Origin of the sequence: Streptomyces sp. TP-A0874 (assembly GCF_001748085.1) — a bacterium.
Taxonomy (GTDB): Bacteria; Actinomycetota; Actinomycetes; order Streptomycetales; family Streptomycetaceae; genus Streptomyces.
The window spans coordinates 173,015-229,548 of record NZ_BBZK01000005.1 but is presented as its reverse complement, the minus strand read 5'-3'; the positions used below and the strand labels follow the sequence as shown (position 1 = coordinate 229,548).

The 56,534-nt window shown below is 70.2% G+C and carries 56 protein-coding genes, 1 tRNA gene and 1 pseudogene (2 of these 58 running past the window's edge); 37 read left to right on the top strand and 21 right to left on the bottom strand.

From position 1 onward, the window contains the following. The 16 genes from BGP73_RS08640 to BGP73_RS08565 form a co-directional block, all read left to right on the top strand. A protein-coding gene (locus BGP73_RS08640; protein WP_079127355.1) for an ABC transporter ATP-binding protein crosses the window boundary here: on the top strand, nt 1-495 show its 3' portion. 348 nt of this gene lie to the left of the window's left edge; 495 of the gene's 843 nt are visible here — the last part of the coding sequence; its start codon lies beyond the left edge, outside the window; it ends in the stop codon at nt 493-495. A gap of 157 nt (nt 496-652) precedes the next feature. Further along, complete coding sequence (locus tag BGP73_RS08635) at nt 653-2,242, top strand: sulfatase family protein (protein ID WP_069813388.1); 1,590 nt, start codon at nt 653-655, stop codon at nt 2,240-2,242. A gap of 334 nt (nt 2,243-2,576) precedes the next feature. Continuing rightward, nucleotides 2,577-4,169 carry an acetolactate synthase large subunit gene (locus tag BGP73_RS08630; RefSeq protein WP_170837795.1) on the top strand — a complete coding sequence of 531 codons (1,593 nt, stop codon included), beginning with the start codon at nt 2,577-2,579 and terminating at the stop codon, nt 4,167-4,169. Between the two features lie 29 nt (nt 4,170-4,198). Continuing rightward, on the top strand, nt 4,199-5,701 hold the full coding sequence (locus BGP73_RS08625; protein WP_069813384.1) for an aldehyde dehydrogenase family protein: 1,503 nt from the start codon (nt 4,199-4,201) through the stop codon (nt 5,699-5,701). Between the two features lie 29 nt (nt 5,702-5,730). After that, nucleotides 5,731-6,525: an SDR family NAD(P)-dependent oxidoreductase gene (locus tag BGP73_RS08620; protein WP_069813382.1), complete on the top strand. Its 795-nt coding sequence runs from the start codon at nt 5,731-5,733 to the stop codon at nt 6,523-6,525. 21 nt (nt 6,526-6,546) lie between these two features. Next, the gene (locus tag BGP73_RS08615; protein WP_069813380.1) at nt 6,547-7,569 is read left to right on the top strand and encodes a WD40/YVTN/BNR-like repeat-containing protein; all 1,023 of its coding nucleotides are present in this window, start codon (nt 6,547-6,549) and stop codon (nt 7,567-7,569) included. After that, nucleotides 7,569-8,126, top strand: a complete 558-nt coding sequence (locus BGP73_RS08610) for a VOC family protein (RefSeq protein ID WP_079127354.1) — start codon at nt 7,569-7,571, stop codon at nt 8,124-8,126. Before BGP73_RS08615 ends, BGP73_RS08610 begins: the two co-directional genes overlap by 1 nt. A 58-nt stretch (nt 8,127-8,184) precedes the next feature. Next, entirely contained in the window at nt 8,185-8,787 is a 603-nt protein-coding gene (locus tag BGP73_RS08605; RefSeq protein WP_069813378.1) for an amino acid synthesis family protein, read from the top strand. Between the two features lies 1 nt (nt 8,788). Next, nucleotides 8,789-9,667, top strand: a complete 879-nt coding sequence (locus tag BGP73_RS08600; RefSeq protein ID WP_069813375.1) for an alpha/beta fold hydrolase — start codon at nt 8,789-8,791, stop codon at nt 9,665-9,667. After that, nucleotides 9,664-11,373: a bifunctional 3-(3-hydroxy-phenyl)propionate/3-hydroxycinnamic acid hydroxylase gene (locus BGP73_RS08595; RefSeq protein WP_079127353.1), complete on the top strand. Its 1,710-nt coding sequence runs from the start codon at nt 9,664-9,666 to the stop codon at nt 11,371-11,373. The genes BGP73_RS08600 and BGP73_RS08595 overlap by 4 nt, the downstream gene beginning before the upstream one ends. Then, nucleotides 11,370-11,675 (top strand): NIPSNAP family protein, encoded by a 306-nt coding sequence (locus BGP73_RS08590; RefSeq protein ID WP_069813373.1) that lies wholly within the window; start codon nt 11,370-11,372, stop codon nt 11,673-11,675. The genes BGP73_RS08595 and BGP73_RS08590 overlap by 4 nt, the downstream gene beginning before the upstream one ends. A gap of 48 nt (nt 11,676-11,723) precedes the next feature. Beyond that, nucleotides 11,724-12,149, top strand: a complete 426-nt coding sequence (locus BGP73_RS08585; RefSeq protein ID WP_069813371.1) for a carboxymuconolactone decarboxylase family protein — start codon at nt 11,724-11,726, stop codon at nt 12,147-12,149. A 77-nt stretch (nt 12,150-12,226) separates the two neighbouring features. After that, nucleotides 12,227-13,534: a flavin monoamine oxidase family protein gene (locus tag BGP73_RS08580; protein WP_069813369.1), complete on the top strand. Its 1,308-nt coding sequence runs from the start codon at nt 12,227-12,229 to the stop codon at nt 13,532-13,534. Between the two features lie 17 nt (nt 13,535-13,551). Continuing rightward, nucleotides 13,552-13,731 carry a hypothetical protein gene (locus tag BGP73_RS08575; RefSeq protein ID WP_069813367.1) on the top strand — a complete coding sequence of 60 codons (180 nt, stop codon included), beginning with the start codon at nt 13,552-13,554 and terminating at the stop codon, nt 13,729-13,731. Further along, complete coding sequence (locus BGP73_RS08570) at nt 13,728-14,090, top strand: YidH family protein (protein ID WP_212732791.1); 363 nt, start codon at nt 13,728-13,730, stop codon at nt 14,088-14,090. Before BGP73_RS08575 ends, BGP73_RS08570 begins: the two co-directional genes overlap by 4 nt. Further along, nucleotides 14,087-14,407 carry a DUF202 domain-containing protein gene (locus BGP73_RS08565; RefSeq protein ID WP_069813365.1) on the top strand — a complete coding sequence of 107 codons (321 nt, stop codon included), beginning with the start codon at nt 14,087-14,089 and terminating at the stop codon, nt 14,405-14,407. Before BGP73_RS08570 ends, BGP73_RS08565 begins: the two co-directional genes overlap by 4 nt. A 64-nt stretch (nt 14,408-14,471) precedes the next feature. Here the strand turns inward: BGP73_RS08565 and BGP73_RS08560 are convergent, their stop codons facing one another. After that, the gene (locus tag BGP73_RS08560) at nt 14,472-15,485 is read right to left on the bottom strand and encodes a tellurite resistance/C4-dicarboxylate transporter family protein (RefSeq protein ID WP_244501141.1); all 1,014 of its coding nucleotides are present in this window, start codon (nt 15,483-15,485) and stop codon (nt 14,472-14,474) included. Between the two features lie 180 nt (nt 15,486-15,665). Beyond that, the gene (locus BGP73_RS08555) at nt 15,666-16,046 is read right to left on the bottom strand and encodes a DUF488 domain-containing protein (RefSeq protein ID WP_069813969.1); all 381 of its coding nucleotides are present in this window, start codon (nt 16,044-16,046) and stop codon (nt 15,666-15,668) included. A gap of 295 nt (nt 16,047-16,341) precedes the next feature. Between BGP73_RS08555 and BGP73_RS08550 the strand changes: the two genes are divergently transcribed. From BGP73_RS08550 to BGP73_RS23505, 3 genes are all read left to right on the top strand, one after another. Beyond that, nucleotides 16,342-16,686 (top strand): deoxyxylulose-5-phosphate synthase, encoded by a 345-nt coding sequence (locus BGP73_RS08550; protein WP_069813362.1) that lies wholly within the window; start codon nt 16,342-16,344, stop codon nt 16,684-16,686. Between the two features lie 90 nt (nt 16,687-16,776). Next, nucleotides 16,777-17,094: a MazG-like family protein gene (locus BGP73_RS08545; protein ID WP_069813360.1), complete on the top strand. Its 318-nt coding sequence runs from the start codon at nt 16,777-16,779 to the stop codon at nt 17,092-17,094. Between the two features lie 75 nt (nt 17,095-17,169). Further along, nucleotides 17,170-17,847, top strand: a complete 678-nt coding sequence (locus BGP73_RS23505) for a GNAT family N-acetyltransferase (RefSeq protein WP_244501140.1) — start codon at nt 17,170-17,172, stop codon at nt 17,845-17,847. A 33-nt stretch (nt 17,848-17,880) separates the two neighbouring features. Here BGP73_RS23505 and BGP73_RS21940 read toward each other — a convergent pair. Continuing rightward, a protein-coding gene (locus BGP73_RS21940; protein WP_107473997.1) for an IS5 family transposase occupies nt 17,881-18,755 on the bottom strand; the annotation gives its coding sequence in 2 pieces (ribosomal slippage) (nt 17,881-18,408 and nt 18,411-18,755; 873 coding nt in all). Between the two features lie 167 nt (nt 18,756-18,922). Further along, nucleotides 18,923-19,762, bottom strand: a complete 840-nt coding sequence (locus BGP73_RS21935; RefSeq protein WP_170837794.1) for a peptidoglycan DD-metalloendopeptidase family protein — start codon at nt 19,760-19,762, stop codon at nt 18,923-18,925. A 310-nt stretch (nt 19,763-20,072) separates the two neighbouring features. On the opposite strand from BGP73_RS21935, the gene BGP73_RS23055 reads away from it, so the two are divergent. Next, a complete protein-coding gene (locus BGP73_RS23055) occupies nt 20,073-20,240 on the top strand; it encodes a hypothetical protein (protein WP_170837793.1) in 168 nt (55 codons plus the stop codon). Nucleotides 20,241-20,276: 36 nt separating this feature from the next. On the opposite strand, the gene BGP73_RS08520 is transcribed toward BGP73_RS23055, so the two are convergent. Continuing rightward, nucleotides 20,277-21,236, bottom strand: coding sequence for a hypothetical protein (locus BGP73_RS08520; protein ID WP_069813350.1), 960 nt, complete (start codon nt 21,234-21,236; stop codon nt 20,277-20,279). Between the two features lie 958 nt (nt 21,237-22,194). Next, entirely contained in the window at nt 22,195-22,605 is a 411-nt protein-coding gene (locus BGP73_RS08515) for a DUF3224 domain-containing protein (protein WP_069813348.1), read from the bottom strand. A 262-nt stretch (nt 22,606-22,867) separates the two neighbouring features. Between BGP73_RS08515 and BGP73_RS23290 the strand changes: the two are divergent. After that, nucleotides 22,868-23,266: pseudogene (locus BGP73_RS23290) on the top strand (tyrosine-type recombinase/integrase); the annotation flags it as partial. A gap of 319 nt (nt 23,267-23,585) precedes the next feature. Here BGP73_RS23290 and BGP73_RS08505 read toward each other — a convergent pair. Next, complete coding sequence (locus BGP73_RS08505; protein ID WP_139134543.1) at nt 23,586-24,311, bottom strand: SEC-C metal-binding domain-containing protein; 726 nt, start codon at nt 24,309-24,311, stop codon at nt 23,586-23,588. Between the two features lie 874 nt (nt 24,312-25,185). Here BGP73_RS08505 and BGP73_RS08500 point away from each other — a divergent pair. Beyond that, nucleotides 25,186-26,310: a hypothetical protein gene (locus BGP73_RS08500; protein ID WP_139134542.1), complete on the top strand. Its 1,125-nt coding sequence runs from the start codon at nt 25,186-25,188 to the stop codon at nt 26,308-26,310. Nucleotides 26,311-26,349: 39 nt separating this feature from the next. Here the strand turns inward: BGP73_RS08500 and BGP73_RS23050 are convergent, their stop codons facing one another. The 7 genes from BGP73_RS23050 to BGP73_RS08470 form a co-directional block, all read right to left on the bottom strand. Beyond that, nucleotides 26,350-26,505: a hypothetical protein gene (locus BGP73_RS23050; RefSeq protein ID WP_170837783.1), complete on the bottom strand. Its 156-nt coding sequence runs from the start codon at nt 26,503-26,505 to the stop codon at nt 26,350-26,352. 117 nt (nt 26,506-26,622) lie between these two features. Beyond that, nucleotides 26,623-27,348, bottom strand: coding sequence for a PaeR7I family type II restriction endonuclease (locus BGP73_RS08495; protein ID WP_069813340.1), 726 nt, complete (start codon nt 27,346-27,348; stop codon nt 26,623-26,625). 12 nt (nt 27,349-27,360) lie between these two features. Beyond that, a complete protein-coding gene (locus BGP73_RS08490) occupies nt 27,361-29,037 on the bottom strand; it encodes an Eco57I restriction-modification methylase domain-containing protein (protein WP_079127351.1) in 1,677 nt (558 codons plus the stop codon). 56 nt (nt 29,038-29,093) lie between these two features. After that, nucleotides 29,094-29,732, bottom strand: coding sequence for a creatininase family protein (locus BGP73_RS08485; protein ID WP_069813338.1), 639 nt, complete (start codon nt 29,730-29,732; stop codon nt 29,094-29,096). A gap of 237 nt (nt 29,733-29,969) precedes the next feature. After that, a tRNA-Pro gene (locus BGP73_RS08480) sits at nt 29,970-30,043 on the bottom strand. Between the two features lie 247 nt (nt 30,044-30,290). Beyond that, nucleotides 30,291-31,226 carry a metallophosphoesterase gene (locus BGP73_RS08475; protein ID WP_069813967.1) on the bottom strand — a complete coding sequence of 312 codons (936 nt, stop codon included), beginning with the start codon at nt 31,224-31,226 and terminating at the stop codon, nt 30,291-30,293. Nucleotides 31,227-31,308: 82 nt separating this feature from the next. Beyond that, entirely contained in the window at nt 31,309-33,525 is a 2,217-nt protein-coding gene (locus BGP73_RS08470; protein ID WP_069813336.1) for a transglycosylase domain-containing protein, read from the bottom strand. 480 nt (nt 33,526-34,005) lie between these two features. Here BGP73_RS08470 and BGP73_RS08465 point away from each other — a divergent pair, with 480 nt between their 5' ends. The 5 genes from BGP73_RS08465 to BGP73_RS08450 all read left to right on the top strand — a co-directional run bounded on the left by BGP73_RS08465 (nt 34,006) and on the right by BGP73_RS08450 (nt 37,235). Further along, complete coding sequence (locus BGP73_RS08465; protein ID WP_069813334.1) at nt 34,006-34,338, top strand: WhiB family transcriptional regulator; 333 nt, start codon at nt 34,006-34,008, stop codon at nt 34,336-34,338. A gap of 398 nt (nt 34,339-34,736) precedes the next feature. Further along, the gene (locus BGP73_RS22570) at nt 34,737-34,895 is read left to right on the top strand and encodes a DUF4177 domain-containing protein (protein ID WP_107473996.1); all 159 of its coding nucleotides are present in this window, start codon (nt 34,737-34,739) and stop codon (nt 34,893-34,895) included. Next, nucleotides 34,892-35,359, top strand: coding sequence for a RidA family protein (locus BGP73_RS08460; protein WP_069813331.1), 468 nt, complete (start codon nt 34,892-34,894; stop codon nt 35,357-35,359). Before BGP73_RS22570 ends, BGP73_RS08460 begins: the two co-directional genes overlap by 4 nt. Before the next feature lie 164 nt (nt 35,360-35,523). Then, complete coding sequence (locus tag BGP73_RS08455) at nt 35,524-36,408, top strand: NUDIX hydrolase (protein WP_069813329.1); 885 nt, start codon at nt 35,524-35,526, stop codon at nt 36,406-36,408. Further along, nucleotides 36,405-37,235 (top strand): MBL fold metallo-hydrolase, encoded by an 831-nt coding sequence (locus BGP73_RS08450; RefSeq protein WP_069813327.1) that lies wholly within the window; start codon nt 36,405-36,407, stop codon nt 37,233-37,235. The genes BGP73_RS08455 and BGP73_RS08450 overlap by 4 nt, the downstream gene beginning before the upstream one ends. Nucleotides 37,236-37,336: 101 nt before the next feature. Here the strand turns inward: BGP73_RS08450 and BGP73_RS08445 are convergent, their stop codons facing one another. Then, nucleotides 37,337-38,011, bottom strand: coding sequence for a Crp/Fnr family transcriptional regulator (locus BGP73_RS08445; protein ID WP_069813325.1), 675 nt, complete (start codon nt 38,009-38,011; stop codon nt 37,337-37,339). Nucleotides 38,012-38,272: 261 nt separating this feature from the next. Here BGP73_RS08445 and nth point away from each other — a divergent pair, with 261 nt between their 5' ends. Genes nth through BGP73_RS08430 form a run of 3 tightly spaced genes read left to right on the top strand, consistent with a single transcriptional unit; the run spans nt 38,273 to nt 41,019 of the window. After that, nucleotides 38,273-39,088, top strand: a complete 816-nt coding sequence (gene nth, locus BGP73_RS08440) for an endonuclease III (RefSeq protein ID WP_244501154.1) — start codon at nt 38,273-38,275, stop codon at nt 39,086-39,088. Further along, nucleotides 39,085-39,807: an NUDIX hydrolase gene (locus BGP73_RS08435; protein ID WP_069813321.1), complete on the top strand. Its 723-nt coding sequence runs from the start codon at nt 39,085-39,087 to the stop codon at nt 39,805-39,807. The genes nth and BGP73_RS08435 overlap by 4 nt, the downstream gene beginning before the upstream one ends. 12 nt (nt 39,808-39,819) lie before the next feature. After that, entirely contained in the window at nt 39,820-41,019 is a 1,200-nt protein-coding gene (locus BGP73_RS08430) for a MarP family serine protease (protein WP_069813319.1), read from the top strand. Nucleotides 41,020-41,404: 385 nt separating this feature from the next. On the opposite strand, the gene BGP73_RS08425 is transcribed toward BGP73_RS08430, so the two are convergent. The 4 genes from BGP73_RS08425 to acs all read right to left on the bottom strand — a co-directional run bounded on the left by BGP73_RS08425 (nt 41,405) and on the right by acs (nt 46,546). Beyond that, complete coding sequence (locus tag BGP73_RS08425) at nt 41,405-42,331, bottom strand: alpha/beta fold hydrolase (RefSeq protein WP_069813317.1); 927 nt, start codon at nt 42,329-42,331, stop codon at nt 41,405-41,407. Then, complete coding sequence (locus BGP73_RS08420; protein WP_069813315.1) at nt 42,328-42,798, bottom strand: phage holin family protein; 471 nt, start codon at nt 42,796-42,798, stop codon at nt 42,328-42,330. Before BGP73_RS08420 ends, BGP73_RS08425 begins: the two co-directional genes overlap by 4 nt. 246 nt (nt 42,799-43,044) lie before the next feature. Then, nucleotides 43,045-44,286 (bottom strand): Na+/H+ antiporter NhaA, encoded by a 1,242-nt coding sequence (gene nhaA / locus BGP73_RS08415; protein ID WP_079127346.1) that lies wholly within the window; start codon nt 44,284-44,286, stop codon nt 43,045-43,047. A 280-nt stretch (nt 44,287-44,566) separates the two neighbouring features. Further along, the gene (gene acs, locus BGP73_RS08410; protein ID WP_069813313.1) at nt 44,567-46,546 is read right to left on the bottom strand and encodes an acetate--CoA ligase; all 1,980 of its coding nucleotides are present in this window, start codon (nt 46,544-46,546) and stop codon (nt 44,567-44,569) included. A gap of 359 nt (nt 46,547-46,905) precedes the next feature. On the opposite strand from acs, the gene BGP73_RS08405 reads away from it, so the two are divergent. Further along, complete coding sequence (locus BGP73_RS08405; RefSeq protein WP_069813311.1) at nt 46,906-48,153, top strand: hypothetical protein; 1,248 nt, start codon at nt 46,906-46,908, stop codon at nt 48,151-48,153. A 51-nt stretch (nt 48,154-48,204) separates the two neighbouring features. Here BGP73_RS08405 and BGP73_RS08400 read toward each other — a convergent pair whose 3' ends face one another. Then, entirely contained in the window at nt 48,205-49,248 is a 1,044-nt protein-coding gene (locus BGP73_RS08400; protein WP_069813309.1) for a nucleotide-binding protein, read from the bottom strand. Between the two features lie 164 nt (nt 49,249-49,412). Here BGP73_RS08400 and BGP73_RS08395 point away from each other — a divergent pair, with 164 nt between their 5' ends. Then, the gene (locus BGP73_RS08395) at nt 49,413-50,297 is read left to right on the top strand and encodes an oxidoreductase (protein WP_244501139.1); all 885 of its coding nucleotides are present in this window, start codon (nt 49,413-49,415) and stop codon (nt 50,295-50,297) included. 502 nt (nt 50,298-50,799) lie between these two features. On the opposite strand, the gene BGP73_RS08390 is transcribed toward BGP73_RS08395, so the two are convergent. Next, on the bottom strand, nt 50,800-51,633 hold the full coding sequence (locus BGP73_RS08390) for an HAD family hydrolase (RefSeq protein ID WP_069813307.1): 834 nt from the start codon (nt 51,631-51,633) through the stop codon (nt 50,800-50,802). Between the two features lie 439 nt (nt 51,634-52,072). On the opposite strand from BGP73_RS08390, the gene ssd reads away from it, so the two are divergent. The 5 genes from ssd to BGP73_RS08365 form a co-directional block, all read left to right on the top strand. Further along, complete coding sequence (gene ssd, locus BGP73_RS08385) at nt 52,073-53,182, top strand: septum site-determining protein Ssd (protein ID WP_069813305.1); 1,110 nt, start codon at nt 52,073-52,075, stop codon at nt 53,180-53,182. A gap of 86 nt (nt 53,183-53,268) precedes the next feature. Beyond that, a complete protein-coding gene (locus BGP73_RS08380) occupies nt 53,269-54,492 on the top strand; it encodes a TadA family conjugal transfer-associated ATPase (RefSeq protein ID WP_069813965.1) in 1,224 nt (407 codons plus the stop codon). Then, nucleotides 54,482-55,393, top strand: a complete 912-nt coding sequence (locus BGP73_RS08375; protein ID WP_244501138.1) for a type II secretion system F family protein — start codon at nt 54,482-54,484, stop codon at nt 55,391-55,393. The genes BGP73_RS08380 and BGP73_RS08375 overlap by 11 nt, the downstream gene beginning before the upstream one ends. A 19-nt stretch (nt 55,394-55,412) precedes the next feature. Further along, complete coding sequence (locus tag BGP73_RS08370; protein ID WP_244501137.1) at nt 55,413-56,219, top strand: type II secretion system F family protein; 807 nt, start codon at nt 55,413-55,415, stop codon at nt 56,217-56,219. A 157-nt stretch (nt 56,220-56,376) separates the two neighbouring features. Further along, nucleotides 56,377-56,534 carry the 5' portion of a DUF4244 domain-containing protein gene (locus BGP73_RS08365; RefSeq protein WP_069813301.1) on the top strand. It continues 40 nt past the right edge of the window, so the window shows 158 of its 198 coding nt (coding positions 1-158); it begins with the start codon at nt 56,377-56,379; the stop codon falls past the right edge of the window.

Below are 56,534 nucleotides of genomic sequence, written 5' to 3'. Positions count from 1 at the left end.
CCCTGGTTCCCCCTCAGGAAGAACGTCGCGCTGCCCCTGCGCAACAAGGGCGTCAGCCGTGCCGAGGCCGACCAGCGGGCCCAGGAGGCCCTCGCCGCGGTCGGTCTCGGCGACCGGACGGGCCGCTACCCGTGGCAGCTTTCGGGCGGGATGCAGCAGCGGGTGGCCATCGCCCGCGGGCTGGCCTACGAACCAGAGCTGCTCCTCATGGACGAGCCCTTCGCCTCGGTGGACGCGCAGACCCGGGCGGAGCTGGAGGACCTCACGCTGGAGGTGCAGCGCAGGTTCGGCATCACCGTTCTGCTGGTCACCCACGACATCGACGAGGCGATCTACCTCGCGGACCGGGTGGTGGTGCTGGGCGGGCCGCCGTGTGTCCTCCAGGAGGTCGTCGAGGTCGACCTGCCGCGGCCGCGGGACCAGATCGCCACGAAGTCACTGGCCAGGTTCGCCGAACTGCGCGGCCACGTGACACGGCTCATCAAGGGGGAGTAACCGCCGGCGCGGCACCGCCGGGGAACGGGACCGGACACGCGGCGCGTCGAGTCCGGTCCCGGCACCCCTGGCCAGGGCGGGAGGCCTTGACGGGGACACCTCTCGGGGTAATCATTAATATATTAATCATGACGATGCTAATGGAGAGGTGGGACAGATGCCTCGCAACATCCTGCTCATCACCACGGACCAGCAGCGTTACGACGCTCTCGGATGCAACGGAGGCACGCTCGCCCGCACGCCCGTCGTCGACGAGCTCTCCTCGAAGGGGCTGACCTTCCGCCGCGCCTACAACCAGAGCACCGTCTGCATGCCGGCCCGGTCCACGATCCTGACCGGCCAGTACACGCGAACCCACGGAGTCTGGGCCAACGGTGTGCCGCTGCCCGCCGACGCGCCCTCGGTCGCGGGCTACCTGGCGCAGAAGGCCGGTTACCGGACCGCACTGATCGGCAAGGCCCACTTCGAACCCAACCACGACGACACGGCCAACGAGTGGGAGGAGAACGCCCGGGCCGTCCGCGGTGAGACCGGGCCGTGGCGCGGGTTCGACCACTCCCTGCAGGCCAGCCACGGGCCGTCGGCCGGCTTCGAGCCCATGCTCGGGCACTACGGCTACTGGCTGGCCCGGGAGCACCCGGAGTACCTGGCCGGCTTCCCCGCCACCATGACCGGTGCCCCCGGCGGCGACACCGGAGCCCCCGAAGCCCGGTACAACCCGATCCCGCGCGAGCTGTACCACACCGACTGGCTCGCCGACCGGGCCATCGACTACCTCGACGGCCTGGGCGCGGATGAGCACTGGTTCCTGTGGCTGAGCTTTCCCGATCCGCACCACCCGTTCTCCCCGCCCGGCGCCGAGCTGGACCGGGTGCCCTGGCAGGACGTCGAACTGCCGCCGGAGCACCCCGGGTCCCCGGAGCTGATCCGCAAGATCCTGGAGCGGAAGCCGGCCCACTGGCTCGCCTTCTACGAGGGGCGTTGGCGCAACCAGGAGGGAGCGCCGAGATCCTTCCTCCCGGCGGAGTTCACCGACGATCAGCTGCGTGAGGTGCTGGCCAAGACCGCGGTCATGAACGAACTCATCGACGAGGCCTGCGGCCGGGTGCTGGATCGGGTGCGTGGCCGGGGGTGGGAGGCGGATACCGACGTCTTCTTCACCACCGACCACGGCGATCTGCTCGGCAACTGCGGTCTGCTGTTCAAGGGCCCGTTCCCGACCGACGCCCTGATGCGGCTGCCCTTCGTCTGGCGGCCGGCGCCTTCGGCGGGCGTCGTCCCGGCGGAGATCGCCGAGCCCGTAGGGCACCTGGACCTCGCCCCCACCTTCTGCCAGATCGCCGGAGTGGAGCCGCCCGACTGGATGGAGGGCGAGCCGCTGCCCACCGCACCCGGCTCGGGCCGGGAGCGGGTGCTGAGCGAATACGACAGCAAGGTGCCCGGCATCGCCATGCACATGCGCACCATCTACCGCGACGGCTGGCTCGCCACCGTGTACGAGCCGTCCACCATCGGGCAGCCCACGGGCCTCGAAGAGCTGGTCGGTCCGGGGGTGCTGGAGAGCTATGGAGTCGAGTACGACGGCACCGAGGGGGAGCTCTACAACGTCGAGGACGACCCGCACCAGTGGGAGAACCGCTGGGACGAGCCCTCTGCGCGCACTCTCCGCGATGACCTCGTCCGGGATCTCTACGACCACCTGCCCGAGGCCGGGCCGCACCGGCTGAGGGTGGAGGCCGTCTCCTGACGTGCTGCTGGGCGACCCGAGGGGCGCGGCGCCGTCGGAGCGGCGGGTGCCGCCCTGCCGACCGGCCCGGCGTCCGGGCGGAAGGGGCCGCCGGTGCGGAGAGCCCCTCGTGTGACGCGCGGTGCCGCGGTGCTCGCCGCCCCTCTTCCGAGGTGCGCGTTGCGGTGAGCGTCCTCGTCGTGCGGCGGTGGTCGTGACGGCCGGAGCCCGTCCTGCGGAGGTCGTGGATCCCGAGCGCACCGGTATCTCGGCGGTGACGGGGCTGGCCCTTGACAGAAAATCATTAGGGTATTAATCATATAGATATTAATGATGTGGAGGGTGGCGCGATCCCATGAGTGACGGAACGGCAGGCTGGAAGGCGAACCGGGCCGGAGGTATGACCGGTGCGGAGGCGCTCATCGAGACGGCCGGCGCGGCCGGCGTCGAGGTCTGCTTCGCCAACCCGGGCACCACCGAGATGCCTTTGGTGGCGGCGCTCGACACGGTGCCCGGGATGGCGGCGGTACTGGGGCTCTTCGAGGGCGTCTGCACCGGCGCGGCCGATGGCTACGCCCGTATCGCAGGCAAACCGGCGATGACCCTGCTCCACCTCGGCCCCGGCTTCGCCAACGGCATCGCCAACCTGCACAACGCCCGCCGGGCGCGATCGCCGCTCCTCAACGTGGTCGGCGACCACACCAGCTGGCACCTCCCCTACGACGCGCCGCTGACCTCCGACATCGTCTCGCTCGCCAACCCGGTCTCCGGCTGGGTCGGCACGGCCGAGTCCGCCGAGGACATGGCCCACAGGACGGCCGAGGCCATCGCGGCGGCCGGGGCCCCGCCCGGCTGCGGTGCCACGCTGATCGCCCCCGCCGATTTCCAGCAGGAGATCCTGACCGGACCGGTCGAGGTCGCGCTGCCCGGTCCGCGGCCCCGGAAGGAGATCGACGGCGAGGCGGTCGAACGGGTCGCCGCGCGGCTCCGCAGCAGTACCCGAGCGGTCCTGCTGCTCGGCGGCTCGGCCCTGGGGGAGCGGGGCCAGCGGGCGGCGGCGCGGATCGTCGCGGCCACCGGCGCCACCCTCTACAGCGAGACGTTCCCCGCAAGCGCCGAACGCGGCGGCGGGCTGCCCGACCTCGACCGGCTGCCGTACTTCCCCGAGACCGCCATCAAGGCACTCGCCGACGCGCAGACCGTGGTACTCGCCGACGCCCTGGAGCCGGTGTCGTACTTCGGCTACGCCGGAATTCCGAGCCTGCTCGCGCCCAAGGGCAGCGTCGAGGTGCTCAGCGAACCAGGGCAGGACGGCGCCGGGGCGCTGGAGGCGCTGGCCGATGCGCTCGGCGCGCCGCAGGCAGCCGCCGACGGATACGGGCTCGACACCTCCGACCTGCCGACCGGCGCACTCACCCCCCAGTCGGTCGGGCGGATCGTCGCGGCGCTGCTGCCGGAGCACGCCATCGTCTCCGTCGAGGGCGGCACCTGCGGATACCCGTTCTTCACCGCCTCGGCCGGGGCGGTGCGGCACACCACGCTCACCAACACCGGCGGGGCGATCGGCCAGGGGCTGCCCGCCGCGCTGGGCGCCGCGATCGCCGCTCCCGATCGGAAGGTGATCGCGCTCCAGTCCGACGGCAGCGCCCAGTACACCATCCAGGCGCTGTGGACGATGGCCCGCGAGCAACTGCCCGTGGTCACCCTGATCGCCTCGAACCGTCGGTACAACGTCCTGCAGACCGAGCTGACCCGGCACGGCCAGTCCGCCGCCGGCTCAGCGTCCGCCGCCCTGACCAGTCTGGACGACCCTCCGCTCGACTGGCCCGGGCTCGCCTCCGGGTACGGGGTGCCCGCCGCCCGGGTCGAGACCGGGCACGCACTGGTCCGAGAACTCCGCCGGGCACTGGCCGAAGACGGCCCGCGGCTCATCGAGATGGCCCTGTGAACCGAGACGTCCCCCTGCAAGGAGCCCTGATGCAGAATCCCGCGAACGAGGCGGTCGAGCGCTTCGTGTCCCGTCCCCGGCCGATGTTCATCGGCGGTGCGTGGGTGGAGTCCCTCGCCGGCCGGACCTTCGAGACCGTCGACCCCGCCACCGGCACCGTGCTGACCACCGTCGCCGAGGGCGGTGCCGCGGATGTGGACCGCGCCGTGGCCGCAGCCCGCAAGGCGTTCGAGACCCGGTCCTGGCGCCGGATGAGCCCTCTCGACCGAGGTGCGCTACTGCACCGGATCGCGGACGTCATCGAGGCCAACGCCGAGGAACTGGCGTTGCTGGAGTCCCGGGACAACGGCAAACCCGTCTCCGTGGCGCGCGCCGTGGACGTCGGAGCCAGCGTCAAACTGTTCCGCTACTTCGCCGGTTGGCCGAGCAAGCTCGAGGGCAGCACCATCCCGGTCTCCCCGCGCGGGGGCATGCGGGTGCTCAACTACACCACCCACCAGCCGGTCGGGGTGGTCGGGCTGATCGTGCCGTGGAACTTCCCCATGTCGATGGCCTGCTGGAAGCTGGCGCCCGCCCTCGCCACCGGCAACACCGTCGTCCTCAAGCCCGCCGAGGAGACGCCGCTGTCCACGCTGCGCCTCGCCGAACTACTGGCCGAAGCCGGTCTGCCGGACGGAGTGGTCAACGTGGTCACCGGCCGGGGCGCCACCGCGGGGGCCGCACTGGCCGCCCACGACGGCGTCGACAAGATCGCGTTCACCGGGTCCACCGAGACCGGGCGCGCGATCGTGCGGGCCGCCGCCGGCAACCTGAAGAAGGTCTCGCTCGAACTCGGCGGCAAGTCACCCAACATCGTGCTGCCCGACGCCGATCCGCAGGCCGTCGCCGAGGCCGCCGCGCAGGCGATCTTCTTCAACCAGGGCCAGGTCTGCACCGCCGGCTCCCGGTTGTACGTGCACCGGGCCATCCACGACGAGGTGCTGGACGCCCTCGCCGAGCGCGCCCGGAAGATCGTGGTCGGCCCCGGCACGGACCCGGCCACCGAGATGGGACCGCTGGTCTCGGCCCGGCAGCACGAACGGGTCACCGGGTACGTCGCAGGCGGGCTGGAGCAGGGTGCCCGGCTCACCGCCGGCGGCGGCCGACCGGAGCTCGGCGGCCAGTACGCGGGCGGCTACTTCCTCGAGCCGACCGTCTTCACCGAAGCCGACCACGGCATGCGGATCGTGCAGGAGGAGATCTTCGGCCCCGTACTGACCGCGATGGCCTGGGACGACGTCAACGACCTGGTCGCCAAGGCCAACGACACGCCGTTCGGCCTCTCCGCCGGCATCTGGACCTCCGACATCCGGCACGCCCACCGGATCGCCGACGACCTGCAGGCGGGCACGGTCTGGATCAACTGCTACAACCTCACCGATCCCGCCTCGCCGTTCGGTGGTTTCAAGCAGTCGGGCTGGGGCCGTGAGATGGGCCGCAAGGTGCTCGACCTCTACACCGAGGTCAAGAGCGTCTGGGTCAACCTCGACTGAAACCCACCCACCTACTTGGGGAGATTTCTGTGGATCTGGAACTGGCCGGCAGGGTCGCCATCGTCACTGGTGGCAGCCTCGGCATAGGCAAGGCGGTCACCCGGGAACTGGTGCGCGAGGGCGCCACCGTCGTCATCACGGCCCGTCGGCTGCCCGTCCTGGAACAGGCCGCCAAGGACATCGAGGCGGAGACCGGCGGTCGCGTGGTCCCCATCGCCTCGGACACCACCGACACGACGTCCGTGCGGGAGATGGTGCGGGCAGCGGTGGCGGAACTCGGCCGCGTCGACATCCTCGTCAACGGCGCTGCCGCCCCCTCCGGGCTGGTGCGCAACTCGGTCGAGGAGGCCGACCCGGAACTGCTGCTCGCCGACATCAACACCAAGGTCGTCGGCTACTTCCGCTGCGCACAGGCCGTCGCACCCCACATGAGGGAGAACGGCTACGGCCGGATCGTCAACATCGGCGGACTCACCGGCCGGTCAAGTCACGCTCTCTCCGGCATGCGCAACCTCGCCGTCGTCCACATGACCAAGGCTCTCTCAGACCAGCTCGGACCGTCCGGGATCACGGTCAACACCGTGCACCCCGGCGTGGTGGAGACCGAGCACATCCACGAGCTGTACGAGAAGGAGGCCGCCAAGCGCGGCATCACCCCGGCCGAGGTGGAGGCCGACTACGCGGCCCGCACACCGATCCGCCGGGTGCTGGAGGCCGCCGAGGTCGCCCAGACCATCTGCTTCCTCGCCTCGCCGCGGGCCGGCGCCGTGACCGGCGAGTCCCTCGGCATCGACGGCGGGTTGACCCGCGGAATCTTCCTCTAGACCAGGACAGGAGCCAGATCCATGCAAGGAACCATCCTCGTTGCCACCGCCGGCCAGGGGGTGCTGCGCAGCTCGGACGACGGTGCGACCTGGTCCCGTATCGGCCTCCGGCAGGACCTCGAGTTCGACGCCGTCGTGCGCTGCCTGGCCGTCCACCCCGAGCAGCCGAACATCGTCTACGCGGGTGCTGACGCAGGCCTGGTACGTAGCGACGACGCAGGCGTCACCTGGCGCCGGGTCGACTCACCGATGAACGACCAGACCATCTGGTCGCTGGCGATCGACCCGAACGACGCCGACTTCATACTCGCCGGCACCGGCGCGCCGTCCCGGGCCGCGGTCTTCCGCAGTACCGACGGCGGGGCGAGCTGGGACCGACTGCCCCCGGAAATCCCCGAGTTCTGCGCCGGTGTCAACCGCCCCCGCATCCTCACCGCCACCGTCGACCGGTACGACGGCAAGACGCTCTGGTTCGGCATCGAGGAGGGAGGCCTGTGGCGCAGCGGTGACCGCGGGGACACCTGGGAGCGCATCGACGGAACCCCGGCCACGCTGCCCCAGGGCGTCACCAACTCCGACATCCACTGCGTCGTCGTCCTGGAGGGCCCGCCCAAGACGATCGTGGTCGCCGTCGTCAACGCGCTCTTCGTCAGCCAGGACGAAGGCCGCACCTGGACCCGTACGGACACCCGCGAGCAGTGGGGCATCTACTACACCCGCCTGGTCAAGCAGATCCCCGGCAGCAACGAACTGCTGCTGGGCATCGGGGACGCCACACCGGGGACGACGACCAGGATCCTGCGCTCCACCGACCTGGCGCAGACCTGGCAGGAGTCGTCCCTGGACGTGCCCGCCAACTCCACCGTATGGGCCTTCGGAGTCCACCCCGCCGACGCCGGCCTCGCGTTCGCCGGAACCAAGTACGGCCACCTCTTCCGCTCCACCGACGCCGGGCGCACCTGGATCAAGGAGTGGCGGGAATTCAGCGAGATCACCGACGTCGCCTGGACACCGGCCATCGCCCCGAGCCCGGAGGGACACTGATGAACCAGAACACACACCACTCCGAAACCCCCGGCATCGACCCCGGAGAGCGCGTCCTGTCCGAGGGCGAGGGGCCGACACCGCTCAGCCCGTCCGCCGAGGTGAGACCGCGGATCAGGCGCACCCACCTGTCACTCTTCGTCCGGGACCCGGAGGCTTCGGCCAAGTGGTACGAGGACGTGCTCGGCATGGAGGTCACCGCGCGCGGCCCCCAGTGGGTCTTCCTCTCCTTCGGACAGAAGCACCACGACATCGCCCTGATCCGCGCCGAGGAGGGCTCGACGGCGAGCGGCATCGGCCTGCAGCACTACGGCCTGGAGACCGACGGCACCCTGGACGACTGGCGCCGCCTGTACGGAATGCTGCTCGCCAAGGGCGTCCCGGTGGTGAAGACCACCGACCACAAGGTCGGGTACGGCATCTACTTCACCGATCCCGACGGCAACCGGTTCGAGTTCTTCCACGAGGTCGTCACTGACGACGAGGAGGGCAAGCGCATCCTCGGCGCGTTCCACGCCCCCAGCGACCCGCTCGACATCGAGCCGCTCCAGGACTGAACGCGCCCCGACCCGCCGGACCGCACCGGCCCCGCACATCCCTCTCCCGGAGATTCCCATGCCCGACCCCAATTTCGGCGGCTACCACATCCGCAAGTGGTTCACCCAGGTCGAGGAGACCCTCGCCAACGAGACCGGCGTGCCCGCCGACGGCGAGCCGGTTCGCAAGATCGTCATAGCCGCGGCGATCCACAACCCCTACGCCGGCCGGTTCAGCGAGAACCTCGACCTGATCGTCGCCGAATCACCCCGACTCGGCGAGGAGTTCGGCCGCCGGATCGTTGAAGCGGCCGGAGACCGGGCCATCGAGAGCTACGGCAAGGCCTGCCTCGTCGGTACGGCCGGCGAGTACGAGCACGGCAACGCCTTCCTGACCGCGGTCTTCGCCGACCCGATCCGCGAGGCCGTCGGCGGCGGCCGGGCGTGGGTTCCCTCCACCGGCAAGCGCGGCGGCCCCGGTGCCTCCGTCGACGTGCCGCTCGCCCACAAGGACGCGCTCTACGTCCGCTCCCACTACGACACCGTCACGGCGAGCTTCACCGACACCCCGAACCCCGACGAGGTCGTCGTGATCTTCGCCTTCGCCACCCGCGGCCGGCTGCACGCCAGGCTCGGCGGCGTCCGGGCCGGCGAGATCCAGGGCCAGGACGGACTGCACTGAGATGGGCGCCCCGAGCGGTACCGACCGCTTCACCACGCTGGGCGGGCTCCGCGCCCACTACGTACAGTGGGGCGAGCCCGGCCGGCCGACCATCGTCATGCTGCACGGTCTGCGCAGCTACGCCCGCACCTTCGAGCCGCTCGCCACCCGGCTGGCCGACCGCTACCGCGTCCTCGCCCTGGACGCGCGGGGCCGAGGCGACAGTGAGTGGGACCCGCGGGGCGAGTACTACACCGGCGCGTACGTCCGCGATCTGGAGGAGTTCGCCGACCGGCTGGGCCTGGAGCGGTTCGCCCTGCTCGGCCACTCCATGGGCGGCACCACCACGTACGTCTACGCCACGCGGCACCCGGACCGGGTCTCCGCCGCGATCGTCGAGGACATCGGACCCGGCTCCTCGCTCTCCGGAGCCGGAGCCGACCGGATCAAGCGGGAGATCAGCTCCACCCCCGGAGAGTTCGCCAGCCTGGACGCGGCGCGCGCCTACTGGCGGGGCGTCCGGCCGCACATCTCGGCCGAAGCGCTGGAGTCGCGGATCCGGCACACCCTGCGGCCGGGCACCTGCGGCCGCTGGTTCTGGAAGTTCGACCTCGCCGGCATCGCGGCGGCCCGCCTCGACCCGGACCCGGCGCGCCAGGTCGACCTGTGGCCGCACGTCGAAGGCCTGCGCTGCCCGACCCTGCTGATCCGCGGCGGCTCCTCCGACTTCCTGCCCGCGGCCACCGCCGAGGCGATGGTCGCCCGCAACCCGCGGGTGCGGCAACTGGAGATCGCCGGCGCCGGCCACTACGCGCACGACGACGCCCCGGACACCTTCCACCGGGCGGTCGCGGAGTTCCTCGACAGCCACCTGACGGACAGCCCGGAGGTGCCCGAATGACCACCCCCACCGAGTACCGCACCCAGGTGGCCATCGTGGGAGCAGGGCCCTGCGGGGCCACCGTCGCCAACTACCTCGGGATGTTCGGGGTGGAGGCCGTGCTCATCGACCGCAGCACCGAGATCGTCGACTATCCCCGGGCCGTGGGCATGGACGACGAGACCCTGCGCAGCTTCCAGGGCGTCGGACTGGCCGAAGAGATGCTCGCCGACATGATCCAGAACGTCTCACTGAAGATGTTCGGCGCCGACGGGCACTGCTTCGCCGACATCAGACCGGCCACCAAGGAGTTCGGCTGGTCCCGGCGGAACATCTTCATGCAGCAGCTCGCCGAGCGGACGCTGCGCACCGGGCTCACCCGGTATCCCGAGATCCGGCAACTGCTCGGCCACGAACTGACCGGGCTCGAGCAGGACGGCACCGAAGTCCGACTCCGGCTGACCGGCCCGGACGGGGAGCCCGTGGTGGTCCGCGCCGAGTACGTGGTCGGCAGCGACGGGGGCCGCTCCACCGTCCGCGAGCTGCTCGGCATCCCCCTGGTCGGCGACACCCATCCTCGGAAGTGGGTGGTGATCGAGTGCGACAACGACCCGCTCGACGCCCCCTACACCGGACTGCACTGCGACCCGAGGCGGCCCTACGTCTGCCTCGACCTGCCGTACAACTACCGCCGGTGGGAGTTCATGCTCTTCCCCGGCGAGGACGCCGAGGCGATGCTCCGGCCCGAGAAGGTACGCGAGCTGCTGACCGGCCACGTGCCCGACCCCACAGCACTCAACATCATCCGTGCCCGGGTCTACACCCACCACTCGCGAGTCGCCGCCCGCTTCCTGGACGGCCGGGTCTGCCTGGTGGGCGATGCCGCCCACCTCATGCCGCCGTGGGCCGGGCAGGGGATGAACACCGGAATCCGGGACGCCACCAACGTCGCCTGGAAGCTCGCGGCGGTGGTGACCGGACGGGCGCACCCCAGGATCCTCGCCACCTACGACACCGAGCGGCGCGAGCACGCCAAGGCGATGGTCGACCTCTCGGACACCCTCGGCCGGATCCTCTCCCCGACCAGCACCTGGGTGGCCCGTGGCCGGGACGCCCTGTTCCGCGGCCTCACCGTCGCCCCGGCGGTACGGAACTGGGTCCTGCAGATGCGGTTCAAACCGATGCCGCGCTACACCCGGGGCATCGTCGTGGGCCCGCGGCAACGCGAACACCAGCGGCGATCGGCTGCCAAGGACTCCGCGGTGGGCCGGATGTTCATCCAGCCGCACGTGGAGACCGCCGACGGGCAGGCCGTCCGACTGGACGAGGTGCTCGGCCCCTGGTTCGCCCTCGTCGGCTACGGCACCGACCCGCTGGTCCACCTCGACCCCGAGTCCCGGAACTTCTGGGACCGGATCGGCACCCGCTACATCACCGTCGTCGAGTCACGCTCCGGACGCTCCCGCACCGAGCGGCCGGCGCTGGGAACCGACACGGTCGTGGTGGAGGACCTCGACGGCTCACTTCGGGACTGGTTCGACGGCCAGCCGGGGGAGATCGCGGTGCTCCGTCCGGACCGCTACGTGGCGGCGATGGCGGCACCGGCCGAACTGGGCTGGCTGAGCGGGACATTCGAGCACCTCCTCGCCCCCGGACAGGGCCGGAGCGCCCGGGATCCGCACGAGCGCCGCCTGGCGCCCGTACCCACCGCCGGAGGTACGCAGTGATCGTTGAGGAGCGCAACTACCTGGTCCGCCCCGGAGCGGCGGCGACATACGCCCGGCTGTGGGACGAACACGGCCGCGAACCCCAGACGCGGATCCTCGGAAACCCGCTCGGCTTCTACATCTCCGAGGTGGGGGAGTTGAACACGCTGGTCTACCTCTGGGGCTACGAGAGCCTGGCGGACCGGTCCCTGCGGCGCGCCCGGCTGGCCGCCGACCCCGACTTCGCCGCCTTCCGCGGCCACGTCAGGGAACTGCTCGTCCGCCAGCAGAACCGACTGCTCATTCCCGCCCTGCCCACCTGAACACCGCTGACCGGCAGGTCCGGCAGCCAGGCCCCGAGGAGAAGAATCATGGATGCCGACACCCGGCAGAGCCCCCAGGAGTACATCGACGCGATGGCCCGCGCTCGCGGGTACGTCCTCGACTACCACAAGGTCATGGCCAAGCAGGACTTCGAGGTGCTGCACGCCGCGAACAACCTGGTCCAGGCCGCCTACCTGGCCCCCCGCACGCTGGACCGCCGCACCAAGGAACTGCTCTTCATCCTGAGCCTGACGGTGATGAGAGCGGGCAAGGGCCACATCCAGAGCCACATCCGGGTGGCCCTGGACCTCGGCGTCACCCCGCAGGAGATCCTCGAAGCGATCGAGATCGCCCTCCCGGAGGCGGGGATCGTCGCGTTCCAGGCCGGCTTCGACGCCTGGCGCGAGGTTGTCGACGCCACCGGAATCGAGCCCACCGTGACGGTCCACCAGGGCGGCTCGGGAACGGACTGACCCCGGGCCGCGCGAACAGCCGACGGCACCGATCAACGCCGGTGACCAAGTGAACCGTGTATGCCGGGAGGAGATCGATGAACGAGAGGACCGCCGACGTGGTGGTCGTCGGCGCGGGTTTCGCGGGAGTCACGGCTGCTCGTGAACTCACCCAGCAGGGCCTCGCGGTACAGGTTCTCGAAGCCAGGGACCGCCTCGGCGGACGCACCTGGACCGACCAGCGGCTCGGCCACGACCTCGAACTCGGCGGGACCTGGGTCCACTGGCTCACCCCGCATGTCTGGGCCGAGATGAACCGCTACGGCCTCAGCCTGTTCGAGACGGCCACGCCGGAGGAGATGGCCTGGATCGTGGGGGGCGAGCGCAGGACGGGGCCCCTGCGGGAGTACCGCGCCGAGTTGGTCCGCGGACTGGCCCGTGTCATCGCCCGCTCCCGCGTTGTCTTCGGAGCGCCGAACGGGCCTGAACCGGCACCGGAGCTCCTGGACGAGCTGGACGCGCAGCCGATCTCGGAGATCCTGCGCGGTGATGACTCCCTGACCGACGAACAGGTGAAGCTCGCTTCGATGATGTGGGGCTTCCACTTCAACGCGGGTCCGGATGACGGCGCCTACACGCAGGCGCTGCGGTGGGGAGCACTGTCGGCCGGCGACCCGCTCCTGCTGCAGGAGATCGCGACCCGGTTCCAGGTCGCCGGTGGCACCAGGAAGCTGATCGAGGCCATCTGGTCGGACAGCTCGGCCGCGCTCCGGCTCTCCACCCGCGTGGCGTCCATCCGCCAGGCGAACGAGCAGGTGGTCGTCGCGACGGGGACGGGGGAGTCCTTCACCGCCGGTGCGGTCCTCGTCACCGTGCCCGTCGGCGCGCTGGGGAGGATCGCTTTCGACCCGCCCCTGCCACCCGCCGCGCGCCGCCTCGCCGAAGAGGGCCAGGCAAGCAGGGGCGTCAAGGTGTTCGTGCGGGTGGCTGGACCGGCAACCGCGTACGGCGTGGTCTCCGCCGCGCCGCAGCCGCTGATGTCAGCGCGGTACCTCCACGGCGACGAGGACAGCCACCTCCTCGTCTGTTTCGGACCGGACGCCGACGCCGTCGACGTCACCGACCGCGGCGCCGTCCAGGCAGCCCTCGAAGACCTCGTCCCCGGCGTACGGATCCTGGACTGCGCCGCCCATGACTGGACGCACGACCCGTACGCGGGCCAGACCTGGGCGATGCTCCGGCCCGGTCAGCTCAAGCTGATGCCGCAGGTCCGCGCTCCCCACGGCCGTGTCCGCCTGTGCGGCTCGGACTACGCCCTGGGCTGGTCCGGCCTGATCGACGGGGCGATCGAGTCCGGCACCACGGGGGCCCGTTGGGCCGCTGACCTGGTCCGCAGCGCCTCGTGACGGAGAAGGGGAGAAGCATGGCCAAGCAGCGTCTCAAGGTACCGAACGCGGCGAACGACCCGGCCCGGGGCGCCAACCAGACCACCCGCACACCGGACCGGCGCGGCAAGGAGCCGCTCTTCATCCGGAGCCTGACGGCGATGGGCGCGGGCGAGGACCACCTCCGGAGCCGCATCCGGGTGGTGACGGAGCCGTGATCTCCGAACCCGAATGGCGCAAGGAGGGAGCCGAGCCCGACTACCGCTTCTCTCTCGCCAACGAGCGGACGTTCCTCGCCTGGATCCGGACCGCCCTCGCGCTGCTGGCGGGCGCGGTCGCCGTCGATCAGTTGGCACCAGGGTTGGCCGCGACCCGGCTGTGGCCCGTCCTCGGCCTCCTGCTGGCCCTCGGCGCCGCCACTCTCGGCGTCTGCGCCTATCGGCGGTGGGCCAGGAACGAGCAGGCGATGCGCGCCGGTGCACCGCTCCCGCACACCGGGCAACTGGCCGTGACCGCTGTCGCCACCGCCGCGGCAGCCGGGGTGCTCTGTGTGCTGATCGCGGCCTCCCTCCGGTGAACGGGGGCGGTTCCCACGACCCGGGCCTGCAGACCGAGCGCACTCTCCTGGCGTGGAGCCGCACCGTCCTGGTGGTGGCGGTGGACGCGGCCCTGGTCATCCGTACCGGCCTGTTCCGCGACAGGCCGGTACTCACACTGCTCGGATCGTTGATCGCCGTCACCGCGGTCGTTCTGCACCTGCACGCCTCGGCCCGGCGGAGGGCGATGGACGCCGGCCCGGCCCCGCGGTCCCCGTCCGCCCGGTCACTGCGCACCGTCACGGCCGCTGTCGTCGTCTGCGCGGTCGCCACCGCCTGGTGCGTGCACCCCGGCTGAGCGCCCGGAGCCCAGCAGCGCCCCGCAAGCCATCGAGGACCGGGCCACCGCGGCAGCCGCCCGTTCACGCCTCCGAACGCGGCTGCCGCTCCCCGCGCCCCGCACCAGCGAAGCCGGCGAGCATGGCGGCGAACACCAGCAGCCAGACGGCGGCGGCGATCCACACCTCACCCCGCCCCACGGCCTCCAGCCAGGAGGTCCCGGTCACCCGGCCCAACTCCCGGGTCGCGACGGTGTACATGCCGACCGGGAAGACGATGCCCCACCAGCCCGTCTCGTACCGCAGCGGCACCCGGCGCAGCAGATGCCGCCACACGCCCAGGAGGAGCAGCAGGGGGATCAGCCAACTCCCGAAGGACCACACGATCAGCGACAGCCCGGCGACCACCGGTCGCGGCAGCAGACCACTGTCGGGCGGAAGCTCCAGCAGCCTCGCCCCGGCCAGCACGGTGATCGCCGCGGCCCCCATGAAGACCCAGTAGGCCGGGATCAGGTCCTTCGGTGAGACCGGCCGCACCAGCAGCCGGGCCAGCGCCGTCGCAGCCGTCAGCAGGTACTGCACGAGGCCGATCGCCCAGAGCACCGAGGCCACGTCAGCGAGGGCCGGGCTGGAGACGAGCCGGGCCAGCGCCGCCGACGCCACCGCCACCGACTCGGTGCCGACCACCCAGATGAACCAGGTGCCGTTCACCTGGTCCAGGGAGAGTTCGCGACGGCTGCTCGCGATCAGACCGATGGGGATCCCGTATCCCAGGAGCAGCCAGAGGAGGGCGCCGAACGCCAGCAGCGCCGCGGGCAGGAGGACGTGGCCGTCCGCGACGATCCGGCTCGCCAGTACGTTCGACGCGGCGACGATCGTCAGGAAGGCGAAGCCGCGAGGCCCGACCAGATCCGTGAGGAACCGCTGTCGCCAGCGCAGCAGCCGCCAACCGTAGGCCACCAGCAGCAGCGCGTAGCCGACGACCGCCACCAGCAGCAGCGCTCTGGACGCCGGACGCGACCCATCCGCCCGCAGCGCGGTGGAGACGATCCCGGTGGCCATGACGAAGGCGAAGGCCCCGGGATCGAGATGCGCCACCGCCGACCGCAGCCTCCCGCCCCGGCTCGGCCGGCCATCCGTGGGGGGAACCGGGCCCACCGCCTCACCTCGGTCTCTGGTCGTCGCCAGCCGGGCGCTTCCGGCCGGGCGGCCGGGAACCGCCCCGAGGCGAGCCCTTCCCTCGCCTACCCGACGCCCTGGCGCTCGGGATCAAAACACCTAGTGGCCGGACTTGCCGGAGTCCGTCCCCGTCAGCCAGTCGACCAACACGGCCGCCTGACTGTGGTCCACATCGCGGGTGGCGGTGAGCAGCGTGAGCTTGCTGTGTTCGGCGAGGTCACGCAGGTGCTCGGCGGCCTCCTGGTGTCCGGAGTCCCGCAGTTCCGCCAGGTAACGGCGGCGGAACTCCCTGAAGCGGCTGGGTTCGTGGCCGTACCAGTGCCGCAGTTCCTTCGAGGGCGCGATGTCACGCAGCCACTCGTCCAGGTGCGCGGTCTCCTTGCGCATCCCCCGCGGCCAGACCCGGTCGACGAGGACTCGCTTGCCCTCCCGGGGGGAGGTCTCCTCGTACACCCGGCGGCAGGTGATCTGCTTGGCCATGGTCACACCTCTCTGGGACGGGTCGCCGAAGCCCGGGGGCGCGAGGACCTGCCACAGCAACCGGCCGGGCTTCGCCTGTGGGCGGCCGTTCGAGGCTCCACGGCCGGGCCGCCCTCCGTACCCGTCCAGTTTATCGGGGATCGCCCGGTTCGGCCGCTCGTCGCCGACGAGCCGTCCGATGGCCGGCCGGGCACGGAGGCGGTGTGCCGCGACCGCTGAACGCGACCGCCCTGCGCGACCTTGACCAGGCGGAAATCCCTGGAACCGGGGGAGCGCACCGACCTACGCTGAGCACATGTTCGGCCACGCGAAGACCTCATTCGTCTGCCTGCCGTGCAGGGCCCGCTACAAGCAGCCCTTTCCGGCACCCGGTGAGCAGAACGGGAAGCGGCGGTGTCCACGCTGCCGAGAGGACCTGATCCACGTCGGCTCGGCCTTCGAGGCGCCCCGGCGGCGGGACACCGAAGGGTGGCGGGTGCTCTCGGTGCTCCTGAACGCCGGAATCCGCTTCCACCGCAGCTGCTGCGGCGGGCCCGGCTACCGTCCGCGGACGCTCCATGAGGTGAAGGCGCGGCTGGCCCACGCGGAAGCCACCGGCGAGCCGGTCGCCGAAGCGCTCCTCCGCCCCGAACTGCCGTAGCCGGCCGACAGCCGTCACCCGTGTCGACACACACCGGCGTATCGACCCCCCGGCGTATCGACAAGCCCCGACCCGTGGAGCCGCCCGACCATGCAGGATGCCGACTGGGACATCGTCGACCGCCTGGTGAGGTGGCTCGACGAGGAGAGCCCCATGCCTCCGGAGGTGGCGCGGCTGCTCCGCGTCCTGAAGATCACGGAGGAGGCGGGCGAGGTGGCCGAAGCCGTCCACGGGGCCATGGGAGCCAACCCGCGCAAGGGCCGCAGCCACAGCTGGGAGGACGTCCAGGACGAGCTGTGCGACGTCATCGTCACCAGCATGGTCGCCCTCGCCACGATCAGCCCGGACGCCCGGAAGCGTCTGACGGAGCACCTGCGCCACCTCGCCGACCGGTCGCTGACCACCTGAGGCCGTCCAGCCACACGCGAGTGGGGCCATGGACGGTGTAATCCCGTTGCCGACGCCGCTTTCCGGGGAGCACCGTTGGGGCCAGTTCGAACTGCGCACTGGGAGGCGGAGGACTGGCGCCCGTGGCGTGGACTCAGGCTGGCAGCGCTCGCCGAAGCGCCGTACGCCTTCGGATCGACCCTGCCGGACTGGAAGGGAACGGGCGACCGTGAGGAGCGCTGGCGGTCCCGGCTGGAGATCCCCGGCTCACACGACGTCATCGCCGTCTTCGAGGACCGGTCGGTGGGGATGGCCAGCGGCGTGCCGGCGGGACCGGAGACCATCGAACTGATCTCCATGTGGGTCAGACCCGAAGCTCGGGGGCAGCGGGTCGGCGACCGTCTGATCGGGGAGATCGATCGGTGGGCGGGGGAGAGCGGGGCGAGGACGCTGCGGCTAGGGCCTGTTGTGAAAGTGGCTGGAGATGCGGGGTGGCGTTCAGAGACTGCGGATGGCCTCGGTCAGGTCGGATCCGTAGGAAGCCCAGCAGATCACGGAGCCGTCGTCGTCGAGCTGACCCATAAACCACTCGCCGTCGTCCCTCACGAGACACAACTCGTGGAACGCGAGAATCGCATCGGGCCGGAGCGGCTCGTAGTCGTCGTGACCGGCCACCTCGACAACTACGAGCCGATCGCAGGAGAGCGCGACGGCGCTTGGGTCTCCCGAAAGAGCGCGCACGCGTTCGATCGTCCATCCGGCGGGGAGTCCTGAGTTCACCGGCGCATGGTCTCAGCAGGGTGCCTGTCACAGCCACTCGTTAAGGACTGCGACCAGCACGGTCGCCTCGTAGCGGACGGCAAGCTTGTCGTATCTCGTGGCGACCGTGCGGTGGCGCTTGAGTCGGTTGATGCTGCACTCGACCGCGTGCCGCTGCTTGTAGTCGGTCTTGTCGAACTTCGGCGGGCGGCCGCCTCGCGAGCCGCGGTTTCGCCGGTTGCGGACGCGGTCCGCAGGGACCGGGATCGTCGTCTTGATGCCGCGTCTGCGCAGGTAGGCGCGATTCTTACGGGAGTCGTAGGCTTTGTCAGCGCGCACCCGGTCCGGCCGCTTACGTGGCCGCCCCAAGCCCAGCCGCGGCACCCTGATCGCTTCCAGAACGGGCTCGAACTGCGGGGAGTCACCCCGCTGACCGGCCGTGATCACCACCGACAGTGGCTTCCGCCCCTGCTCGACCGCCAGGTGGATTTTACTGGTCAGCCCGCCCCGGGATCGGCCGAGCCCATGATCGGCTGGCTCGGTGAAGATCCCGCCGGGCGGCTCCTTCTGAAGGTCCCCCTTTTCGCCGCCCCGGCGGCGTGCTGGTGGGCCCTGCAGACCGTCGAGTCGACGTTCACGTCCCAGGTGATCAGGCCCTTCGCGTCCGCCTCAGCCTGGAGCCGGGTGACGATCCGAGCCCAGGTGCCGTCCCGCTGCCAACGCCGGAACAGGTCGTAAACCCGGTCCCACGGACCGTAGCGTTCCGGCACGTCACGCCACGGGGCACCAGTCCGAGTCCGCCACCGTATGCCGTCTATCAGCTGCCGCCGCGTCCACACCTGCGGACGACCCGGCTTGATACCCCTCGGCAGCAACGGCTCAAGCCGGGCCCACTGGCCATTCGTCAGATCCCCACGTCCCACAGAACATGATCATCAACGAACAAGATCCACTTTCGCAACAGACCCTAGGGCGAGCCCCGGTGTCCAGCGCGGCGATACCGCGATGGGTGCGGGGACCGGCCGGGCATCATCACCCCGGCCGGTCTCGCCGCTTCCGCCGTCCCCCAGGTGAGAAGCCTGGGGGACGGTCACTGCGGGAAGATTTGCAGTGGGTCGAGGGAGCGCTGACCGGATGGGGTGGACGAGTCCGGAGTGCGGTATTCGAGGTGCAGGTGGGCGCCGCTACCCGCGGAGCCGGACGCGCCCACCGACTGGCCGACGCTGACTCGGTCGCCCCGGTTCACGTAGATCTCGGAGGTGTGGCCCAGGATGACCTGGTCACCGTTGTCGAGCTGGATGCGGAGCTGCCCCGCGGCGGGATTGTAGTCGTCCGCGTAGCCCCCCTCGCCACCGGCGATCACCACGGTGCCGGAGACGGGGCTGGTGAGCGGAGTGCCCCGGGGGATGGCGATGTCGATGCCGGGGTGCGAGCACAGCGGCAGCCCGAGTTCGTCGTCGATGGTGTCGTACATCCAGCAGTTGGCCCTGCTCCAGTCACTGGGCCCCTGGTACTGGGAGACGGTCCAGCTCACGCCTCCGACGATCTCGGTGATCGAGCCGGTACCTCCTGGGTCGGTGCCGCCGGAGCCGTCGCAGGGACCCTCGACCGCCTGATTGGTACCGGTGTAGATCCAGGCGTCGGCGACCCACGCGCCGGTGGTGAGCCGGTTCCACAGGGTGGAAGTGCCCCAGGGCCCTTCCACCGGGGTGCCGTGTGCGGTGCACTCGATCGTCACGGTGGCGCCGTGCTGGAGCGTACCGTTGACGGCGTGCTCGGTGCCGGGGCCGGAACGGGTGTTCAGAGTGTCGCCGGGGGTGTAGACGGTCGCCTGGGTGTCCGCTGTCGCCGGTACCGCACCGGCGACGGTGAGGGCGCATCCGGCGACCACTGCCAGTGCCGCGTTCCTCAGTATGCGTCTCTTTGCCATCGGGCTTTCGGGTTTCCTTCCTCGCTCGTCTCGGGCGGAACAGGCGGGCGGGCCAGCATCGTAGGGATGCCGCCCTGCTGCCCGGTCGCCGAAGCGCCTAGGCGCTACCTGCGTTCGGTGTGTCGGAGGCGTCCGTTCCCCGCCGAGGGACGCCGGCAGGGAAACCAGCCTCGGCGTGAGCCATAGTGACGCATTCATGTCAATTGAGCGGGCGTTCCGCGTGAGACAACGTAGAGGGGTTACCCGCCCGTAGCAATACGGCGAGCCAGCCGAACCGTGACTCCGCGCCGCGTGAGTCTCCCCTCGTAGCGTGGAGTCGTCCGTACATCCTGCTCGGCCGCAGCATGGTGCCTGGGTCGCCTTGGAGACCGTCGCGGAACTCGAACGGCTGGGCGCGGCACCGCCCGAGGCGCTCATCGTGTCGAGCGGTCCGCACAAGCGCCACGAGGTGCGCGATGTGGTTCACCTGCCGACGTAGGTGAACCACACGGCTGTCGCCGTACGAGGGGGAGGGTCAGGCCGTGGCGCGCAGGGCGCGCCGGCGGTCGTGTAGGACCAGCAGCAGGGTCATGCCCATCATCACGCCGAGCACCGCGCTGACGTCCCGGGCCAGCGCCCCCGCGAGCGGGAGCTCGGGGGACGGCTGCTGCATGTCGGTGAGGGTGAGCAGGTTGTAGACGCTGTACGAGAACAGCATGCCCGATGACACCCAGGCGGCGACCATCGGCGGGAGGAAGTCACGGGTGCCGCGGCGGGTGGTCAGGACCAGGATGCCCCAGGCGCCGACGAGGGCCCAGGCGGCCGTGCTCAGCGACAGCATGTGCCACCACAGGTCGCGACGGCCCAGTCCGTCCGCGGCCAGACCGAGGGTGCCGCCCGCCACCCAGAACACCTTGACGCAGGCGAGCAGCGCGCAGCCGACCGCGACAAGTTTGGCCAGCGTCACCTGCAACTCGCGGGTGCCGCCCGCCGGTTCGTCGAACGACAACGGGCCGCCCAGAGCCTCCGGCCAGCGCGCCTTGGCGTAACCCGCGAGGGCGAGGGGCAGACCGACGCCGACTCCGATCAGCGAGATCATCACGAGGATCTGTTCGTAGAGCCAGAAGTCCGGCGAACCCGCTTCGTGGTCGCGGTTCATAGCGGCCGGGCCGAGCACCGGCGCCAGCAGCAGCATGGGCACGAGCAGACCGGTGCCGACCCACACCGGCAGAGCCACCAGCCATGCGGGCAGACGCTCGCCCCAGGGCCGGGAGAACGCCATCGCCAGCAGGATGCCGACGGCGGCGAGGAACGCGGTCGCCGCGTTGATCGCACGCCAGTCCGCGCCGTCCATTTCCTCGGTTGGAATGAACAAACCGAAAGTCCAGACGATTTTGATGAGCAGATAAGGCGTCACCGCTATCGCTGCTCCGAGACCGCCGACCCGGCGGAACCTGGTCAATCGGTCGGTCGGCTGTCCCACCCCTACTGTCATATCGGCACGCTACCCGCGGGTCGATGGACGCGGCAAAGCCCGCTCGATGCCTCTATGGTTGTCCGTCGGTCGAAGGAATTTCTGACCAACGGCATCGATCGGCTGCTGCTGCCGGTGGCCCACTGCTCCATCTTGCTTCCTTCCTCAGAATGGTTTGTCGGCGAGACTGCTCGGTGGCCCGGGGACGACCGTGGAGTTCGCCCGGCGCGCCATGCCTGCCGCCCCACGCGCCGTGGTGGCGTACTGCGGCGTCTCGGATGCCTGCCAGCCGGTTCGTCAGGCCCGCGGCGATCGTGATGGTCGTCGGGAGATCCTCGGCACTCGCCCTGCCGGCGCGCAACTGCGGGAGGCCGTGCAGGAGGACGCCGCGCCGCATCGCGAGCTGCCTGACATCGTCGCCCAGTGCCTGGGCGTCGGCGGTCGAGAGCGGGACCGTCAGATTGAGGACGGTATTGGCCGGTTCGGATCTGGTGGGCATCGGTCATCCAGTGGGGGCGTCTTAGGGTGTGCCAACTCCACGGTTGATCCCGGTTTTTGTGGTGCCAGTGGTCGATGGGGTCAGGCGGCCCTCGAAGGCGACGTGGAAGGGGCTCAGGGGTGCCTTCCAGCGCATGGTCCCGTCGGCGGCAGGTCGGACCGAAGAGCGGGCCAGGCGTCCACCGCCCCGGGTGGCCACGCGGATCACCGAAGAACTCACTGCTGACGGGTGAGGCCGCCGACGGCGGTCAGTCGACCGAGACGAGTGGCTTCGCCGCCTTCTGGAAGCGGCGGCGCAAGGCGGCTCAAGGGGGCGCGTGAGGTCTTCCCGGAGGAGGATCCGCCCGGGCGGCACGTTGGTCATGCGCGACGAATCGGGGCAACTCTGTTGGAGGACCCGGGCGGGCCACCGGGGGGACGCAACGCTGGCGGCCACGTCAGAGGGGATCGCCGTACCGGCTCAGCGCATCAACGATCAGTATTACTGTGCGAGTTCGTAGTCGAACCAGATCCGGTGCGTGCCGTCCGTGTCGACCTTCATGCCTCCGGTTCCGGTGATCCCGGCCAGTTCACTCGTTCCGCTGCTCGGAGCAATGACGAAGAACTCGTCCTTACGGCCACCGTCGCCCAGGGTGGTCGCGGCGTGAGCGAAGTTGAAGGAGCCCGCCCGGCCATGGAGCGTCCCTTCGAAGGATTCCATGGCGACATAGGTGCCCGTGGCGGTGGACTGGTTGAACGCAGCCGTGAACAAGGTGGCCGACCGCCCGACCACCTCACCTTCGTACTTCTTCTCCATCGTGGACACCCCCACGGGCACCGCGGTCTCAATCGGCGGGCTGGGCACCGGCGCAGGCGTGAAGCCGGCAACTGTGAACGTTCCTGAAGCTCGCATCCCCGGATCGTATTCCGCTCCACCGACATCGGCGCCTACCGGACGTCATGATCCGCCGGACGACCCTAATGATCACAACGCGCGCGACCACCAGCCAGGTCATTGCCCCGGAGATCGGCGCACTGCATCGGCCAGCGAGGCCGCTCGCACATCGTGGCGCCCTCCAACGACGCGGTTCATCGCGTAGGTGAAAGCAACACCGTTCTCCGGATGGGCGAAAGCAAGTGATCCCCCTCGGCCATTGTGACCGAAGGAGCTCGGCCCCGAGCCTCCGCATACGCCGTCTGGCGGTCGGTACGGCGGAGCGGTGACACCAAGACGCGGAAGTCCCGGCGCACGCTCGCTCTCCCGACGCTCGATGAGTGGAAGCCCTCTGGCCGTGGGCAAGCTGCTCGATGCGACCAACGTCCGCCGTGCCTTCCACCAGGCGATCAAGGACGCCGAGGGGATCAATGCCGACGAGTGGACACCGAGGGAGCTGTGGCACAGCTTCGGGTCCCTGCTGTCCGACCGGGGCGTCCCGCTGGAGGAGATCTCCCGGCTCGTCGGTCACTCCGGCACGGCCGTGACCGAGGAGGTCTACCGGAAGTAGATCCGGCCCGTGATCCAGACCGGTGCCGTGGTCATGGACGGCATCTTCAAGCGGGATCCGGAACGCTAGTCATGCAGATAGACACGCACAACGAGTCAGGGTCACTTCCGAAATTTCGGAAGTGACCCTGACTCGTATTTCTCTGTCGGGGTGGCGGGATTTGAACCCACGACCTCTTCGTCCCGAATGAGGTTCGGGCAAGCTCGACACCTGCGTGGCTGCTGAAAGTGCAGGTCAGAGGCTTGGTCTGGCTTGGTGGGGTGTAGGCTCGCGTAGTCTCCGGAAGAAGATCATCTCCCAGAATTCTCCCAAGTCCTGGTGCTGTGACCGCCTCGCGAAGCGGCGACGCTCCCGCCGGCCGCTTCGCAGAGGCGAGTTTGCACGCAGCTTAGAGAGACTCGGGTACACCTGCAGGGTGGCATCGACGGGCTTTGCGTCCTGACCCGCACGGGCAAGGCGTGTTCTTGCCAACGCTGCGGCCCGGACCGACGGGCTTTTGCCTGGGAATCGTGCGCCCAGACACCCGCTGCTTCCCGAGGTCTCGCCACAGTGACAGCACAGCAGGGACGTCATTGCCCTTGTCCAGGAGCCATTGTGCTGCTGCTTTGCCGGATGCGTCAGGGAAGGTCGCTGCGGCTTCAGTAAGCCCGCCGTGCTCCAGGAACTGCCGAGCGATGAGCCCGTACGAGTCGCGTTCGTCGAAGCGCCGCATCCCCTGGACCCGAAAGATGTCGGGCGCGAAGCTGGCGCCGATCATGACGGCGGCGCCAGCTACCACCGCGCCTGGGTCACCGGTCGGCTCGTCCGGGGTGCTCATCGCGTTGAACCGGTCGATGAGCACCTTCTCTGCGGCCGGGATTTCGATGGGCAGTTCTGCCGCCAGGAGATCCTCGTACCGCTTTTTGACCTCCTCCGGGTCGCTGTAGGCGAAGGAGTCGATCACCTTGTCGTGGAAGAAGTGCAGGACGAAGAGATCGTCCTGCAGCGAGGAACGGAACGCCTCAACCGACTTGGTGCGGCTGTATCCGACAACCTGAACGGTTTCCTCGCGACGCGTACCGCGGCGCTTGTCATCCCCCAGCCGTGCGCCTTGCGACGACAGGAATGGGCACACCTGCGCAGAGTAGACAGCGCAGATCTCGTGTACGGGTGCCTCTGCGAGCCCAACTTCTTCGGGAAGAGGTGTGTCGCCGAAGTGGGGGAGCACTTGCCATCGTGCTTCATCTCCGAAGGGAAGCCCGCAGACAGCACACCAGTCGAAGGTGGCCAGTACGAGCTTTCGCCGTTCATCGATCGCTCCGAAGTTTGCCCCCTCTGCGTCACGCCCAACCGTTGCGATCACGGGGTAACCCCTGGACTCGCGTTCGAGGTGGCCTAGACGTTGCGGTGGTATCACCTCTTGCGGCCTCAAGGCCACCTCCAAGCGTCGTACGGTCGAACCAGGTTAGCGGTGAGGAGCAGGTCACCTACCGAAAACCGGTCAGGCCGGACGGCAGGTCTTCCATCACTATCGGCCGCTTAGTGTGAGTAAGCTGTGGAAGCCAGGTCCGGACTCCCGGTAGCACCGGGGGAACCAGCCGAGCGCACTAGTCTTCGCCGTCCGGAGGCGCGTCAGCAGCGTGCCCACCAGCGGAACTCCACTCCCTTCCACGCACGGCCCCCGTGCGCCAACGTTCGGAGTCCTCCGCATGTCTGCTCAGCCGACCCTGGCCGCGCTCCGCGGCTTCCACTGCGAGCACACCCCTAGCAAGAGCCGCATCCTCGCTCTCGTCCACCACCGAGAGGGCCCTGCCTCACTGCAGGCCGTCCTCACTTGCCGGCACCCTGAACTCGCGCAGCAAGCAGTGGGCATCCTCCAGCAGGCCATCGGTTCTTCCGCCGGCGCTTGGAAGCCCGAGCCGCTGGAGAAACTTTGCGCCCAGCTGCCCGATGCTCCGGCTTCCTCCCTCCGCAGTGCCGCACGGCACGCGCTCGCGGGCGTCTGGCCCATGCCTCCCGGCAGCTTCCTGAAGTGGGAGCAGATCGCCAATGACGTTGACGATGACTCGGTCGAGGACGACGCCGACGCGGTCACGCGCGCCGTGCGTACCCCGAACGACGCACGGCTCGCTGATCTGGCTGGTCCGGTCATTCGGGTAGAGGTACTCCGAGAGTTCCACGTGCATGACCAGCAGTCCGTGTTGAAGGCGGCCAGAAGCGCGGGCTGGGAGCCCCAGCCGAACGACGACCCAGAGGGCGACGACCCGCAGGACCTCGTCGGGGCCGTCATGTGGCTTGGGGAGTCCGACAGCGAGATCGAGGGTGCGGACACGGTCACGGATACCTCTCAGGGCATGCGGCTGCGCACCGAGAACGGGCATGAGGTCGCCGACTGGAGCGAGGAAGCGGTGGTTGCCGACTTCGGTGCGGGCTGGCGGTACTCAGCGGCTGTTCGCCGAGATGAGCCGGCGACGCCGTCTACCAGGGAGCAGAGCCCGGACTTCGCGGCGCTGTTCGCGACGGAGGCGCCGCACTGCGACGACCCAGAGTGCGAAGACGAGCGGTGCCAGTGGCAACTCACCCCCCGAACCGCCGACATCCTCTACACGGAACTGTGCGTGCTCGCCGATCAGGCGTACGACGACAGCGAGGAACTTGGTGACAGGCCCGTGGTGCCAGACGAGCACGACGGCCACTGGGGAGTGTTCGCTTATCTCCCGAAGCTGACCTTCGCGGCCGACCTCCAGTGGCGCCGCCAGTTCGCCCGGGCCGCCGACGACCTCGCCGGTGACCTCGAACGCGGGCAGTGGCCGGAGCCCACCTGCACGGCCGAGGAACTTGCCCTTCACCTCGCCATCCGCGACGCGGGAGACCGCGGGGACGAAGACGATGCCACTGGTGACCACGGGAGACTGCCCACCCACCGTGACGACTACGACTTCGACATGTGCTCCGAAGTGTTCTTCCAGGACACCGACGTGCTGATGCTCTACAACTCTCGCTTCGACGGGATCGAGGACCCGGACGGCGAGACGAACCAGCACATGGGCATCGGCGATCTACGTGCGGCAGCTTGGTTCGAACCGTTCCTGAACGTCCAAGCGCGAGATCCCCACCGCGGGTTCCGCCGCTGACTGCCAGGCGGCGTCGCGGAGGATCCGGACCGCGATGGTTCAGGAAGTCAGGCCCTTGCGGCGGACCCTGAGGGAGTACGTGGTGCCCTCGGGTCCGCTGCAGCGGCTACACCCGACCGAGGTGGCCACCGCCTGGCCCTTCCGCTCTCGCAACTGCGCGGCGAACACGCCGAGACCCTCGGTGATCGCCTCCACGATCCACCATCCTCGCTCGTTGTGTTCACGACTCTGCTGCGATGAGGCCAGGCTGGGCGTGACACAGCACCTGTACGGCTAGCGGGTGCTGTGTCAGCGGTGTCGCAATCGCGGTAGCTATCCAGGGAAGCCGAGGTCCTTGAGATAGGCGAGCCGCGCGTTTATGGCCGCAGAGAAGTGGCGCCAGTCGAGCTTGTCGACGGGCTCATGTGGCTTCGGGTCGGCGGCCGAAGAGGTGATGTAGCACGCGGCGTTGTAGAGCCGCTCGGACAGGAGTCTCTGGCAGAAGACACCGAAGCGCTCTTGGTAGGACATCCCATGCCAGATGTCCTCCACGGGCAAGGCGCCCTTGGCCGGCTTGACCGGCCTACGAGAGCCTGCCTCGTCCTGCATGATGAAGAAGTATCCGAGCCAGGGTTCCTCTCCTGGGTACAGCTCAGCCAAGGCTGCATGGCGCAAGTCAATCGCGCTGCCGAGCGCTTCCTCGACTCGGTTGTTGTAGTTGTTGCCGAAGGACGGGCCGCCGAGGGCCTTCAGCTCGAAGGCGGCCACGAGGGTGTTCCTGTGGACGACGACCAGGTCCCACTGCTTCTGCGGCCGGTAGTAGCCAGGCAGTTCGAGCCCCTGTGACTTGGTGACACGGATGCTCTCTGGCGGGTACCCAGCGTCGAGGAAGAACTTCGACAGCAGGATGGCGATGGCGTCGAAGTGCTTGCCGCCGCGTACGGAACCTGCTGTGCCTGCTCCCACAGCGGCCTTAATCGCCGACTGCTCTCTCTGGAGTTCTTTGGCGCCCCAGTACGCCGCGATGGCGTCTTCGAAGTCTTGGCGGGTGACCGTCAAGATCTGTTCCTCCTAGTCAGGCAGCTCGGCGAGCCCGTAGACACGCAAAGCGGCCTCGGTGGCAGCCTCTGCATCCCGGTTGTCGAAGGCTTCGGCGAGAGCGGTCTGGTCGCTCTCACTAATCGCCGCCGGGTCTGGGACGCGGATCTTCCGGAGGTACTGCGCCTGGAAGCGGAGAGTGCCCCCTCGCATCTTGACCGCGTACGCCTCCACGAATGCCTCCGCGACCTTGGACAGCAGTAGGCCACCGAGTACGCGCATGTCCCAGACGTCCGAGACGATGAAGTACAGGTTGTGGTGAGGGTACAGGCGACCTTGATCGAGGACAGGGTGGATCCGCAGCTTCATGTCCGGAAACAGCAGCTTCTGGCGATGGGTGAGTTGGTGGTCGACCTTGTCGATGGTCTTGTACCAGCGCTGAGGCTGTTTGACCGCGACGTAGCGCTTGCGCAGGGCTTCGCCGTGCTTCTCGAAGTAGGAGGCGAGACGCGGATACGCGTCGAGGTCGACCAGGTCGCCGCTCTCCGTCCAGGGATTCACCAGGTGGGTGCCGTCCCAGGTGATCGTGCCGCTAGCGGTGTCGCGGACCATGGCCATGGGGAGCAAACGGTCTTCCTCGACCAGGTCCTTGTCCTTGGTGAGGAAGACCTTGTCTGCGCCGGTGGCGATGCCGATCCCGACCTTTGTTCCGGTCTCGGTGTCCTCCAGGAGCCGGAAGCGTTCGGTTAGGTCCTCAAGGACGGCGAGCCTCGCTGGCGAAGCGGCCGGCCACGAATCCTCCTCCGGGAACCAGTGAGGCATGCGAGCGGCTTGGTAGGAAGCCGTGGCGACCGTCAGCGGCTTCCCCTCCAGATACCAGTTGGTGAAGTCCCGCGCTTGTTCCGCTCCGAAGGACCGGTTCGTGTCCGCGGCAACCGCTGAGCCCTGGGGCTTGTTCGAGATGAGGGTGATCGCGGGGTAGGCCGAAACTTGATCGTCGAAGGCGTCGACATCGTGCATCACGAGGGCGAGGTCCATGCTGAAGTGCTTGGTCACCAGCTGCCTCAGCCGCCGTCCGTACTGGTTCCGCATCCATCGGTCGGCGCAGATGAAGCCGAGCTGGCCGTCTGGGTTGAGGCTACGCAAGGCCACCTCGTAGAAGCCGATGTAGATGTCGGCTCGGCCACCCATCGTGGAGCAGGCCCGGCGGTACGCGGCCATCCGGTCGTCGGGAACGTCTTCGAGCCGGATGTACGGCGGGTTACCGACGACGTAGTCGGCGCGATGCTCGGCGTCCGATTGCAGCAGGTAGTCGCCCTGCCTCACCCAGGCTGTGGCGACCTTCCTCGCGTCCTTCGGCTCCCAGCCTTCTTCTTGCAGCGTTTCTGCGATCAGCGTTCGGCTCTGTTCGACGTTGCGGTCCAGCAGGTCGAAGGCGCGGACGGCGTCGATCGCATCTGTGATGGAGCGCGGGTGCATGTGGCAAGACGCGCTGATTCGGGAGGCGACGACGGTCAAGAATGCACCGCCGCCGCAGGCCGGTTCCACGAGCCTCAGATCGCAGAGGTCCTTGTCTGTCGTGTAACCGAGAAGGTCCAGGATGAGCTCGACCACCCAGGCACGCGTGAACACCTCACCGTGCTCCACGGCCTCCTGCAGAGACTCGGGAAGAGAGAGGTCGTCGGTGCTGATCAGCGCGATAGTTGCCACGCAAGGACAGTACCGCCGAACCTTCCTGAAGCCTGACTTCTATCCACAGAGCGTAGTCAGCCAATAACAGGAATGCGGGATACGGCCGGCGGCGTCGGGCGGGTGGGCGCGATTGCCTCGCCGAGCGCGCTGAGGTGCACGGCGAAGTCCTCCGTCAGGCTTTCCAGGACGGCTTTGCCCTTGCCCGCAGAGGCAAGCGAAGGGAAGCCGATCACACCGGTCTCTGTGTAGTTGCTAGTCCCGTGCACGAGGAGGAAGGGACGCGCTGCGCCGTGGTCCGCGTTGCCGTATCCCTCGCGGACGAGCTCGGGAGCGGCGTGGAGCAGGATCGACGTCTCGATCTCGCCGGCGTGCATGTCCGCGTGCCTGTCCGATTCCAGGCCGCCGTACTCGCGGGCACGGTCCCAGTCTGGACCTAGGGGGAAGAGGGAGACCGCCGGGCCGTCGACGTTGGCCTCCTGCACCACGTTCGACAGGACGTAGTTCCCACCGTGGCCGTTGACGATCACCAGCTTGTGGATGCCCGAGCGGGCGAGTGAGGCGCGGATGTCGTCGATCACGGCGTACAGGGTTCTGGCGCTGATGCTGACCGTGCCGGGGAACGCCGCGTGCTCGTGGCTGCACGAGATGGTGATGGGCGGAAGGAGATGCACGGGGTAGGCGTCTGCGATCTCCCACCCGGCGCGCTCGGCCACAGGTACGCCCGCGTCCGCTGACAGGCTCGCCGCCTGGATCGTCGAACCTCGGGAGCCGGATTTGCGGACGCGCAGTGGTGAGGCGACCGGACATGACGCCCCTCGCGCGGCAGTTGTCGGCCCGCCCGGGAGGAGCCGACCAAGATCGTCTCCCAGATTTCTCCCAAACGATCACCGGGAACGAGTCAGGGGCCTGATCCACTGTGTGGATCAGGCCCCTGACCTGGTACTTCACTGTCGGGGTGGCGGGATTTGAACCCACGACCTCTTCGTCCCGAACGAAGCGCGCTGCCAAGCTGCGCCACACCCCGAAGCAACGAGCCCTACTCTAGCCGACCGACCCCCGCAGGAGAAATCCGGTTGTCGGGTGACGGGCGGCGACCGTTTGGTCGCGGTGCGGTACGGTCCGCTCCGGCTCTTGGGCCGGTGCCTACAGGCGCCCGCCCGCACCGAACAGGGCCCTGCCCAACGGAGTGCCGGCTCCGCCTGAGCCCGCCGGGCGGAGGTGGGGCGACCGCCCGGCCAGCCACAGCAGCCACCGGCGCCCCGCCCCGCCCCTCAACCCGCGCGCTCGGTCAGAGTGAGCAGTGTCGCCTCCGGGGGGCAGGCGAAGCGGACGGGGGTGTAGCGGTTGGTGCCGCAGCCGGCCGAGACGTGCAGGTAGGAGCGGCGTCCGCCGGCACGGTGGGTGGAGAGCCCCTTGACCCGCTTGGTGTCCAGGTCGCAGTTGGTGACCAGTGCCCCGTAGAAGGGGACGCAGAGCTGCCCGCCATGGGTGTGACCGGCCAGGACCAGTGGGTAGCCGTCGGCCGTGAAGGCGTCGAGGGAGCGCAGGTAGGGGGCGTGGACGACGGCAAGGGAGAGGTCCGCGTCCGCCTCCGGCCCACCGGCGACCTCGGAGTACCGGTCCCGTTTGATGTGCGGATCGTCCAGCCCGGTGAGGGCGATCTCGATACCGCCCTCGAGCTTCATCCGCCCCCTGGAGTTGGACAACCCGATCCACCCCGCTTTGTCGAAGGCGTCCCGCATCTTCTCCCAGGGGTTCCGGGCGACCCCGACCGCCGGGTCCGACTTCCCGTTCAGGCCGTGCTGCCCCCGGACCCTCTCCACCAGGTAGCGGGCCGGGTTGCGCAGCTTGGGCGCGTAGTAGTCGTTGGAGCCGAAGACGTAGGTGCCGGGGAACTCCATGAGCGGCCCGAGGGCGTCCACCAGCTCCGGTACCGCCTCCGGGTCCGACAGGTTGTCTCCGGTGTTGACGACGAAGTCCGGCCGGAGCCCGGCGAGCGCCTGCAGCCAGCGCTGCTTCTTCCGCTGCCCGCTGACCAGGTGGATGTCGGAGACGTGGAGGGCCCGCAGCGGCCGCATGCCCGGCGGCAGGATGGGCACGCTGACTCGCCGGAGTCGGAAGGAGCGGGCCTCGAAGCCGGCCGCGTAGGCGATGCCGGCCGCGCCGACTGCTGTGATTCCCAGGGGTACTGCGTATCGCGCGCGCATGGCCCCATGGTGGCAGACATCGGTTCCCCGGGGCCGCCGGGGAACCGTCGCGTCCTGCCGTCCGCTGTGCGCCCCGGGCCGGTCAGCGCGGTCCGCCGCCGCCGTCCTGCCAGCCGCGGTCGCGGCCGCCGCCACCGTCACCGCCGCCGATCACTCCCGGCGGGATGGTGAACTCGCCTTTCGGCCGCTTACCGGGCCGGTCGGGACGCTTGCCGGGCTTCTTGCCCTTCCCCGGCTTGTCGTCCTTCTTCGGGTCCTTGATCGGCACGTCGACGAAGCCCGGGGCCGGCTTGCCCTGCAGGGCTCCGGACATCGCGTCCCGCCATATCGGTCCGGGCACCTCACCACCGAAGACCTTGGGGTACGGCTTGCCGCCGATGGTGATGTCGACCATCTGCCGTTCGTGGTTCGGGTCCCCGACCCAGACCGCGCCGGACATGTTCGGGGTGTAGCCGACGAACCAGGCCGCGTAGCGGTAGTCCGTCGTTCCGGTCTTGCCGGCGCTCGCCCGGCCGCTCAGTCCCGCCTGCTGGCCGGTGCCGTCCTCCACGACGCCCTTCAGCAGGGTGCTGATGGTGTCGGCGGTCTTCTCCGACATCGCCCGGGCGCACTGGCTCTTCGGAACCTCCAGCTCCTTGCCCGAGGAGTCGGTGATCGACTCGATGGCGATCGGGGAGCAGTAGACGCCCCGGTTGGCGAAGGTGGCATAGCCGCTGGCCATGGTGAGCGGGGACATCTCCTCGGCGCCCAGGGTTATGGAGGGCACCTGGTGCAGCTCCCCGCCGTCGGCGCGCTCGATGCCCATCTTCTCGGCCATCGTGGTCACCGGGCAGATACCGATGTCGCTGATCAGCTCCACGAAGTAGGTGTTCACCGACTTCGCGGTGGCCTCCTTCATGCCGTACGGGCCGACTTCCTTCTCGTTCTCGTTCTCGACCTCCGCGCTGCCGGACCAGGGCTGGCCGCAGGTCTGCACCGGGCTGGGGTAGGGCATCTTGTACGGGGACCGGTAGACCTTGCTCGGGCTGATCCCCTTCTCAAGTGCGGCCGCGGCGACGATCGGCTTGAAGGTCGACCCCGGCTGGTAGCCGGCGCCGCCGCCCATGTTCTCGTCCACGGACAGGTTGAGTTCGGTCTGGTTCTCGCCGCTTCCGTAGGGCCGGGACTGGCCCATCGCCAGGATCTTTCCGGTGCCGGGCTCGACGAGGGTGACGGCGGTGGCCACCTCGTCACCGGCGTTGACGTGGCTCTCCACGGAGTTCTGGACGGATTTCTGCGCCTGCGGGTCGAGCGTGGTGCGTATCGTCAGACCGCCGCGGTTCCAGCGCTTGATCCGCTCCTCCTGCGTCTTGCCGAAGGCGTCGCTGGCGAGGAACGTCTTGCGGATGTAGTCGCAGAAGAACCCGGCGCCGTTGGTGGCGGTGATGCAGCCGTTCTGCGGCTTGGTGACGTTCAGCTCGATCGGCTTCTTGATCGCCGCGTCGGCCTCGGCCTGGGAGATGTCCTTGTGGGCGACCATGCGGCGGAGCACGGTGTCGCGGCGTTCGGTCGCCCTCTTCTTGTCGTTGAGCGGGTCGTAGCGGGTCGGTGACTGGACCATCCCGGCCAGCAGCGCGGACTCGCCCAGGTCCAGGTCGGCGGCGGACTTGCTGAAGTAGCGTTTGGCCGCGGCCTCGATGCCGTAGGACTGCTGGCCGAAGTAGGTGATGTTGAGGTAGTTCTCGAGGATCTTGTCCTTGCCGAGTTGTTCCTCGACCGAGATGGCGTACTTCAGTTCCTGGATCTTGCGGCCGATCGTCTGCTTGGTGGCCTCGGCGAACTTCTCCTCGTCGTCGCCGGCTTCTTCCACGAAGACGTTCTTCACGTACTGCTGGGTGAGGGTAGAGGCGCCCTCGGAGACGCCGCCCTGCTGGGCGTTGTTGTTGACGGCCCGCAGGATGCCTTTGAGGTCTATCGCCCCGTGCTCGTAGAAGCGGGCGTCCTCGATGGCGACGATGGCCTTGCGGACGTGCGGTGACATCTTCTTCAGCGGCACCACGGTGCGGTCGCGCCAGTAGACGGCGGCGATCTGGTTGCCCCCGGCGTCGAGGATGGTGGTCTTCTGGCTGAGCGGCGGGCGCTTGAGGTTGGCCGGGATCTCGTCGAACCCCTCGATCGTGCCCTTGGCCGTGAGTCCGAGTGCGCCCACGGCGGGCAGCGCGAGCCCTGCCAGTACGGCTCCGGCGAGCACACTGACACCGAGGAACTTGGCGGCCGTCTGTACCGGGGTCGAACCACCGCCCGAACGCTTCTTTGCCATGGGGGCAGCCTACGTTCTCATTCGCCGGACAGCGGCCCATGCGTTGGCCTAAGCTGCTCTCAACTGTCACAACGGCGCTCGTTCGCAACCCTGGTCGGCTTTCCTCTCCCTCCTCACCCCTGCCTGTCTCCGGGTTGTTTCGCGGTGTTGGTCCCCGAACGTGTGACTTCCGGGGATTCGGGCCCATCTTGGAGTTCCGTGGTGAGGGTCCATGGAAAAATGTCCAGAATGCGGACTGTGTCCGACGCTCCTGGGTTGGTAAGTGGCGAAGTATCCGAATTTGCCGCATGTGTTAACTCTGTCGCTCGGTCACTCCGTTGGGTGATCTCTCGCTACGCATAGTCCGTTCGGGCCATTCAAGATTGGGCCTGCAGGGGGTGTTGCGTCCCTGTCCAGCTTCCGTAACGTCCTCAACTGGCAACGGTGAATATGCCGTTGCCGCCGTGGGGGAGCCTCAATTCGGGAGAGGACGGCGCCAGCATGAGCTGGGTAACCGACTGGAGTGCGCAGGCGGCCTGTCGCACGACCGATCCGGATGAACTGTTCGTCCAAGGAGCGGCCCAGAACCGGGCCAAGGCTGTCTGCACCGGCTGTCCGGTGCGTACAGAGTGCCTCGCAGACGCCTTGGACAACCGCGTCGAGTTCGGTGTGTGGGGAGGGATGACAGAGAGGGAGCGGCGAGCGCTGCTGCGTCGCCGTCCGACGGTCACGTCCTGGCGCCGACTGCTGGAGACGGCGCGTACCGAGTACGAGCGGAGCACCGGCATGCTGCCCGCGGAGATCGACGAAGAGGGCTACGCGGCAGTCGGGTAGGCCCCGCCGAGCCGCGCCACCGCCGTACGACCGGAGATGACCGCCGGTCGTATCCGCGGTGTGCCCGCCCGAGCGCCGGCCGGCCCGGATACGGAGCCGGCCCGGCGGCGCGTGACTCACCCGCGGTCCGCCGGCCGGAGAGCAGAGGTCCGCGGGCCGAGGCGGCCGTGGGCGTCGCCGCGCATGAGCCGCCCCTTCGACCACCGGCACTGCGGGGAACCGAGCGGAGTTCCTCCCGCGCGCTTCCCGGATCTCCTGCCGACGGCGGCCGGTTTCCTGCCGAACAGCGGCCGACGACGGGCTTCTCGTCCCTCCGCCGCGGCACCCGGATCTCGCTCGACCGGAGCGAGATCCGGCCTACGCACACGGTGACCGAGGCAGGGGCTACAGTCGGCACCATGACCAAGTGGGAATACGCGACCGTTCCGCTGCTCGTCCACGCGACCAAGCAGATCCTCGACACCTGGGGCGAGGACGGCTGGGAACTCGTCCAGGTAGTACCCGGCCCGAACACCGAGCAGTTGGTGGCCTATCTGAAGCGGGAGAAGCAGGGGTGACCACGGTCGAGGAACGGATCGCGGCGCTCGGTCTGACGCTGCCCGAGGTGGTCCCGCCGCTCGCCGCCTACGTGCCGGCGGTGCGCACGGGGCGCTACGTCCACACCTCGGGTCAGCTGCCGCTCGTCGACGGCAAGCTGACCGCCACCGGCAAGGTCGGTGCCGAGGTGACGCCGGAGCAGGCCAAGGAGCTGGCACGGACCTGCGCGTTGAACGCGCTGGCGGCGGTCAGGTCCGTCGTGGACGACCTCAGCGCGGTCAGAGTCGTCAAGGTGCTCGGTTTCGTCGCCTCGGCGCCCGACTTCACCGGCCAGCCGGGCGTCGTCAACGGGGCGAGTGAACTCCTGTCCGAGGTGCTCGGCGAGAAGGGCGTACACGCGCGCAGCGCGGTCGGTGTGGCGGTGCTCCCGCTCGACGCGCCCGTGGAGGTCGAGATCCAGGTGGAGGTCCTGGACCGCTCCTGAGCGGACAAGCCCCGCTGGACGCGGCACGGGTGCGGTGAACCTTTCCGGCCGCAGCACGGGCGGCCGAGGCGGTGCCCCGCACCGCCCGCCGCGACCCGGTGCACCGTCCCGGCGGTTGCCGAGGGCCTCTCGAACAACCACGCGGAACGGCATAGCATCCGGCCATGTCTCCCAAGATTGGCCAGTGGTACCCGCCGGAGTGGCCCGATCGGATCCGGGCCCTCGCGCGCGGTGACCTCACCGCGGTGACCCCCCGGCACGCCTCTACCGTGCTGCTGCTGCGGGACACGGCCTCCGGTCCCGATGTCCACATGCTGCGCCGGCGTGCCTCCATGGCCTTCGCCGGCGGTGTCTACGCCTACCCCGGAGGAGGCGTGGACGCGCGCGACCAGCGGCCGGTCGCCTGGGCCGGACCCTCGCGCGCGCAGTGGGCGCGTCGGCTGGGGGTGGACGAGGCGCTGGCGCAGGCCATCGTCTGCGCCGCGGTCCGCGAGACCTTCGAGGAGGCCGGGGTGCTGCTGGCGGGCCCCACGGCGGACACGGTGGTGGACGACACCACCGGCGACGACTGGGAGGCCGACCGGGCGGCGCTGGTCGACCGGGAGTCGGCCTTCGCCGACTTCCTGGACCGTCGGGGGCTGGTGCTGCGGAGCGATCTGCTGGGCGCCTGGGCCCGCTGGATCACCCCGGAGTTCGAGCCGCGCCGCTACGACACCTGGTTCTTCGTCGCCGCCCTGCCCGAGGGCCAGCGCACCCGGAACGCCTCCACGGAGGCGGACCGTACGGTCTGGATCGCTCCCGGGGAGGCGGCCCGGGGCTACGACGCCGGGGAACTGCAGATGATGCCGCCGACCATCGCCACGCTGCGCGCGCTGACGGGCTACGGCTCGGTGGCGCGGGTGCTGGAGGCCGCCGACGGGCGCGACCTGACTCCGGTGCTCGTCCGGACCGAGTTGCGGGACGGTGAGATCGTGCTGAGCTGGCCGGGGCACGAGGAGTTCACCACCCGCATGGCTCCGGCCTCGGAGGCGGAAGGGAGCGCGGGATGACGGACGGGGCGCTGCTGCCGGGTCAGCCCCGCGGTGGGCGGATCGACGGACCGGCCACCGACCGCGCGGTCTGCGTGCTGGCCCCCAACCCCTCGCCGATGACGCTGGACGGCACCAACACCTGGATCCTCGCCGAGCCGGACTCCGACCTGGCGGTGGTGATCGACCCGGGGCCGCTCGACGAGGGCCACCTGGCCAGGATCGTGTCCACGGCCGAGCGTGCCGGGCGACGGGTCGGGCTGACGCTGCTCACCCACGGCCACGCGGACCACGCGGCCGGCGCGGCGCGCTTCGCCGAGCTCACCCGCTCCCCGGTGCGGGCGCTGGATCCGGCGTTCCGGCTGGGCGGTGAGGGGCTGACGGCGGGCGATGTGATCACGACCGGCGGTCTGGAGCTACGGGTGGTGCCGACGCCCGGCCACACCTCCGACTCGCTCTCCTTCCACCTGCCGGCCGACGGGGCGGTGCTCACCGGTGACACGGTGCTCGGGCGGGGCACCACGATGGTGGCCCACCCGGACGGGCGGTTGGGGGAGTACCTGGACTCGCTGCGCCGGCTCCGCTCGTTGACCGTCGACGACGGGGTGGACACGGTGCTGCCGGGGCACGGCCCGGTGCTGGGCGACGCACGGGGAGCGCTGGAGTTCTACCTGGCGCACCGGGCGAACCGGCTGGCCCAGGTGGAGACCGCCGTGGAAGCCGGGCACCGTACCGCCGCCGAGGTCGTCGCGCACGTCTACGCGGACGTGGACCGTTCGCTGTGGCCGGCGGCGGAGCTCTCGGTCCGAGCCCAGTTGGAGTACCTGCGGGGGCGCGGGCCGGCCTGAGGGCTGACCGGATCGTCGACGGGGACGGGGCTGCTCGGCCGCGCCGAGCCGGTTCGGGCAGCCTCGGGCCTGGGGCGCGCGTCAGACCCGCGACCGCCGGTTCAGCGCGAGCGGCGGGCGAGGCGCTCCACGTCGAGCAGGATCACGGCGCGCGCCTCCAGCCGCAGCCAACCGCGGCCGGCGAAGTCGGCGAGAGCCTTGTTGACGGTCTCCCGGGAGGCGCCGACGAGCTGCGCCAGCTCTTCCTGGGTCAGGTCGTGGACGACGTGGATGCCCTCCTCCGACTGCACTCCGAAGCGGCGCGAGAGGTCCAGCAGGGCCTTGGCGACCCGGCCGGGGACATCGGAGAAGACCAGGTCGGACATGGTGTCGTTGGTGCGGCGCAGTCGGCGGGCCACAGCGCGCAGCAGGGCGCTGGCCACCTCGGGGCGGACGTTGAGCCACGGCTGCAGGTCGTTGTGGCCGAGGCCGAGGAGTTTCACTTCGGTGAGGGCGCTGGCCGTCGCCGTACGCGGTCCCGGGTCGAAGAGCGAGAGCTCACCGATGAGCTCTCCGGGGCCGAGCACCGCCAGCATGTTCTCCCGGCCGTCCGCGGAGGTGCGGTGGAGCTTCACCTTGCCCTCGAGCACCACGTACAGCCGGTCGCCGGGCTCGCCCTCGTGGAACAGGGCCTCGCCCCGCGCGAGGGTGGTCTCGGTCATGGAGGCGCGAAGCTCGGCGGCCTGCTCGTCATCGAGCGCCGCGAAAAGCGGCGCGCGCCGCAGAACGTCGTCCACGTGATCTCTCCTTGTCGACATGCCCAGGGCACCGAGCTCCCCCTGATGCCGGACGGTAAAACTGTGTGATCAAACACAAGTGTCCCGCATCGGGGCGGTGTGCCGCACAGCAGGGGGCCGATTGTGTCCGAACTGGACCGCTGATGTCCGATGTCTGGCCCGGTCACGCGGCAGGGGTCGTACGCTGGCGGCGTGTCCAACACGCCGGTGAGACCAGAGGGCAAGGGGGTCGGACGGGTGAGTGGCGGGAATGATTCCGCTCTGGGCGAACAGGTGCCCGGGAAGAGAACGAAGGCCGCGAAAGGTGACAAGCCGGAGTCGCGGCTCGCACTGGTCCGCCGAGCGCGGCGGATCAACCGGGAACTCGCCGAGGTGTATCCGTACGTCCATCCCGAGCTGGACTTCGAGAGCCCCTTCCAGCTGCTCGTGGCCACCGTGCTCTCCGCCCAGACCACCGACCTGCGGGTGAACCAGGTCACCCCCGGCCTCTTCGCGGTCTACCCCACCCCGGAGGACATGGCCGCGGCGGTTCCGGAGGAGCTGGAGCAGATCATCCGCCCCACCGGGTTCTTCCGATCCAAGGCCAAGTCGCTGCTGGGCCTCTCGGCGGCGCTGCGGGACCGTTTCGGTGGCGAGGTCCCTGGTCGGATAGAGGATCTGGTGACCCTCCCGGGCGTCGGCCGGAAGACCGCCAACGTGGTGCTGGGCAACGCCTTCGGGGTGCCCGGTGTCACGGTCGACACCCACTTCGGACGACTGGTGCGGCGCTGGAAGTGGACCGAGCAGCAGGACCCGGAGAAGGTCGAGGCCGAGGTCTGCGACCTCTTCCCGAAGAACGAGTGGACGATGCTCTCGCACCGGATCATCTTCCACGGCCGGCGGGTCTGCCACTCCCGCAATCCCGCCTGCGGCGCCTGCCCCATCGCCCCGCTCTGCCCGTCGTACGGCGTGGGGGAGACGGATCCGGGGAAGGCCGAGAAGCTTCTGAAGTACGAGATGGCCGGTAAGCCGGGGCAGCGGTTGAAGCCGCCCCCCGGCTATCCGGGCCAGGCGGCGCCGGCCGTGGGGGCCGGGTGAGCACCTCGGAGGCCTGCGGCAGCGGCGTCGGCGAGGTCGAGGTCACCGAGGAAGGGCTGCCGCCGTGGCTGGAACCGGTTGCCGAGGCGGCCCGGACGGTTCGGGCGACGCAGCTGAGCCGGCATCTGCCGCCCGCCTCCGGTGACGGACGGCAGTCGGCCGTACTGATCCTCTTCGGCGACGGCGACGGCGACCGGGCCGGCGCCGGCAAGGGGGCCGAACTGCTGCTCATGGAACGGTCCAGCAGGCTGCGGTCGCACGCCGGACAGCCCGCCTTCCCCGGCGGGGCTCTCGACCCCGAGGACGGCGATCCGGAGCGGGAGGGTCCGCTGCGGGCCGCACTCCGGGAGGCGGTGGAGGAGACGGGTCTCGATCCGACCGGGGTGCAGCTCTTCGGCGTCCTGCCGCGTCTCTACATCCCCGTCAGTGGTTTCGTGGTCACACCCGTGCTGGGCTGGTGGCGGACGCCCTCACCGGTGGCGGCGGTCGATCCGGCGGAGACCGCCAGGGTGTTCACCGCTCCTGTCGCCGAACTAACAGATCCGGCCAACCGGGCGATGGCCGTCCACCCGAGTGGCCACCGCGGCCCGGCCTTCCTGGTGCGGGAGGCGCTGGTCTGGGGGTTCACCGCGGGGGTCATCGACCGGATCCTGCACCACGCAGGCTGGGAGCGGCCCTGGGACCGCTCCCGCAGCGTCCCGCTCGATTGGCGTGCGTGAGACGGTGTCCCGGTGAACGCGCTGGACGTCTTGTTGCTGATCGCCGCCGTGTGGTTCGCCGTCATCGGCTACCGCCAGGGCTTCGTCGTGGGTGTGCTCTCGGTCGTCGGGTTCGTGGGGGGTGGCCTGCTGGCGATCTACCTGCTGCCGATGGTCTGGCACCGGGCCGCCGACGACGCCGCTCCGGGCACCCTCGGGGCGCTGCTCGCGGTGGTGGCGGTGATCGTCTGCGCCTCGATCGGCCAGGCGTTCACCACCCATCTCGGCAACCGGTTGCGGCTGTTCATCACCTGGTCGCCGGCCCGGGCGCTCGACGCCTCCGGGGGCGCGGTCGTCAACGTCGTCGCCATGCTTCTGGTCGCCTGGCTCATCGGCTCGGCGTTGGCCGGCACCTCGATCCCGACGGTCGGCAAGGAGGTCCGCAACTCCAGGGTGCTGCTCGGCGTCTCCCAGGTGATGCCGCGGCAGGCCAGCGGCCTGTTCTCCGACTTCGGCGGGATCCTCGCCCAGAACGGCTTCCCGCAGGTGTTCAGCCCGTTCTCCAACGAGCCGATCGCCTCGGTGCCGCCGCCGGACCCGAAGCTCGTCGACAGCCCGGTCGTCGCCCGGGCCAAGGAGAGCATCGTCAAGATCGTGGGGACCGCGCAGAGCTGCGGCAAGTCCCTGGAGGGCAGCGGGTTCGTGTTCGCACCGCACCGGGTGATGACCAACGCGCACGTCGTCGGCGGCGTCAAGGAGCCCACCGTGCAGGTGGGCGGGGAGGGCAGGCTCCACGACGCCACCGTGGTGCTGTACGACTGGCAGCGGGACATCGCCGTCCTCGACGTGCCCTCGCTGCGGGCCCCGGCGCTCCGGTTCGCGCAGAGCGACGCCCACAGCGGTGACGGCGCCATAGTCGCCGGCTTCCCGGAGAACGGTGGATTCGACGTCCGGGCGGCCCGGATCCGCGGACGCGTCCAGGCCGACGGCCCGGACATCTACCACCGGGGGACCGTGCGCAGGGACGCCTACTCGCTCTTCTCGATGGTCCGGCCCGGCAACTCCGGGGGCCCGCTGCTCGCCCCGGACGGCCGGGTCTACGGCGTCGTCTTCGCCAAGTCCCGCGATGACGCCGACACCGGCTACGCGCTCACCGTCGACGAGGTACGCGAGGACATCGAGAAGGGCCGTACCGCCGGCAGCCGGGTGGACAGCCAGGGCTGCGCACTGTGAGCGGCCGGCTGCGGTGAGCCTTCCGCCGGGAAGTCCCGGCTGACCGGGCGGCGACCGGAAAAGACCCGGGACGGCTCAGGGACGGGGATGGCGTAGCCGCGCGGACATCCAGCGGGCCCGGCGGCGGAGGATGCGTGGGATTCCCAGGCGGAGTTCCTCGACTCGGCCCGGGTACTCCCGTGTGGCCAGGCCGTGGGATGCGCTGCGCATGCCACGGGAACGGCGCCCACGGGACCCGTCACGGTAATCGTGCGTCCAGCCCATACCGGGGACTCTGCCCCCGCCCCATGGTCGGTAACCGCCCGGGGGGAGCCGGATCGGGCCTATGCGCCCGGCACATGGCGCCCGGTCGGCCCGAGGCAACCGCGGGCTCACCGGTGGCCGGTCACCGGTCGGGTTCGGGGTCCCTGAGCCAGTTCACCAGTTCCGTGGAGAACCCGGTCGGGTCCTCCTCGTGCGGGAAGTGCCCCAGCCCGTCGAAGAGCCGCCAGCGGTAGGGCGCTTCGACGTACTCCCCGGAACCCGCCGAGCTCCGCGTCCGCATCACTGGATCGAGTGAGCCGTGGAGGTGCAGGGTGGGCACCCGTACCGGCCGTTTCATCCGGCGGTTGAACTGGAACCCGTCGGGCCGTGCCATGGACCGCACCAGCCAGCGGTAGGGCTCGATCGAGCAGTGCGCGGTCGAGGGGATGGACATCGCCTGCCGGTAGACCTCCACCGCCGCCGCCTCCGGGGGCCGGGGCCCGGACCACTCCCCGATCAGCCGCCCCACCAGCTCCGCGTCGTTGGCCATCAGTTGGCGCTCGGGAATCCAGGGCCGCTGGAACCCCCAGATGTGGGAGCCGGCCCGGCTCTGCCGGACGTCGCCGAGCATCGCCGAGCGCCAGCGCCGGGGGTGCGGCATGGAGGCGACGGCGAGGCGCCGCACGAGCTTGGGGCGCATCGCGGCGGCCGTCCAGGCCAGGTAGCCGCCCAGGTCGTGGCCGACCAGGGCGGCGTCCGGCTCGCCGAGCGAGCGGATCACCCCGGTCACATCGAGTGCGAGGTTGGCCGGGTCGTAGCCGCGGGGGGTGCGGTCGCTGCCGCCCACGCCCCGCAGGTCCATGGCGACGGCGCGGAACCCCGCGTCGGCGAGCGCGGTCAGCTGGTGCCGCCAGGCCCACCAGAACTGTGGGAAGCCGTGCAGCAGCAGCACCATGGGGCCGTCGCCGACTTCGGCGATGTGGAAACGGGCGCCGTTCGCGGCCACGTCCCGATGCGTCCACGGCCCTTCGGGCCGGATGAGCGATTCGGAACTCTCGGGGGTGGTCATGGCTCAGAGCGTGACACAGACGGGTCGGCGGGGCGCTCCTCAGCCGCCGCGGAGACCGCGGAGCGCGACTGCGAACCGACGCCGCGGAACACCGCGGCGGTCTCCTTCACCGAGGCGAGACTCCGCTCCGGGGGCCCGACCGCCTTGAACTTGGCCCGGGCCACGATCAGGAACACCAGCGCGAGCAGGGTGAACGCGCCACCGACGACCAGGAAGGACCAGGCAAGTCCCAGGCCCAGGTTGTGGATGCCGTACGCGGCCGCTAGCGCCAGGACGAAGAGGGCCACCAGGCCCAGGGCCGCCGCGCCGGCGACCAGCGCGCCGCCGAGCTGGGCCGGCTTGGTCTCCTGCCGCACCTCCGCCTTGAGTAGCGCGATCTCCTCCCGCACCAGTGCGGTCAACTGGTCGGTCGCCTTGGCGACCAGTCCACGGAGGTCGCGGTCGCCTTCCTGGCTAACTGGGCTCATCGGGTTTCTCATCCCATCTCGCGGTTGTGCACCCGGCCGGTCGGGCGGGCGGGATGGTACTACCGGCCGGTTGTCCCCTCCGATCATGCCGGACCGCCGCACTCTTCCGCTGCCGCGGCAAGTCCGCGCTTCCCGCCCCGGGTTCGCCGACCACCGTAGGCCGCCGGCCCCGCCGGCCGGCACAGCCGAGCCGGGTGTCGGCGCGGCGGGGCCGACTCGGTGCGCTCGCCGTCGGGCACCAGGTCGTCAGGCGCCGACCGGCCGGCCTTCGGGAATCCGCCTCCGGTACGCCCTGCCGCGCAGTCTCAGCAGCACGCCCGAGATCAGCGCCGCGATGAGTGAGCCGGTCAGCACCGCCGCCTTGACCTCGTCGGTGAGCTCCGGCCGGCCCGGGAAGGCGAGTTCGCTGATGAGCAGTGAGACGGTGAAGCCGATCCCGGCGAGTGCGGCGACCGCGAAGATGTCCGCCCACGCCAGCTCCGGATTGAGCGACGCCTTGGTGAAGCGGCTGGTCAACCAGGAGCCGCCGAAGATGCCGAGGGTCTTGCCGAGCACCAGCCCGAGCAGGACGCCCAGCGGCTCGGGCCTGCTGAAGACACTGGTCATCGCATCGCCGGAAACCGACACCCCGGCCGCGAAGAGGGCGAAGACCGGCACCGCCAGCCCGGCCGACACCGGCCGCAACAGGTGCTCCAGACGTTCCGCGGGCGACCGTTCCTCCCCCTCGGCGGGGGTGCACCGGATCATCAGTCCCATCGCCACCCCGGCGACGGTGGCGTGCACGCCGCTGGCGTGGGTCAGCGCCCAGACGACCACGGCGAGGGGCAGGTAGACGTACCACCCGCGCACCCCGCTGCGCAGCAGGAACCAGAAGACGCCCAGGGCGAGTGCGGCGAGGCCCAGCGCCACGAGGTTGAGGCCGGCGGTGAAGAAGACCGCGATCACCAGGATGGCGATGAGGTCGTCGACGACGGCGAGGGTCAGCAGGAACGCGCGCAACGCCGTCGGCAGCGAGCCGCCCAGGACGGCGAGTACGGCGAGGGCGAAGGCGATGTCGGTCGCCATGGGGACCGCCCAGCCTTCGAGACCGCCGCCGGTGCCGGCGCTGACCGCCAGGTAGCAGAGGGCCGGCACGACCATGCCGCAGACCGCCGCGATCACCGGTAGCGCCGCGGCCCTGGGGTCGCTGAGCTCCCCCACCACGAGTTCCCGTTTGAGCTCCACGCCCGCCACGAAGAAGAAGACGGTGAGGAGCCCGTCGGTGGCCCAGCTCCCGACCGGTAGGTCGAGCTGGAGCGCGGCCGGGCCGATCCGGAAGTCCCGAACGGACTCGTAGAAACCGCTCAGCGGGGTGTTGGCCAGGACGAGTGCGAGGACGGCGCCGGCCAGCAGCAGCAGACCGCCGACGGTCTCGGTCCGCAGCGCCTCCGCGAGGAAGCCGCGCTCGCGGGGGGTGGTTCGGCCGAAGAGGGTGCGGGGGGCGGACATCTGGTTGGCCTCCGGTCGGATACGTCTCACCACCGCCGCAGCCTCGGATGGCTGAGGCGGTCGCCGACCAGACTTCCCGGCACTCCTGTCGCGCTGTGGGCGCACTTCACCGTACCCCGTGCGGGGCAGCGCGTGAACCGTCGGGGGCGGTTCCGGAAGGTTCGGCTCCGGTGGTGCGGGCCGGCCGGGGCGGAGCCCGTCCCTCCTCCGGAGACCCTCGTGAGCTGGAATGACGCGGGCGGGGTGGCCGGCCGGCCACCCCGCCCGTCGGCGTCGTGGGTCAGTCGTCGCCGCCGGCGGACCCGGACAGCCCGCTCTGGATGAGGGCCATGACCGAGGAGTCGGTCAGGGTGGTGACATCGCCCAGCGTGCGGTTCTCCGCGACGTCGCGGAGCAGCCGCCGCATGATCTTCCCGGAGCGGGTCTTGGGCAGCTCGGCGACCGGGAGGATCCGCTTCGGTTTCGCGATCGGGCCGAGCTCCTTGCCGACGTGTGCCCGCAGCTCCTCGACCAGCTCGGGGTCTTCCGAGGCGGTGCCGCGCAGGATCACGAAGGCGCAGATCGCCTGGGTGGTCTGCGGGTCGGTGGCGCCGACGACCGCCGCCTCGGCGACCTTCGGGTGGGAGACCAGGGCAGATTCGACCTCGGTGGTCGAGATGTTGTGGCCGGAGACCAGCATCACGTCGTCCACCCGGCCGAGCAGCCAGATGTCGCCGTCCTCGTCCTTCTTGGCACCGTCGCCGGCGAAGTACTGGTTCTCGAAGCGGGACCAGTAGGTGTCGAGGTAGCGCTGGTCGTCGCCCCAGACGGTGCGGAGCATGCTCGGCCACGGCTCGGTGAGGACGAGGTAGCCGCCCTTGCCGTCGGGGACCTCGTTCCCACTGTCGTCGACGACCGTCCCCGCGATGCCCGGCAGCGGTGACTGCGCGGAGCCCGGCTTGGCCGCCGTGACGCCCGGCAGCGGGCTGATCATGATGGCGCCGGTCTCGGTCTGCCACCAGGTGTCCACCACCGGGGTGCGGTCGCCGCCGATGTGTTTGCGGTACCACATCCAGGCTTCGGGGTTGATCGGTTCGCCGACCGAGCCCAGCAGCCGCAGCGAGGACAGGTCGAAGCCGGCCGGGATCTCGTCGCCCCACTTCATGCAGGCGCGGATGGCGGTCGGGGCGGTGTAGAGGATCGTGACTCCGTACTTCTGCACGATCTCCCACCAGCGGCCGTGGTGCGGGGTGTCCGGGGTGCCTTCGTAGAGCACCTGGGTGGCGGCGTTGGAGAGCGGGCCGTAGACGATGTAGGAGTGACCGGTCACCCAGCCGACGTCCGCCGTGCACCAGAAGACGTCGGTCTCCGGCTTGAGGTCGAAGACCGCGCTGTGGGTGTAGGACACCTGGGTGAGGTAGCCGCCGGTGGTGTGCAGGATGCCCTTGGGCTTGCCGGTGGTGCCCGAGGTGTAGAGCACGAAGAGCGGGTGCTCCGCCTCGAAGGCCTCCGGGGTGTGGCTGTCGGACTGGCGGTCCACGGCGTCGTGCCACCAGATGTCCCGGCCTTCGCGCCAGGTGGAGCCGGCCTCCTCCAGGGGCTGGCCGGTGCGGCGGACCACCAGTACCGAGTGGACGTGCTCGGTCCCGGGCCGGGTGAGGGCTTCGTCGACGGCCGGCTTGAGGGCTGAGGGCTTGCCCCGCCGGTAGCCGCCGTCGGCGGTGATGACGACGCGGGAGTCGGCGTCCTTGATCCGGGCCGCGAGCGCGTCGGCGGAGAATCCGCCGAAGACGAGGGAGTGCGGGGCGCCGATGCGGGCGCAGGCCAGCATCGAGATGACCGCTTCGGGGATCATGGGCAGGTAGATCGCGACCCGGTCGCCGGCCCGTACGCCGAGTTCGGTGAGCGCGTTGGCGGCTTTGCTGACCTCGCTCTGGAGCTGGGCGTAGGTGAGCGTGCGGGTGTCGCCGGGCTCTCCTTCGAAGTGGATGGCCACCCGGTCGCCCAGGCCGTTCTCGACGTGGCGGTCCACGCAGTTGTAGGCGACGTTGAGCCGGCCGTCGGCGAACCACTTGGCGAAGGGCGGGTTGCTCCAGTCGAGGGTTTCGGTCGGCTCGGTGGCCCAGGTGAGCCGGCGGGCCTGCTCCGCCCAGAATCCCAGCCGGTCCGCCTTGGCCTGTTCGTAGGCCTCCGCGGTGACGTTGGCGTTCGCGGCCAGTTCGGCGGGCGGCGCGAACCGTCGCTCCTCCTTGAGAAGGTTGGCCAGACTCTCGTTGCTCACGACATCTCCCATTCGCGGGGTGACCGTTGTTCCCGGGCCCTAGCTCATCAGTCGGTGGCCTGCCCTGACAAGGGTTCTCGAACCAGTGGTGTAGACCATGTTGGGCTCACTGGCGGCCGGTGCCGTTCGGCCCGTTTCGCTTTCCGTCCTTCGTGCGCTCGGTCGGGATGTTCCGTCTCTTCGGACAGGGGGTCGTAGGGGCTGAATGTCCCCGACATTCATTCACAAAGCCCTACCAGCGCGGCCAGATGAGTGAATAAATATGCTTGTCGTGCGGTAGCTACATATTCTCCTCGTGGTGGTCCGGTAAGGAACGCGCCGCGCCGATCGCCGCCCACGCTGAGGAGAGAGGTGCGCTGATGACAGCCACACGGAGAATGGTCACCGGGGTCGTCCTGACGGCGGTGGCGGTCGCCGTCGCCGGGTGTTCGAGCAAAGGGGACGGCGAGTCGCGGGTGGGGGACGCACAGCACGGCAACGCCGGACAGGCCGCGTCGCCCGGCAAGTTGATCGGTGACGGATCGACCGCGCGGACCGGGCTCCAGCCGAACCAACCGGTGCCCAAGAAGCTGAGGGAGGGCGCCAAGCCGCCGCAGTTCGTCGTGTTCTCCTGGGACGGCGCCGGTGAGGACGGACAGAAGCTCTTCTCGCACTTCCGCGAGGTGGGCAAGAAGTACGACGCGACGATGACGTACTTCCTCAGCGGGGTCTACATGCTCCCCGAGGAGAAACGGGAGTTGTACCGCCCGCCGCAGCACGCGCCCGGCGCTTCGGACATCGGCTTCAACGACGTCCGCGGGGTCAGGGACACCGTGGAGCAGATGCGCGGCGCCTGGCTGGACGGCAACGAGATCGGCACCCACTTCAACGGCCACTTCTGCGGACCGGACCGGGGCGTCGGCACCTGGTCCCCGGAGGAGTGGAAGAAGGAGATCGAGCAGGCCAGGAGCTTCGTCCAGACCTGGAAGACGAACACCGGACTCAAGGACGAGGCACCGCTGCCCTTCGACTACGACCAGGAGCTGGTCGGTGGCCGGGCACCCTGCCTGGAGGGGCAGAAGAACCTGCTGCCGGCCGCCAAGGAGATGGGCTTCCGGTACGACGCCAGCTCCGTGGGCGGGCTCCAGGTCTGGCCGTCGAAGGCCGACGGTATCTGGGACTTCCCGTTGCAGCAGATCCCGATGCCCGGCCGCGGCTTCGAGACTCTGTCGATGGACTACAACTTCCTGGCCAACCAGTCCGGCACCACCAACGGCGACCCCTCGAAGCACCAGGAGTGGGGCGACCAGATGCGGGACGGACTGCTGGCGGCCTTCGACCGCGCCTACCGCAGCAACCGTGCCCCGCTCTTCGTCGGCAACCACTTCGAGTCCTGGAACGGCGGCACCTACATGCGGGCCGTCGAGGACGCCATCAAGGAGATCTGCCCCCGGGAGGGCGTGCGTTGTGTGTCCTTCAGGCAACTCGCCGACTGGCTGGACGCCCAGGATCCGGAGGTGCTGAAGAAGCTGCGGTCGCTCGGGGTCGGCGAACAGCCGGCGGGCGGTTGGAGCGGCTTCCTGAACACCACCGCGGCCGGGCCCGAGAAGCCGAAGAAGACCTCGTAGCTCCACCCGTCGGGCCCGGGGCGGGCGGCCCGGCGCTGGTCGGCAGCCCGGTCAGGCGGGCTGTCCGACCGGCACCGGACTCTCCAGGTCCTCCGCCAGGGTGAACTCCGGATCCACCTGGGCCGCCAGGTCCGCGCCCGTCCGCTCGTTGCCCCAGCTCTCCGCGTTCTTCAGATGGAAGTGCACCATCTGGCGGGTGTACCGCGGCCAGTCCCGGCGCTCGTAGGAGTCGTCGGCCGTCCGGTGGAGGGCGCGCAGCGCGGCGAGGTTCTCCGCTTCCAGGCGCTCGAAAGGAGGCGGGTCGCCCTTCTCCAGTGCGCGCACCCAGTCCGAGTGGCCGAAGGTGACCAGCAGGTCCTCACCGACCTCCGCGCGGAGGAAGGCGAGGTCGTCCGGGCCCTGGACCTTGTTGCCGACGACGTGCAGTTCGACGCCGAAGTCCCGGGCGTACTCCTTGTACTGGCGGTAGACCGCGACGCCTTTCCGGGTCGGCTCGGCCACCAGGAAGGTGGCGTCGAAGCGGGTGAACATCCCGGAGGCGAACGAGTCGGAACCGGCCGTCATGTCGACGACGACGTACTCGTCACGGCCGTCGACGAGGTGGTTGAGGCAGAGCTCCACCGCGCCGACCTTCGAGTGGTAGCAGGCGACCCCCAGGTCGGACTCGGTGAACGGGCCGGTCACCATCAGCCGCACCGCCGCACCGGCCCGGTCCGTCGGAGTGGGAGCGGCGCCGGGGGGCTCGTCCTGACCCAGGTGGACGGGGTGAGCGCAGGCCTCGTAGATCGGGTTGTCCTCGGTGATGCGCAGCAGTCGGGAACCCGCACCCGGGGGTGTCGTCTTGATCATGGTCTCGGGGGAGGCGACGCGGGGGTTGGAACCGCGCAGGTAGTCCTTGATCAGCGGCAGCCGGGCGCCCATGGCGGGCAGCCGTGCGGCCGTGGCCTCCGGCAGTCCGAGAGCCGGTCCCAGATGCTGGTTGATATCGGCGTCCACCGCGATCACGGGCACCCGGGAAGCGGCCAACTGGCGGATGAACAGGGAGGACAGCGTGGTCTTGCCGCTGCCGCCCTTCCCTACGAAAGCGATCTTCATGTTCAGTAACGCTAAAGCCGGCTGGGTGCAGCCAAGGGCCGCGCTACGTGAAGATCACTCCTTCGGGGGGCGCGTCAAGGGTGCGCGATGGAGATCGCACGAGTTCCTTGCTCCGGGCCGGTGCGGCGTACGGGAGCCAGGTGGCAGCGCTTAGGCTCCTACCCATGACTGCGTTCTCCCGGGGTGCGCCCCACCGATCGCCGACCGGATCCCCCGCCGCCGCGGAGAACGATCCGCTGGCCGTACTGGGCACCCTTCCGGGAGTGGCCGAGTCCGTCGAGTCGGTGCGCAAGGCGGTGGACCGGATCTACGGCCACCGGGTGATGCGCCGGCGGAGCGCCGAGGTCACCGCGGAGGCCGCCCTCCGCGGCGCTCGGGCCTCCGCGGCGCTGGCCGGGGCGGACTGGGAACTTGAGGAGGTCCGGCGGCGCAGTGACTACGGCGCTGGGGAGGAACCGCGGACGGTGGGGGCCGCGCTGCGGCTGACCGCCGAGGCGGGGCAGTTGTTGGGCGTCTGGCGGCAGTCGCCGCTCCGGGTGCTGGCGCGGCTCCATCTGGTGGCCGCGGGCGAGGCGGGAGACGGGGCTTCTGCCGGGGACACGGTCGGTCGGCCCAGGCTGGCGGGCGAGACGGTGGTCGAGCCGTTGGTCGAGCTGCCGCTTCCGGAGGCGGACGAGGTGGCCGGCCGGTTGGACGGGCTGACCAGCTTGCTGCTGGCCGGAACGGCCGCTCCGGCGCTGGTGGTGGCCGCGGTGGTGCACGGCGAGCTTCTGGTGCTGCGTCCCTTCGGTACGTGCAACGGGTTGGTGGCGCGGGCGGCGGAACGGATCGTGCTGGTCGGCAGCGGTCTGGATCCGAAGTCGATCTGCCCGGCCGAGGTGGGCCACGCGGAGTTGGGGCGGCAGGCCTACACGGAGGCGCTCGACGGGTACGCCGCCGGGACCCCCGAGGGGATGGCGGCGTGGATCGCGCACTGTGGACGCGCGGTCGAACTCGGCGTGCGGGAGACCACTGCGGTCTGCGAGGCGCTGCAGCGGGGAGCGGCCTGAGCGGCGCCCGCGCCGACCGGTCGGACCGGGGGGTGTGTCCGGCCGGCATCCGATCGGAGCCCGACCGGACCGACTCGGTGTTCGGAACGGGGGAACGGCGGGCCGGGGATGCCGAGGCGGTATGCGGCGGCACCCGGGACGGGTACCGCCGCTGGCGTGTCCACCGGGTTACCAGTGCGCGCTCCCTGTTCGCCCATCCGGCCGGGACTTCCCGCAGCGGTGGGCTGGCCCGTAATCGACGGGTCGGCGTCGCGTGGGTGCTCGGTGTTCACGCACGGTCCGTGGGGCCTTGCTGATCTCTGGAAGATGCTCCGGGATCTTCCGGTCTCGCGGGCCGTCGATTCCTTTGTACTCCTGTGGCGGCAGAAGCGGAACCCCTGCTTCCCGTCTTTTGCTTTAGGCGTCGGAGACCGCCAAAGCCATTGTTCTGGTCGATTTTCCCGTCTTCTCAGAATTTGGCGGGAAAACGAGATCTCCGGTCGGCGCATACGGCCGGTGCCGGTCAGAACGGACCGACGGCCGTTCGTCGGCGGCTGGCGTACCAGACCAGGCCCGCGGTGGCGGTCGCCGCGCCCACCGCGGCCGCCACGAGTACCGGGCGGGGCGGCATCGTGATGGTGGGAAGCCGCCGCTTCAACCGCACCGGCCGGTTGAAGGAGAGCACCGGCCAGCCGCGGTTCGCCGCCTCCCGCCGCAGCGCGCGGTCCGGGTTGACCGCGTGCGGGTGGCCGACCGCCTCCAGCATCGGCACGTCGGTGATGGAGTCGCTGTAGGCATAGCACCGGGCCAGGTCGTAGCCCTCGCTCTCGGCCAGTTCGGCGATGGCCTCGGCCTTCGTCGGGCCGTAGGCGTAGTACTCGACCTCACCGGTGAACCGACCGTCCTCGATCACCAGCCGGGTCGCCACCACCCGGTCGGCGCCGAGCAGTTCGCCGATGGGTTCCACCACCTCGGCTCCGGAGGTGCTGACGATCACCACGTCCCTGCCGGCGAGGTGGTGCTGTTCGATGAGGGAGGCCGCCTCGTCGTAGATGATCGGGTCGATCAGCCGGTGCAGGGTCTCGGCGACGATCTCCTTCACCTGCTGGACGTCCCAGCCGCGGCACAGCGCGGTGAGGTACTCGCGCATTCGCTCCGTCTGCTCGTGGTCGGCGCCGCCGAGGAGATAGACGAACTGGGCGTATGCGGTGCGCAAAACAGCCCGGCGATTGATCAGGCCACCCTGGTAGAAGGACTTGCTGAAGGCCAGCGTGCTGGACTTGGCAATGACCGTCTTGTCGAGGTCGAAGAAGGCCGCTGTACGGGGCAAGGAGTGGTTTTCCACATCACTGAGCATAGGCGCCCTCCATTCGGCGTACAGCAAGGCGCGTGGGTTTGCCTGAGAAGGGCCTCGGGTACACCATGGAGGTCACGGATCGTTCGCGACCGTGTTAACCCGGTCTGGCTCCTCCCCCCCGAGTCGACCGTGGGGACGACCCCCGCTCTCCCCCCCCCGGCGGGGGTCGTCGCATGTCCGGGGGTGTTTCCGCGGTCTCCCTTGATCCCTTCTCGCTCTTGTCGGCGGTTCGAGGGCTCCCGAAGCGCATCCTCTCCCGGTGACTGTGAGTAATCAATGGGTTTCATGTGGAAGTCACCGGTATAGGTGAGCGAGATATTCACAGCCCGCGTACTGTCCACAGTTTTCGACCAAGATCCACAAGTTTTTCCTGATCGCTGCACGGTGAATCCGCGAAGTGTTCGCGGAGTGAGTCGTCGAACGAGATCAGGAGTGGACCATGGCCGGATCCAGCACATCCGAACTGCTCAGACCCCCTGAAGCGCAGCCGGGCGCGCCGCTGGTCGTCTCCCGGGACGAGCGGTTGCTCGACGATCTGCTGCGGCTCTGCGCCGCGGCGGGCGTACAGCCGGCGGTGGCCGAAGGCACGACCGCTCGGGAGCCGGGCTGGGAGCGGCCACCGCTGGTCCTCGTCGGCGACGACGCGGCCGCCGGCCTGGTCGGCACCGCCCCGCGACGGCCGGCGGTGGTGCTCGTGGGCCGCGATCCGGACGACGCCGGCATCTGGCGGCGGGCGGTCGCCATCGGCGCGGAGCACGTCGCCCTGCTGCCGGATGCGGAGACCTGGCTGGTTGACCGGATCGCCGACGCCACCGAGGGAAGCGGGGGGCAGGCGGTGACGGTGGGCGTGGTGGGCGGTCGTGGCGGAGCCGGCGCGTCCACTCTCGCCTGCGCGCTGGCCGTGACCGCGGCACGGTCCGGCAGACGCACGGTCCTGGTCGACGGGGACCCGCTCGGCGGTGGTCTGGACGTGCTGCTCGGAGGGGAGAGCGCGGAGGGGCTCCGATGGCCCGCTTTCGCCCGCTCCTCAGGGCGGGTGGCCGGTGGCGCGCTCGAGGAGTCGCTGCCCGCGCTGCACTCCCTGCGCCTACTCAGCTGGGACCGAGGCGAAGCGGTGGTCGTGCGGCCGGAGGCGGCGCGCTCGGTGCTCGCGGCCGCGCGGCGGCGAGACGGGGTGGTCGTGGTCGACCTGCCGCGGCGGATGGACGGCGCGGCGGCCGAGGCGCTTGCGCAACTGGACATGGGCCTGCTGGTGGTGCCGGCGGAGCTGCGGGCGGTGGCGGCCGCCCAGCGGATCAGCTCGGCCTTGCGCATGGTGCTGCGGGACCTCCGGGTGGTGGTGCGCGGCTCACCCACCTCCGGACTACGGGGGGAGGAGATCGCCCGGCTGCTCGGCTTGCCGCTGGTGGGTGAGCTGCCGTCGGAGTCTGGACTGGCCCGGCTGGTGGAGCGGGGGGCCGTACCGGGCTCCCACGGCGATGGCCCACTGGCCCGCTTCTGCGGCCTCTTCTGGGATCGGGCGCTGGCCGACGTAGGAGGCCGGGGATGAGCGTGTCGCAGGTTCCGTCCGGCTCGGAACTGCCGGCCCGGCTCCGTTCGACCGCCGCTCGGGCCGGGGAGCCGCCGGGCGCCGGGATGGTGGCACGGCATTCGCCGTCGCAGGTCGCTCCGCTGGCCGAGCCGCTGCTGGACGCGGTACGGCTGAGGCTCGCGGCGACCGGGGCGGAACCGACCTCGGCCGCGGTGGCGGCCGCCCTTCGCGAAGAGGGCCGACTCCTGGGGGACACCGAAGTCCTCGCGGTCGTGACTCGGCTCCGCTCGGAACTCGTCGGCGCCGGACCGCTGGAGCCCCTACTCGCCGATCCCGAGGTCACCGATGTGCTGGTCACGGCCCCGGAGCAGGTCTGGGTGGACCGAGGGATGGGGCTGGAGCGGACCCCCGTGCGCTTCCCGGACGGAGAGGCGGTGCGCAGGCTCGCCCAGCGTCTCGCCGCTGTGGCCGGGCGGCGGCTGGACGATGCGCGGCCCTGGGTGGACGCGCGCCTTCCGGACGGGACCCGGTTGCACGCCGTGCTGCCGCCGATCGCCGTGGGCTGTGCCTGTCTGTCGCTGCGGGTGGTACGGCGCAAGGCGTTCGACCTCCGGGAGTTGGTCGATGCCGGCACGGTGCCGCCCGGCGTCGACCGGTTGCTGCGAGGGCTCCTGGAAGCCCGGTTGTCGTTCCTGATCAGCGGCGGCACCGGTACCGGCAAGACGACGCTGCTGAGCACCCTGCTCGGGTTGGTGGGACCCCACGAGCGGATCGTGCTCGCGGAGGACTCCGCGGAACTCCGGCCCGACCATCCACACGTCGCCCGGTTGGAGGCCAGGCCCGCCAATCAGGAGGGGAGGGGACGGGTCACCCTGAGGGACCTCATCCGGCAGGCGCTGCGGATGCGGCCGGACCGGCTGGTGGTCGGTGAGGTCCGCGGCGAGGAGGTGACCGATCTGCTCGCGGCGCTCAACACCGGTCATGAGGGTGGCTGCGGGACGGTGCACGCCAACGCGGCGGCGGACGTGCCGGCCCGACTGGAGGCGCTCGGTTCGACGGCCGGCCTGGACCGGGCCGCGCTACACAGCCAACTGGCCGCCGCGGTGTCGGTGCTGATCCACCTGGTCCGGGACCGCGACGGACAACGTCGGATCTCTGAGGTGCATGTGCTGGACCGCGGCCCGGGCGGCTACGTCGAGACCGTGCCCGCGCTCCTCGCCGGTCCGACCGGCCTTGAGCCGGGCCCGGGCCATCAGCGGTTCATGCGGCTGCTCGCCGGCTCAGCCGGTCACCGGGCCGAAGGAGGCGGTGAGCCCCGTGGGAGGTGACGGAGGGCTGTGGGATGCCGCCGGCTTCGCCTCGACCGGCCCCGGACGGTGGCTGGACCGGTGCCGGTGGAGGCGGCGCGCCAGACTGCTGCTGACCGGTACCGCGTCGGACACCGAGGCTCACAGCCTGAGCCCGTCCACGGCGTTGCCGGTCGGCGGGTGGGCGGAGAAGGCACACCGCCTGCGGCAGGGGCGTTGGGCGGCGGGGTGGGGGCGGGAGTGGCTCTGTGCGCCGGCCGGTGTGGTTCTCGGCCTGGTCTCGGAGTCCGTTCTGCCGGTGGGCGCCGGGCTGGCGGCCGTGCCGCTGGTACGGCGGTGGTCCCGTTCCCGGGAGGCATCCCGGGAACGGGAGCGGCGGGGCGTCGCGGTCGTGGAGTTCTGCGGCGCGGTGGCCGGTGATCTCCGGGCGGGCCGACAGCCGTTGGAGGCGCTGTGCTCCGCAGCGGCGGGGCTGGGCCCGGCGGCGGTGCCGCTGACCGCGGCGGCCCGGTTCGGGGGCGATGTACCGCGGGTACTGCGGGAGACTGCCAGGGTTCCGGGCGCGGAGGGGTTGTCGGGGGTGGCTGCCTGCTGGCGGATCTCGGCGGACGGTGGAGCGGGCCTGGCAGCCGGGCTCGAACGAGTGGCCGCCTCGCTACGCACCGAGCGGGATCGAGCTGACGAACTGGCAGCCCAGCTGGCGGGCACCCGGGCCACGGGCACGATGCTCGCCTGGCTACCGGCGTTCGCGTTGCTGATGGGAGCGGCGTTGGGCGCGTCCCCGCTCCGGGTGCTGTTGCACACCCCAGTCGGTCTGGCCTGCCTGCTCGTCGGCGGTCTGCTGGAATACGCCGGGCTCCGCTGGACCTCCCACATCATCAGGCGGGCCGAGGCTCTCGGATCGGTGACCGCCGATGGGTAGGGGTGGTTCCCTTCTCGGCTTGCTTCTGCTCGCCGCCTGGGCGCTCGGCAAGGCGGCCGTGGCGGTCGGAGGCCGCCACGGGAGAGGCGTCCGGCGACCCGGTGGACGCCTGGCGGAACTGCTACCCGGTGGGCCGGCCCACCGGGGCCCTCCGTCGGCCCGTCCCCGGGCCGGTCGGCTCGGCCTGAACGCCGTGCCGGCCACCGGTGGCGTTGCCGCGTTGCTGCGGAACTGGCTGCCCGCCGTCGGCACCGCCGCGGCCGGTCCGTTCCTGCTGGGCGGAGCGGCGGGTTGGGCGCTCGGCCTGTTGGGAGGGTGCGTGGTGCGGGTCTGGTGGCAGCGTCGCCCGGCGACGACGCCCGACCGGGAGAAGCATTCCGAGGAGTCCGACGGGCGTCTGCCGTTCGCCGGAGAACTGCTGGCCGCCTGCCTCGCGGCCGGTGCTGGGCCGGTCGAAGCGGCCGACGCGGTGGGGAGTTCACTCGGCGGGCCGGTCGGGGAGGGCCTGGCGAGAGCGGCGGCGGAGCTCAGGCTCGGAGGGGACCCGGGCGTCGTCTGGGGCCGTTTCGCCGAGTTGCCCGGAGCGTTAGCACTGGCCAGCGCTCTCCAGCGGGCCCAGGCGACGGGGGTGCCCGCGGTGGAACCGGTGGCACGTCTGGCGGCCGAATACCGCTCCGCCCAGGCGAGGAGGGCCACCGCGGCGGCGCGACGGGCCGGAGTGCTGGCTACCGCCCCGCTGGGGCTGTGTTTCCTGCCCGCCTTTCTGACGGTCGGGGTGGCACCGGTGCTGATCGGGCTGGGGACGGCGCTCCTCCGCGGAGCCTGAAGAACCGCCCTGGCCCGCCCGACTGACCGCACTCACGGCGACGGAAGGGGAGCGGAGGCTCGAACACGTAGAGGCTCGAACACGTAAGGGAACAGGCGGAGCGGCAGCTGCTTCGACGACGCACGACCAGGTGGAGTGGGACGGAAGGGGAGAAGAAGTGAAGTGGATCCGGAAACGCTGGGGCGCAGTACGCGGAGCGGGGCGGACGGACTCCGGTATGACGACGGCCGAGTACGCGGTGGGCACCATCGCGGCCGCTGGTTTCGGCGCGGTGCTCTACAAGGTGGTCACCAGTGACGCGGTCAACTCCGCACT

Bases quoted from the DNA above. Each gene is read 5' to 3' on its own strand.
- BGP73_RS08635 (WP_069813388.1), top strand. From the start codon at position 653: ATGCCTCGCAACATCCTGCTCATCACCACGGACCAGCAGCGTTACGAC.
- BGP73_RS08630 (WP_170837795.1), top strand. From the start codon at position 2,577: ATGAGTGACGGAACGGCAGGCTGGAAGGCGAACCGGGCCGGAGGTATG.
- BGP73_RS08625 (WP_069813384.1), top strand. From the start codon at position 4,199: ATGCAGAATCCCGCGAACGAGGCGGTCGAGCGCTTCGTGTCCCGTCCC.
- BGP73_RS08615 (WP_069813380.1), top strand. From the start codon at position 6,547: ATGCAAGGAACCATCCTCGTTGCCACCGCCGGCCAGGGGGTGCTGCGC.
- BGP73_RS08610 (WP_079127354.1), top strand. From the start codon at position 7,569: ATGAACCAGAACACACACCACTCCGAAACCCCCGGCATCGACCCCGGA.
- BGP73_RS08605 (WP_069813378.1), top strand. From the start codon at position 8,185: ATGCCCGACCCCAATTTCGGCGGCTACCACATCCGCAAGTGGTTCACC.
- BGP73_RS08600 (WP_069813375.1), top strand. From the start codon at position 8,789: ATGGGCGCCCCGAGCGGTACCGACCGCTTCACCACGCTGGGCGGGCTC.
- BGP73_RS08595 (WP_079127353.1), top strand. From the start codon at position 9,664: ATGACCACCCCCACCGAGTACCGCACCCAGGTGGCCATCGTGGGAGCA.
- BGP73_RS08585 (WP_069813371.1), top strand. From the start codon at position 11,724: ATGGATGCCGACACCCGGCAGAGCCCCCAGGAGTACATCGACGCGATG.
- BGP73_RS08580 (WP_069813369.1), top strand. From the start codon at position 12,227: ATGAACGAGAGGACCGCCGACGTGGTGGTCGTCGGCGCGGGTTTCGCG.
- BGP73_RS08575 (WP_069813367.1), top strand. From the start codon at position 13,552: ATGGCCAAGCAGCGTCTCAAGGTACCGAACGCGGCGAACGACCCGGCC.
- BGP73_RS08555 (WP_069813969.1), bottom strand. From the start codon at position 16,046: ATGGCCAAGCAGATCACCTGCCGCCGGGTGTACGAGGAGACCTCCCCC.
- BGP73_RS08550 (WP_069813362.1), top strand. From the start codon at position 16,342: ATGTTCGGCCACGCGAAGACCTCATTCGTCTGCCTGCCGTGCAGGGCC.
- BGP73_RS08545 (WP_069813360.1), top strand. From the start codon at position 16,777: ATGCAGGATGCCGACTGGGACATCGTCGACCGCCTGGTGAGGTGGCTC.
- BGP73_RS21935 (WP_170837794.1), bottom strand. From the start codon at position 19,762: ATGGCAAAGAGACGCATACTGAGGAACGCGGCACTGGCAGTGGTCGCC.
- BGP73_RS08520 (WP_069813350.1), bottom strand. From the start codon at position 21,236: ATGACAGTAGGGGTGGGACAGCCGACCGACCGATTGACCAGGTTCCGC.
- BGP73_RS08515 (WP_069813348.1), bottom strand. From the start codon at position 22,605: ATGCGAGCTTCAGGAACGTTCACAGTTGCCGGCTTCACGCCTGCGCCG.
- BGP73_RS08500 (WP_139134542.1), top strand. From the start codon at position 25,186: ATGCCTCCCGGCAGCTTCCTGAAGTGGGAGCAGATCGCCAATGACGTT.
- BGP73_RS08475 (WP_069813967.1), bottom strand. From the start codon at position 31,226: ATGCGCGCGCGATACGCAGTACCCCTGGGAATCACAGCAGTCGGCGCG.
- BGP73_RS08470 (WP_069813336.1), bottom strand. From the start codon at position 33,525: ATGGCAAAGAAGCGTTCGGGCGGTGGTTCGACCCCGGTACAGACGGCC.
- BGP73_RS08465 (WP_069813334.1), top strand. From the start codon at position 34,006: ATGAGCTGGGTAACCGACTGGAGTGCGCAGGCGGCCTGTCGCACGACC.
- BGP73_RS22570 (WP_107473996.1), top strand. From the start codon at position 34,737: ATGACCAAGTGGGAATACGCGACCGTTCCGCTGCTCGTCCACGCGACC.
- BGP73_RS08455 (WP_069813329.1), top strand. From the start codon at position 35,524: ATGTCTCCCAAGATTGGCCAGTGGTACCCGCCGGAGTGGCCCGATCGG.
- BGP73_RS08450 (WP_069813327.1), top strand. From the start codon at position 36,405: ATGACGGACGGGGCGCTGCTGCCGGGTCAGCCCCGCGGTGGGCGGATC.
- BGP73_RS08425 (WP_069813317.1), bottom strand. From the start codon at position 42,331: ATGACCACCCCCGAGAGTTCCGAATCGCTCATCCGGCCCGAAGGGCCG.
- BGP73_RS08420 (WP_069813315.1), bottom strand. From the start codon at position 42,798: ATGAGCCCAGTTAGCCAGGAAGGCGACCGCGACCTCCGTGGACTGGTC.
- nhaA (WP_079127346.1), bottom strand. From the start codon at position 44,286: ATGTCCGCCCCCCGCACCCTCTTCGGCCGAACCACCCCCCGCGAGCGC.
- BGP73_RS08405 (WP_069813311.1), top strand. From the start codon at position 46,906: ATGACAGCCACACGGAGAATGGTCACCGGGGTCGTCCTGACGGCGGTG.
- BGP73_RS08400 (WP_069813309.1), bottom strand. From the start codon at position 49,248: ATGAAGATCGCTTTCGTAGGGAAGGGCGGCAGCGGCAAGACCACGCTG.
- BGP73_RS08395 (WP_244501139.1), top strand. From the start codon at position 49,413: ATGACTGCGTTCTCCCGGGGTGCGCCCCACCGATCGCCGACCGGATCC.
- BGP73_RS08390 (WP_069813307.1), bottom strand. From the start codon at position 51,633: ATGCTCAGTGATGTGGAAAACCACTCCTTGCCCCGTACAGCGGCCTTC.
- ssd (WP_069813305.1), top strand. From the start codon at position 52,073: ATGGCCGGATCCAGCACATCCGAACTGCTCAGACCCCCTGAAGCGCAG.
- BGP73_RS08380 (WP_069813965.1), top strand. From the start codon at position 53,269: ATGGTGGCACGGCATTCGCCGTCGCAGGTCGCTCCGCTGGCCGAGCCG.